A 57,671-nucleotide genomic window follows, 5' to 3' on the forward strand; every position below is an offset into this window, starting at 1 on the left:
CCCGGCTCTGCATGCGGCCCATCCGGAAATCGCCTGGACCAGCTTCGCCGACTGGACACGAAGCGCATTCAGCGCCGCGGACTGAGCACGGGGAAGTCGGCGACACTCTTCGACTTCGATCAGCGCGCTCGGCCCGGCCCGGACGGGGCCGGCGCCCGCTCCGTTCAGCCGGTTGTGTCGTTCCTGACGGCGCAACCGGCGTTCGTCGTGCCCTAGTGGGCGTCCGCACGGGCCCGCGCGCCCCTCGACGAAACGGTCGGGTTCATCAAGGGGTTGGCCAGAACCGCTCGGCGGAGCTGCCTGCCTCCACGCGGTGGCAGGGCCGCCCCAGACGACCCCAACCAGAAGAACGGAGACCGCAAGTCATGCATTCTGAGCCGCCTCCCACGGCAAACACCCCTGCAGAGGCTGTTTCTGTCTTTATGCAGCACGTGCCGCGTCTCTTCGGAATCGCCTACCGCGTGCTCGGCAGTGCGGGCGATACTGAAGACGTCCTCCAGGCAGTATGGCTGCGATGGCAGAAGACCGACCGCTCCGCGGTGGTGAGCCCGGTGGCCTTTCTGTCGAGTACGACGACTCGACTGGCCGTCGAGGTGGCGCAATCTCCACGCGCGCATCGGGAAACATACATGGGACCGTGGTTGCCCGAGCCCATCGACACGAGCGCGGAACCGGCGGTAGGTGGGCACCACGCAAAGGCCCTGGACCTGGCCGAGCTCCTGTTCCTGCAGGAGCTGTGCCCCATTAAGCGCGCCGCGTACGTCCTGAGAGAGGCGTTCGATTGCGACTACTCCGAGATCGCTGAGATCCTTCAGCTCGGTGTCGTCGACGCGCGGAAGATCGTGAGCCGTACTCGTAAGCGCTTGGCCGAGCAGCGAGAAATGAGTTGGCACGGCGAGACACCGACGCCTCGCGGACGGCGTCGTCGTAGCGGCTCGAACGGGGGTTCTGGCCTCACGGTAAGCCTTGCTGACCCCAGACGCCCTCAGTCCGTCCTGCAACAACCGCATGACGGGCGCTGCTCGACCACCTGTCCCGGGCCGTGCGCACGTAAACAATCTGGCGACCGTGATCCGCGGTGATGGCAGCCCCTGGTTGGTCGAGGCCAACGGCAGTACTGATCTTGATAATCCACGGCATGGGCGAGCCGCCAGATGTCCCGTTTGGCCGCCACCCAGAGCAGATTCCACGGCGTCACGTGTCCCCACTCAGTCGGCGCACGGCACGCCGGGACGACTCCAGGCCGGCCCGCTCGGGCTCTCCCTTGGCGGTGGCTAGCCTGTGGCTAGCCTGTGGCTAGCCTCGCCGTTTCGTTTGGGTGTGGTGTGTGTCGAGGCGGAAACGCGAAAGTGCCTTCCTGACCTGGGACGATGAACCTTGCTGAGGGGTTCTGTCGGGCCAGGCGGAGGGCACTTTCTACGTGCAGGGTATCGGGTTGCGTCCCAAGGTCCATGTCACCGCTGACGGGTCGGGGGTGGTCGGTCATGCCGGAGCGCGGCTGCTGGCGGATCTTGCCGATGCCACGGGGCTGACCGCCGCGTACTCCACCGCACTCAGCCCGCTGCGGCCTCGCGGAACCGGACATGATCCGGGACGGACCGCCACCGACCTGGCGGTGATGCTCGCCGACGGCGGCGAGGCCATCACGGACCTGGCCGTGCTACGGGACCAGGCCGAAGTTTTCGGCTCGGTCGCCTCGACACCAACGGCCTGGCGGCTCCTCGCCGACGTTGACGAGAAGGCACTGGCTTCTCTGCGCTCGGCCCGCGCCCAAGCCCGGGAAGTCGCCTGGCTGCAGGCCGCCAAGACCGGTGAGGGCATACCCGCAGTCCGTGCCGCGGGACGCACGCTGCCCGGCCTCGTCCTGGACCTCGACGCCACGCTGATCACCTGCCACTCCGAGAAAGAGCAGGCGGCACCCACCTACAAGGGCGGCTTCGGGTTCCACCCGCTGCTGTGCTTCCTGGCCAACACCGGCGAGGCGCTGTCCGGCCGGTTGCGGCCTGGCAACGCCGGAGCCAACACCGCCGCCGATCACATCGCGGTGCTCGACCAGGCACTCGCGCAGATTCCCGACGCCCACCGGCAAGGCACCACGACCCTCGTCCGTGCCGACAGCGCCGGAGGCGCGAAAGCCTTCCTGGCCCACATCCAGACCCTGCGTGAGGACGGTCTGGACCTGCGCTTCTCGGTCGGATACGCCATCACCGAGCCGGTCCGCCGCGCGATCCGGTCCCTCCCCGACCGACTCTGGCATCCCGCCCTGGACCAGGACGGGACCCTGCGGGAGGGCGCCGAGGTCGCCGAGCTGACCGGCGCGGTCGACCTTGCCGGCTACCCGGCCGGCACTCGCATCATCGTGCGGCGCGAACGACCGCACCCCGGTGCCCAGCTGTCCCTGTTCGACCAGGACGAGGGCCTGCGGCACCAGGTGTTCCTCACCGACACTCCCCACGCGGGTGGCGGCTCCGCCCAGTTCCTGGAGGTTCGTCACCGCGGGCATGCCACGTCGAGGACCACATCCGGTGCGGCAAGACCACCGGCTTCGGCCGCTTCCCCTCCCGCCACTTCGCCATCAACTCGACCTGGCTCGAACTCTGCCTCGCGGCCATCGACCTGCTGGCCTGGATGCGCCTCCTGCTACTGGACGGGGAGCTGGCGACCGCCGAGCCGAAGAAGCTCCGCTACCGACTGCTGCACGTCGCCGCCCGCCTCACCCGCGGCAGCCGGCGTCTTCGCTTGCGAATCTCCGCAACCTGGCCCTGGAGACACGAACTGGCCACGACCTTCCACCGCCTTGCCGCACTGCCCCGCCCCGCCGGCTGACCAGCAAACCCCTGACCGCCCACGACCGAAAGACCTTGGAGACCCCGACCACCGCGCCGGGACGCCACCATGCCCAAGCAGCGAAATCATCCCGCCCGCGGCGGGTCTCGGCTCTGGTCACACTTTCGCGGGACGGGCCGGAAAGACCCGCCCCGTCTCGGGCACCACCTCACTGCACCCCCACACTGAAGCCGTAAACCCGCAGTAACGGAGAAGTCCGGCTGGAGTACCAGGCGGCTGTGCCATGTGGACGTGAGACGGTTTCCCCGGGACTGGCCCGGGAGGCCCTCGTCAGCGGCGCGCGGACCATGCCTCGCTGTTCAGGAAGTGGTTGTCGTAGAGGTCCTGGACCTCCAGGAGACTTTCCCGGCCGACCTCGCCCAGGCGGATGCGCTGGATGTGGCGGAAGTACTCAAAGCGCTCGACGCCCGGGGTGATCACGACGAGGATGTCGGCGCCGGCGCCGGGGGTGGCAGCGAAGGCGTGCGGCTTGCCCGGCGGGACGATGAGGAGATCGCTGCGTTCCGCGGTGACGATGTCGTCGCCGGAGAGGATCTCGGCGGCACCATCCAGTAGGAAGAACATCTCCGCAGAGTGCCGGTGCAGATGCGGTGGGGCGCCGTCGGTGCCCGCCGCCAGGGTGACCCGCACAGTGGACAGCGCCCCACCAGACGCGCTGCTGTCAGCCAGCAGCGTGAAAACACCGTTGGGATCATCATCGATCGTCTCGGCCTCCGCCCCACGGACGATCACGGACGAGTCGAACTTCGGCACGAACAGTGACATTTCCAAACCTTCTTGTGACCGTCACGAACAGGTTTGGGGGCGCGCTCCGTCAGTGCGTCACGTCAAGGCGGACGACCGCGCCGATCTCGACGAGCTGGTCGGGCAGCGCGAGGTCGGCCACGCCCATGACGGTGCTGGTGGGCCGGTGGTCGCCGCAGTACGCGGCGTGCAGCCTGGCGAGGGTGTCGAAGTTCTCCCGCAGGTCCATGGCCAGGACGGTGGTCTCGACGATCTGGTTGCGGGTGGCGCCGAAGTGCTCCAGCACCCGGTCGAGGTTTTCGAAAGTCGTCCTCACCTGGAGCTCGAAGTCTCCCACCCCGACGAAGGCCCCGGCGCTGTCATGCGACACCTGCCCGGAGACATAGAGCGTGTCGCCGACTTGAACGGCCTGGCTGTACCCGTAATGGGCTTCCCACGGCATACCGAAGCCGAGTTCCCTGGACCGAACAGTCACGATTCTCTCCCGAATAATCGACCGAACCAATTCCGGGCTCGTACAACTTGCTTCGCAGCGGAGACGGCGTTCGCCCGCATCAGTGACACGCCGTACGACGTGTTGCTCGTACAGATAGCGCCCCAGACCAGGGTGTCTCCTGCCGGCAACCTCCGCATCCGAGGCCGCGGCGGTCAGGACCAGGAAGGGCGTGCCGCACGGCATCAGCCTCACCGTGGAAGACCCGGAAAGCTGAGGAGGGGCAACGTTCAAAGGAGCCCGCCCCTGGTAATCGACGCCTTCACCGCCGCCGTCCCAGACCAGTCGACAGCCGGCCCGGGGCAGTCAAGACCTATGTCACCACAGCCTGTCCTGCTGCGGGTGCGGCCCAGGGTGCGCAAGAGCCCCTCGTTGGCGTCCGCGTCGATCGCTGCGGGGTCAGCGATGCCATCGGCCCGGGAAGGGCCTGGACCACCGCTGCCTAGGTAGGTCTCGCCCGTCTCAGTTTCCGTCTCGTTCACCGCCGTACGCGACCGTCCAGAGCCGTTCACCCCGCCCCTGGGGGCACAGCTTCCGTACGGATCTGAACGCCCGCGACCACGCCCGGATGACGCCCTGACCAGCGCGGACAAACCTGCAAAGCGGGTTACGCCGGTTCGAATCCGGTCACGGTCTCTGCTCACCAGGTCCGACCAGGACCTCGGCCCTGGTCGGACAGGCTCTCCCGCACCCTGCGCACGGGATGACGCAGGCGGGATCGAGGGACACCTCCGCGTCCTGCTGAGCCGTCGGCCGCGCTCAGCCCTGGGCCTCCGTCTCGGCGTCGGCGACGGCGATGGCGATGCCCAGTGCCTTGGCGATGTTGCCGGCTGCCGTCATCACACGGGCCGTGCCCACGATGGGGGCGATGGCGACCAGAACGTCCTGCAGCTGGTCGGAGGTCAGGCCGGCCTTGAGGGCGGGGTCGATGTGGGCGAGGTAGGAAATCGGCGGAGCGTCCGAGGCGGCGAGGGCCGCGATGCGGGTGAGCAGGAGCATGTCCGGGGCCAGCCCGCACCGCTCGACGGAGTCGACCGTCATCGCGGCGAGGGTGTCCAGGACAGGGGTTTCGGATGCTGTGGCCATGTCGGAAGTCTCCTCGTGGTGTTGCGATGCGGGTCGAAGGGCGCGCATGCAGGGCTCCGCATCGGTGCAGCGCCTACCGCTCGACCGTAAGTCCCTTCCGCGTGGATCGCCTGTCGAGAGGTTCCACCGAGGAGGGCGGGCAGCCGGGCAGCAACTGGACGGAGTCTGCGACCCCATGGGGCAGGTCGGCGCGCCGGTCGCGACGAGCAGCCTGCGGACCACTGACACACCGGCGCCCGGCCGCCGGGCGGACCGAACAGAACGGCCGGGCGGACCGGGCAGAACCGTCCGCGGACCGGGCAGAACCGCCGGCGGACCGGGCAGAACCGTCCGCGGACCGGGCAGAACCGCCGGCGGACCGGGCAGAGCCGCCCGCGGACCGGGCGGAGTCGAGGCCGCTGCCGCCGCCGCCACTCGCGGCTACCGCAGGCGCCGGTGGCCGGGCTGCCGGTGCTCGGCGGCCTCCGGCACGCCGATTGCCTCGCGCAGGTCCGGTGTGGCGGCAGTCGCGGCCTCGTACCATCCGCCGTAGCGGTTGGCGAGGACGGCGGCCGACATGCCATGCACCAGAATGCTGAGGCCGACGGTGACCGACATGACCGTGCCCAGCAGGTCGGTCCCGGGAACGGACGCCTCCACCGCGAGGAGTCCGAACGTGATGGAGGCCAGGCCACGGGGCCCGAACCAGCCGATGTAGGCCACCGTGGGCAGGCGGAATCCGCTCCCGGCCAGCGAGATGGCCACCGGCACCATCCTCACCACCGTCAGGCTGAGCACGGCGTACGTGACGATCTTCCAGTCGAGCTGCTCCAGCGCCGGACCGAGCATCACCGCGCCGAAGATGAGAAAGCTCAGCGTCGCCAGCAGCCCGCCCACGTAGTCGGCCAGATCGGCAGTCTGCCCGTCCGTCCGCTTCCTGCTCCCGGTGACCGGCTCCTGCCTCCGTAGCCCGACTCCGAAGGCGAACCCCGCCACCCACGCGGAGATGAACCCGCTTCCGTCCGTGGCGACCGCCAGGTTGTACGAGCCGAGGGCCACAGCGAGCACATAGACCTCGCGCCATTCGCGCGTCGCCCAGCCTCTGGCACGCGACCTGAGCAGCAGCCATGCGCCGAGCTGTCCGACCGCGAGGCCGAGCGCCGTGCTGAGCACCAGCGCCCGCCAGAAGACTCCGTCCACTCCTTCCTCCGCCGTCGCCGTGCCGGGAAGCGCCGCGAGGAAGAGGAGGAAGAACGGCAGCGCCAGACCGTCGTTCAGGCCACTTTCGACGTTGATTCCCCGGCGTACGAGAGCCGGGACGCGTGTGCTGGAGACGGCGGTCTTGCCGAGCGCCGCGTCGGTGGGAGCGAGGATCGCGCCGAGCAACGCGAACTCCCACATCGTCAGTCCCGGCAGCAAGGGCCAGGCCAGCAGCCAGCCCGCCCCGATGCTCAGCGGCAGGCCGACGGCCAGCAGACGCAGGGGCAGGAAGCCACCGGTGCGCAGGTCCCGGCGCCGCACCGTCATCGCATTGGTGAAGAGCACCAGGGCCAGAGCCGCCTCCACCAGCGTCAGCACCGGCCCGGCGTCGTGGCGCAGGTCGAGAACGTCCAGCCCCACCGGACCGATGAGCACCCCAAGGCCACTGAACACCATCGGCGCCGACACGGCCGTTGCGGCCAGTCGCCGCGAGAACAGCGCATAGCCCGCGGTAACGGCCGCAACCGCCACGCCGGTCCAGGCGCTGCCACCACTCATGGCGCTCCAGTCATGACGCTCCAGTCATCCGCCCGGTCTGGTCGGTCCCCATCGGCCCCCAGTGACCACGGGGCGAAAACGCTGCTTTGCAGGGCAATAAGGCCGGGAATCGGCTGTGCAGGCGCTCATTCTCGCCCTGCACCGGGACTCGGGAACGGCACCGACACGGCGCGCACCGCGACTCGGCCCGGTGCGCCGAGCGTGGTCGGCACTGCCGTCTCCCGTCCCTCCTCCCTCAAGGGCTCCAGCGCGGAGCCGCTCCGGCGGCATCAGTAGGCTGCTCTTCGCTCAATACGATCAAGGGGGATTCGCAGATGGAACGGCCGCGTCAGGACTCCGGTCGGCGCATCGGCCCGTACGCGCTGATCACCCGCCTCGACCCTCCCGGCTCACCCGTCCCCCACCGCCGATTCATCGCACACGGCACCGACGGCGACCGCACCGTGCACGAGGAGGCCTTCGGTCATCACGCCCTCGTGCACCACGGATACAACGACTACATGAGCGACCATGAGACCGAGGCTCTCAAGCCCGAACAAGTCGTTCGGCGTGCTCGGCCTCGTCTTCCCGAACAGCGCCGGCCGACGCACTGCGCAACTGCCAACGAGTCGTGACGTCGTCCGGTCCAACGAAGTCGGGCCGGGACAGAGCACCCTCGATCCGACGACGGACATCGGCCTCAGACGCGGGATCGGTGGCGAAGAGCACCCGTAGCCGCACCTCCCCGCCGGAACGTTCCGCGGCGGTGTGATGCGACGCCAGCGGGCATGGCGGCTCGTGTTCCCAGTGCCCGCACAGGGCGACCGTGATGGCTGCGCCCAGTGCTCGCACGTCGCCGTCCGCATCCATGACGACGACCGCTTCGTGGGCGAATGCTTGGCGCATGGGCTCAGTATTCACCGGGTCGGCCGCGCCTCTGGCTCTGCGGAGCTTGCAGAGGAACGCTTCACCAGTTCGGTGTCGTCTCTGGCGCGAGTTGGACGGCGAGCACGAGGCGACGGGGCCCGACGGCACCCTGCACCGGTTGCCCGCTCGCAGCGGTCACCGAACCGGCTCCGGCCAGGCCGTCATCCCGAGTGCCTCAACACCGGCTTCGCCTTGAGTCCCGCGTCCGCCTCGCAACCGAGCTCGCGGGCCACGGCGCGCGACGTGGAGTGCAACAACGTGGCGTTGGCGTCCCGTAGTTTGCCTTCGTCGCCCTTCGGGGCCCGCCGGTTCTCGACCTCGCCGAGAACGTACGCCGGGTCCTGGTCGGACCCCGGAAGCTCGGCGCTCTTGCACGAGAACCACACGTACGCCCGCTCGGTACCCATCGAGGCCCGGACTCCCATCTCGTACCGCTCCAGGGACTTGGCAATGTCGCCGTCGTCCTTTGCCTGCGCGGCATCCGAGAGCTGGAAGCGGATCCGGACATCGCCCGGGCCGTTCCCGTAGTTCTCCTCGGTCGAGATCGAGCAGAGGGGGTGAGCGTCCCGGGAGTGCGGAGGCGAACTCAACGGTGACCAGCCGGCGATCAGGGCATCGGCCGCCGTCCGCGCATTCTCGTCGTCGTCCGTCGGATGCAGTTCGGCCGTGCCGGTCAGCAGAGTCAGTGCCTGATGTGCCGCGTCGTCGACCGCGCCGCCGCAGAGCTTCTGCCCTTCGGCGGAACTCGTCGCGCGCGGCTCGGCGCTCTCTCCTGAGCCTCCGCCGCATGCTGCGGTGGCCCAGACCAGGCTGGTGACCATCGTGGCCACCACCGCATGATGACGCCTCTTCACTCGATCCACCCACTCAGCCGGTCTCGGGGTCCTGCCCCTGCTGGTCTTCCTTGGAATTTCCGTTGATGTAGCCGAGGTTGGCCGACTCCTTCAGATCCTGCCCGAATTCACTGTCGGGCTTGACCTGGTGGCGCTCCATGAAGTCGTCCATAGCAGCCTTGGAGTTGTCCTCACCAGCGGTGTAGATATTCGTCCGCTGTTCCCGGATCTGCTCTTCAGTGTTTTCCTTGTGCTCTTCCTGCTTGGCGTCCGACCAGTCGCCGATGAACTGCCCGGAGAGCTGCTCCAGCGCACCACTGCCCGTGTCCACGGCGAGTGGCACGAGGATGGCGGCCGCACCCGCGGCGGCAGCCGTAGCGGGCAGGAAGGCCACACCGGCGCCGATCGCGGCGGCCGCGCCGAACTCCATCCAGCCCGCTCGCTTCTCGAGGGCTTTGTTGTACTCCTCGTCCTTCTTGAGATTCTCCGCGGTGACCTGGTCAGCACGGGACTGGTCGAGGATGCCCTGCACCTCGGCACCCGTGTAGACGGCCGACCGGGCATGTCCGGTGTCGATCTTCCCGTTCGCGTCGACGGCATGGGCGTCGAGCATGCCATTGGTGTAGATGCGCTCGGCGGTCGCGATCGTCGCGTACGAATCCGGGTGCTGTCCCAGCGTGCTCAGGAAGTTCAGCGCGCCACTGCGCCCGAATTCGGCGTGGTTGTTCGGGTCGCGAGCGTGCGGGTATTTTTCGGAGTTCGCATTCTCCGGCGCGTACATGCTGTCGGTCTTGTTCTCATTGAGCGCCCAGTTGATGTCGTCGATGTAGCCGGCGCCCATGTTGCCGAGACTGTCGGCCATCGTCTCCTGCTTCTTGAGCAGGCCGGGGTCCTGGCCGTACTTCTCGACGACCTTCTCCATGATCTCCACCGTGGTCTCGTCCTTGACGAGTTTCGGACTCGGATCGTCCCAGGCGTGGCCGAGTGTCGCCGCTTCGAGCGCGTGGCCAAGGGCATCCGGCATGTAGGCCGTGGACTTCTTGGCGTCGTCCGGGTGGTGGCCGTCGATGTCGGGGAAGAACTCGTACTTCTCGTTGCCGAAGAAGTCGAGGTAGTTGCTGATCCCGTTGCCGTCCTTGTCCTTGCCAAGGTCCGGCGACCCGCCCTTGACCGTGCCGTCCTCGTTGTACGCGGTCGGCTCCGCGGAGAAGAACTGCTTGGCAGCCTCCGGGCTGTGGCCGAGCGCCTCCAGCATCGGCACCATCGGGTCGTAGCCGGCCCCGTTCACGCCGGAGGGGTTGAAGGGGTTCTTCTGCCACCCGCCGATCGCCTTGTTGTCGGCGAACATGTACGGATCCTTGGCGTGCAGCTGGGCGACATGCTCGGCGATCGGCGTGAGGAACTTCGGGTCGTAGTTGCCGTTCCGCATGATGCCGCCGAGCAACTGGTATCCGAACGGCCCGTTGTAGTCGTGCTTGGCCAGCGGGATGCGCTCGGTGCCGAGCTTGCGCATCTCCGTGGACCAGTTCTCGGTCCACTTGTCGCCGCCCTGCGTGGCCGAGGCGAGGTTGAGGCCGAGGTTCCTCTGCAGCTCCTTGACGTCCTTGAGGCGCTGCTCGTTCAGCTCGGAGTAGTCGTACGTGTCCGTGGACAACTGCCCGAAGAATTCCAGCGACCCCTTCGGTCCGAGACCGTCGTAGAAGGTCCGCGAGAACTCCTTCGATCTGCTGTTGTCCTTCAGCAGCTCGTTGAGCCGCACCAGCTCCTCGTGCGAGAGGTCGCGGCCCTTCTGGGCCAGGTCGATGGCGCGCTGGGCCTCCTCGGCGTCGAGGCTGCTGTACTTCGGCGCGCTGAAGTTGTGCTTGTCGCCGGTGATGTTGGCCTTGAGCGCGTTTGCACAGGCCACATCGGCGTCGTCACAGGTCTCGACGATGGCGTCGATCCTCTTCTGCATGGCCTCGACGTCGGCCCGCTGCTTGCGCAGCGCCTCCGGATAGTCCGGGTCGTGACGAGCCGCGTTGTCCTTCTCCAGCGGGTACGAGGCCTCGACCGTGCCGTGGGAGCCGACGACGAGGTGCGCGGCCGGCGCTTCGGTGTCGACCATCTTCTTGAGGTCGTCCTTGGCCTTCTTGAAGGCGTTGTATCCGTCCTCGAGGATCTTGCGGATACCTTCGGCGGCCTTTGCGGCGTCCTCGAACTCCTTCGCGGTCTTGTCCACGAACGGCTTCGTGACCTCGGCGTTCACACCTCGCCAGTAGTCGTCGTCGGCCTTCGCCGCCATGGTCGTACGGGCATCCTCGGCGAGCGTGTCGAGCAGGCCCTTCATCTTCGACCAGTCGTCCGCCGCGGCCTTCATCTTGTCCAGCGGGGCTTGGTACACGTTGTCAAAAGTCAGCACAGCTGCGTCACCCCGCCCTACTTGAAGTACTCGTTGATCTTCGACGCGGACAGCGCCGCCTTGATCTCTTCCTCTTCCCTGGCGTGCGAGGCAGCGCTGTAGTCCAGGTGGTTGGAGATGTTCGCGCAGGCGTCGAGAAGCGTGTTCAGCTGCGACTTCCAGGTCTCGTTGACGGTCGCCATCGCGGATCCGGTCCGGAACCCGTTCACCGTCATCATCGTCGCGGCGTCCGAGGTGCTGGCCTGGGCGTGATTCCCGTCCTTCGCCAGCCTGCCGTGGAGCGCGTAGGCGGCGTTGCCGATCGCACCGAGCTTGTCCTGGTTGACGCCGAGGTCGGCGGTGCTGCTGCCACCACCCGGTTCGGGTGCGACCTGATTGAGGCGCATGCCGACGCCCGCGGTGGCGCTGCTGCGGGCCGATGCCCACTCCTCGTCGAACGACATGCTTCCCCCTCGGTCGCAACCATGTGGAACCAACAGTTCCGGCCGCTCATACCTTATGCGCGCGTACTGCGGAGGCCTGCCTCGGTCTGGCTTGTGCACGGTATGCGCACAAAAGATCCGGCATTCAGCACCGGCCCTCGTCCACGGAGACGACGAGATCGTATTCGGGCAGAACCGTGGTCGAGCCATCGGCCCCGGGGACCGCGACCCCGCCCGACTCCGAAGAGGTCATGCTGAGGCAGAAGGGGTACTCGCCCCTGTCGGTGGTGATCTCGTAGCTGTCGCCATCCGTCGACTCCACGGCGAGGCGGTAGTAGGGGCCTTCGCCCTCGGCGGCCTGGCGCAGTGCGTCCTCGACCGTGGACGTGGACCCGCTCGTGGCATGCGACTCAGCTTCGAGCGACGCGGCCGCGGCCTCCACGACGTCCTGCAGCTCGCCGCGGCTCCATGAGGATTCGTCGGCGAAGTTCATGGCACCGCAGGCGGAGAAGAGCATCACGCCGGCCGCGATGAACGCGACGATCCGGCCTCGGTTGTACGCCGCGTCGGAGGGCTCGGTGGCCTCCGGGTTGCGGTAGCGCCAGGCGGTGAAGCGCCAGTAGAGGCGGCGCTGGTCGACGCACCCGAGGACGACGAAGAAGCCGGCGAGAGCGAAGAAGGTGATGATGACGCCGGTCATGGAACGCGCCTCAGCTTCGCCGGGAACGGGCCACAGGGACGGCTATTGCGGCGCCGAGCAGCACCGCGGCGCCGATACCCAGACCTATCAGGAGTCCCGTATTGCTGCCATCGGCCTGGGAAGCGGGCGCGGCGGCGGCCGGCTTCTCGGCGGAGTCCGAACCACCTGTCGACCTGGAGGCTTCCGTGGAGGGCGACTTGGCCTCGGCAGCCGCTAGGTCCGGGAGGGGGTACTCGTCCGCGGGTCCGGGGTCGACGGTCTGGGAGAGGGCGATGCGGGGGCGGACCGCGCCGTAACCGATGTAGTCGTTCCGCTTGGCGCCGCTGGTGGGGCCGCCGGCGGTGCTGAGCATGACGCGCAGGACCTGGTTGTTGGTCCAGGTCGGGTACTTGGACCAGATGAGGGCGGCGGAGGCGGAGGCCAGGGCTGTGGCGTCACTTGTGCCGTGGGTGGTGCAGAGGCCGGTCTTGCCAGTACAGGCAGTGACGATGTCCATGCCGGGCGCTGCAAGGTCTACGTGCTTGCCAGTCTGCGACTCCTTGGTCGCTTTGACGTTCCGGTCGACTGCGGCTACACCGACCACACCGGGCGTCGCGGCGGGATACTGGACCAGAGTGGCGTCATTTCCAGCGTTGCCTACGGCGGCAAAAAGGAGCTTGCCCTTGCCGAGTGCGTACGTGACCGCCTCGCGTGTCCGGGGCCCGTCGGTCGGCGATCCGAACGACATGCTGATGATCTTCGCCTCCGAATCAGCCGCGTAACGAATGGCGGTGCTGGTCTGGCGGTCTGCCTGCTTGCCGGCCAGCGTGTCCGTTCTGATGGGCAGGATCTTGGCCCCCGGGGCAAGACCGTACGAGCCGTCGCCGGAGGGATGCTTGCCAGTGGCAGCGATCACGGCCGCCATGCTTGTGCCATGCCCGTCGACGTCGTCATGTGCGTCGCCCGGCTTCACTGTGATGTTCTTGCCTTCGAGGACCTGGCCCGCGAGTTCAGGGATAACCTTCACGCCAGTGTCGATCACGGCGATCGTCACCCCCTTGCCGGTGCTGACCTCCCACATCTCGTCGGCCTTCATGGCATCGAGATGCCACTGCGTTGACCGAATCGACTCGGCATGGGCGGGCGTTGACGCTGTGCCCACCAACAGCATCCCGAGTAGGGCCGACGTGCCTACTGTCAGGTGGCGGGCTCGAATGCTGCTGGTGCGCATGTGCTTCCTCTGCGAATCCGTACGCGATCAGTCGATCACCGGCGGCACAACCCGACGGCTGTCCCGCTGCCAGGTCTCTTCGTCTTCCACCAGGTGGTCCGGCCGCTCCTCGCGACGCTCGTCCTGGTTACGGCCTGCTCCGTGGGTGGAGTGCGGCATCATGCCCGAGCGGCTGCCCTGTCCAGCACCCGCGCGGGTGCCACCTTCAGCACCATTACGGACCAGGCCCGTGCCACCAGGCGTGAACGGACGGCTGCCGGTCGCACCCGGCTGCTGGCCGGGACGACCACCGACGACCCCACCGGTCTCGTACGCCAGGCGTCGGCCTGCGGCAATACCGTTCTGACCGCCCGTGGGACCGTGAATGCTGCCAGCAGAGGTGCCCCCCGTTGGCGTACGACCGTGAATGCCCTCGTTCCCGACCACCATGCCGCGCGGGAGTCCGCCCGTGGGACGACCCGTGTTCTGCGGAACTGGACGGCCGCCTGTGATGCCACTTTCGCGAGGCACCCGGGCAGTACCAGGGCCGGTGCCGAGCGGGCCATGACTGGGTAGCGCGGGCGTACGCCCGGTGGCACCGGCAGGTCGTCCGCCCGAGACCGCTTGGTTACTGCCGGTCAAGGGCGGCATGACGATGGGCGGAGTGATCCCCCCATCAGGACGACCGGCCGACGGAAGGCTGCCCGGTGTGATCGAGGGAGACTGCTGCGTGGGCGGCGGAAGCGTGCCCACGCTGTCGATCCCCAGCCCGACAGGGCGGTCGGCGTGTGGGGGCACGGTGCCCGCAGACGTCTGAAGCACATGTCCGTTGCCCACCCCGTGACCGGACGGACCGCCGGGTGCCGAAGGAGAGTAATCGCTGCCGGACGAGCTGCCACCCTGGCTGTAGGTGCCGGGTCGAGCCCGGTCGTCCCCGTCAACGTAACTGCCCTGCGGGACGAAATCCGCCGGCGGCGCCGGAAACATCGGCGGTTCCGCCGCGTTGATGAACATCGCCGAGAACGTGTACGACTGCGCAAGCTTGTTCATCTGCTGAACGGCTTCCGCGTGGTCCCCGTCCAGCTTCGCCCGGGCATCCTGCGCCACGGTCCGTGCATCCGGGTCGTTGTGGTACTTCAAGGCCGCATCGAGGTTCTCCTTGGCGGACGCATCCACCTCCGGCAGGCTGGCCTTCACCTCGCGCAGCGTCTGAGCCGCGTTGCTCATCCATGAGCCACCGACCGCGCTGTACTCCCCGAGCTTGATGGTGGCAAGCGATGCCTGTTCACCCCAGGTCGCGAACGCCTCGGCGGCATCGCCCTTCCACACCACGGAGTTGACGTAGGCCTTGAGGTCCTCGCCGATCTCCGTGATCGTCTTGGCTGCGTCGGTCAGCTGATCGGCATGCTCCTTGATGGTCTCCGGGTTCGCCGAGGCCAGCATGGCCAGCATCTGCTCATGCGTGTGCGACTCGAAGTCCGTGGACACGAACAGCCGGCCGAAGAGCCCTCCGAACACGCCTCCGCCCGAATCCTGCTCAGCCATGACGGCGCCCCCTCATTCCCCGTGTATGCACAAGTACCGTCATCACAGACTCGTACCGCCCGACGCATCGGCCGGGTCGGCAGTCTTCGCGGGCTCGTCCTTGGACGGCTCCTGCTCCCTGCGCTTTTCCGCTTCGCGGCGTTCGATGTCCGCCTCGGCCTGCTGGGCGATGCGCTGCATACGCCGCTTGATGTCGTCGTCGATCTGCTCATAGCCCTTGCGGGAACCGTCGACTGCGATGCCCAGGGCCTCGATCTGACCCGCCAGGCCCTTGGAAAGGTTCTGCAGCTCTTCGTGGACCCGCTTGTACACGTTGTACAGCGTCTCAGCCTCGCCGAAGCCCTTGCCGAGGTCGCCGACCGGAACCGTGCCGTCCGCCATCCTCATCGGTGCCGCGGGGGATGCATCGAGTCGCGAGAGAAGCCCGTCCACCCGGTTCTTGAACTTGACCAGCTCACCGGCGTCGACGTCCAGGTCCATGGAACCGGAGCCCGAACGGCCTCCGGAGCTCACAGTGGAGACGCTCGGGTGAACCGGCCGCCCCGTCCCGTCGTCCCAAGCCATCGACGCCTCCCCGTTCAACACACAAAAGCTTCGGAGATCACTGTAGTCACCATCAGTGACACGGCGCACCTCGGCATTGCACGTGCAACGCGGATCACACGGTCATGAGTTGGGCACAGCGACCGCCGCCTGCGGCCTGATCGGGAGGCGGTTGACCGGGCGGCCCGTGGCCGCGCGGACTGCGGAGGCGACGGCGGCCGGGGAGGTGACGACCGGGACCGCGGAGGCGGCCTTTGCGCCGAAGGGGGCCACCACGTCGCGTTCCTCGATGAGTTTGACGATGCGGATGTCGGGGGCGTCGAGGGAGGTCGGAAGGGCGTAGCCCGTGAGGTCGGGGTGGCGGACGAGGCCGCGGGCGGTGCGGAGGTTCTCGGTGAGGGCCGTGCCGACGCCCTGGGTGATGCCGGCCTCGATGCGGGCGTTCAGCTGGGCGGGGTTGAGGATGCGGCCGACGTCCTGGGCGACGGCGACCTCGACGACGCGTACGGAGCCGAGTTCGATGTCGACGTCGACGACCGCGCGGATGGCGCAGAAGGCGAGGCCGACGAAGGCGTCGCCCTGGCCGTGGTCGTCGAGGGGTTCGGTGGGGTGGGGGCGGCACTGGGCGGTGGCCCAGAGTTCCTTGCCGTCCATGGCCTCGGTGACGGTCGTGGAGAGCACGCCGTCGTACGACGTGATCTTGCCGTCGGTGATCTGGAGCAGCTCGGTGGACATGCCGAACTTGTGGGCCAGGGGCTGCAACAGCTGTGTACGGACCATCTTCGCCGCGCGTTCGACGGCTCCGCCCGAGACCCAGGTGTGGCGGCCGTGCGTGGCCGCGCCCGCCGGGGGCTGGTCGGTGTCGACCGGGGCGACGCGGACCTCGTCGATGCCCAGGGTCTCCTGGACGATCTGGCGGGCCAGGGTGGAGAAGCCCTGGCCCGTCTCCACGGCCGCGCAGATGACGGTCGCGGCGCCGTCCTGGACCTTGACCGTCGCCGTCGAGACCTCGTCCGCGCCCTCGGCACCGAGCATGTGGACCATGCCGAGCGCGTAGCCGACGCCGCGGCGCACGGCGCCCGGTTCGCCCGCGCCCTCGGGGCCGCCGGGGAGGAGCCAGGCCTCTTCCGGGGTGTCCATGGGAAGCGCGGGCAGCGGGAAGTCGCGTACGGCCTGCAGCAGTTCGGCGACCGGGGCCGGGCAGGTGACCGTCTGGCCGGTGGGGAGGATGTCGCCGGTGGCGAGCACGTTGCGGAGGCGGACCTCGGTGGGGTCCAGGCCCAGTTTCGCGGCCAGCTTGTCCATCTGGGCCTCGTACGCGGCGCACACCTGCATCGCGCCCTCGCCGCGGACATGGCCGGAGGGCGGGTTGTTGGTGCGTACGGCCCAGCCCTCGATGAAGGCGTGCGGGACGACGTACGGGCCGCAGGCGAAGGCCACGGCGGCGGCCAGGGACTCCGACGAGGCGTCGGCGTAGGCGCCCGCGTCCAGCAGGATCTGGGCCTCGACCTTCACGAGCTTGCCCTCGGCGTCCGCGTGGTGGCGGTAGCGGAGCAGGGTCGGGTGGCGGTGGGCGTGGCCGAGGAAGGACTCCTCGCGGGTGGCCGTCAGCTTGACCGGGCAGCCGGTCTTCAGGGCCAGCAGGCCGAGCGGGATCTGGAAGCCCGGGTCCTCGCGGTCGCCCGTCGCGCCCGGTACGCCCGTGACGACGACCTTCACCTGCTCCGGCGACAGTCCGAAGCAGGCCGCCGCCAGATCACGGTCCGTGTGCGGGTCGGTGGACGCGGTGTAGAGCTCGACGCCGCCGTCGGGGCGCGGCACGGCGAGGCCGGCCTCGGCGCCGATGGGGGCGGGGTCCTGGCGGCCGATCCGGTACAGGCCCTCGACGATCGTCTCGCCGGTCGCCTCGGGGTCGCCGAAGTTGAGCGGGATGTGGCGGATCAGGTTGCCGTCGGGGTGCAGGGGCTCGGCGGCGAAGGCCTTCTCGGGGTCGGTGACCGGCTCGAGGATCTCGTACTCGACCGCGATCGCGGCCGCGGCGAGCCGGGCCGTGTCGGGGTGGTCGGCCGCGACGGCGGCGATCGCCTCTCCGTGGTGGCGGACGGTCTCGGACGCGAAGACGGGCCGGTCCGCGATCCGGCGGCCGTACGCCGCGTCGCCCGGGACGTCGGCGTGCGTGATGACCGCGTGCACGCCCGGCATGTCGGCGGCGGCGGCGGTGTCGATGGAGGTGATACGGGCATGAGGGTGCGGGGAGCGCAGGATCGCGGCCCACAGCAGGCCCTCGGCCCACAGGTCCGCGGCGTACGGGAACGTGCCCTCGGTCTTGGCGCGCGCGTCGGCCTGCGGGAGCGAGGCGCCGAGGCCGTGGGTGGGCACCTCTTCCTGGGCGTCGCCGCCCCCCTGGGGCATCGTCGTCACGGTGGTGGCCGCGTCGTTGCTCACGCCATGCCTCCGTCATGCGGGTGGGGCTGCACACTACCGGCCCCCGGGGGTGCCTGGTGCGGGATGCGAGCCTCCTCGTAGGGCTCCTCCGTGGCCGCCGCCGCGGCGGCGGCGCTCGCCTCGCGCTCCGCGACCACCTCGCGCACGGCGTCGACGACACCTCGGTAGCCCGAGCAGCGGCAGAGGTTGCCGCAGAGCGCCTGCCGGGTCTCGAGCTCCGTGGGGGCGTGGTTGCCCTCCAACAGGTCGTGGACGGTCATGGCCATGCCGGGAATGCAGAAGCCGCACTGGACGGCGCCGCACTTGGCGAGGGCGCGCTGGACGTCGGACGGTTCGCCGTCGACGGCGAGGCCCTCGACCGTACGGACCTCGGAGCCCGCCGCCGTGGCCGCGGGAACGAGGCAGGAGGCGACCAGCCGGCCGTCGACCTGGACGTTGCACGCTCCGCACTCGCCCTGCGAGCAGCCGTCCTTGGCACCGGCGAGGCCGAGGCGCTCGCGCAGCACGTAGAGGAGGGACTCGCCGACCCAGGCGTCCGTGACGGGGCGGTCGGCGCCGTTCACACGCAGGACGTACGAGGTGTGGGGGTGCTCGTCGTTGCCGAGGGTGCCGCCGGCTCGGTCCTGGGCCTTTGCCTGGGCCTCGGTCGGACCCTGGGCCTGGGCCTCTGCCGGTACGGACTCGGGCTCCGGCTGCTGCACAGGCTGCTGCTCGGGCTCCGGCGGCGTCTGCGACTGTGGCTGCGGTACGGGCGCGGGCTCCGGGGCCTCGGCCTGGGCGACCGCCTCGGCCGGCTCCTGCGGCGCCGTCCCCCAGGGCGCGGGCGCCCCGCCCGGCAGCGTCGCCGGGTACGGCACCGGAGCCGCGGGCTCCTCGGGCGCCGCCTCCGGAGTCGTCGCCCAGGGCGCGGCCGCACCTCCCGGCAGTGTCGCCGGAGGCGTACCCCCGCCCCACTGGGACGCCAGCACGGACGTCGTGAACTCGCCGGACTCGTCAGGAAGGTCCCCCTGCGCCACGGGGATCGTCCACTGACCGGTCAGCTCGGAAGGCCCGGCCGCGACGGGCTCGGCCTCCGGGAAGGTCCACTGGCCGGTCGCACGCGGGTCCTGCTGCGTCGCGACAGGCTCGGGCTGCGGCTGCGGCTGCGGCTGCGGCTGCGGCTGCACCATCCAACTGCCCGTCGCCGCGGGGTCCGTGCCGGGCGCCGGAGTCGGCGGCGTGATCTGGGGCGGCACATAGCCGTGCCCGGGCGCCGCGAGCGGTGCGTCCAGCAGGCCCTCGGGCGGCAGTTGGACGAAGGCCGTCGCGTCGGAGTCGTACTCGCCCTGCGGGGTGGGCTGCCAGCCCCCGCCCCCGCGCTGCTGCGACTGAGGCTGCCGCTGCTGGTGCTGCTGCCCCGAAGCGTTCTCTTCCGTGCTCACGACAGCGCCCTCCCCAGTGCTCGTCGGGCCAGCGCGGCGACCGTGCGCCGCAGGTGCAGGATCCCGGGCGGCATCTGCTCGTCGCCCTGCGGGTCCGGGATACAGGCCGCGGCCACGTACTCGCCGAAGGCCGCCAGCGCCTCGGGCGCCAGCCCGCGCGCGCCGTCCCAGTCGATCAGGGACGCGATCCAGCGCTCGGCCTCCAGCGGACGCAGCGGCATCGGTGCGATCGCGCCGACCGCACAGCGCACCCCGCGCCGCGCCGGGTCGAGCACGACGGCGACGGACGCCGACGCGCGGCCGGGGCCGGTGCGCCCTGTGGCCTTGAGGAACACCTGCGGGGCGTGCAGCAGCGGTACACGGACGAAGCCGATCAGCTCCGCCGGACCGAGCATCTCCCTGCCGGCCAGCAGATGGGAGACCGGGATCTCGCGGTGGTCGCCGCCCGGGCCCGCGATGACCAGGTCCGCCTCGAGCGCGGCGAGCACGGGCAGGGCGTCACCGGTCGGGGCCGCGGTGGCGATGTTGCCGCCGAGCGTGCCGGCGTTGCGGATCTGCGGCGGGCCCGCGGCGCGCGCGGACGCGGCGAGCGCGGGGATGAGCGCGGCGAAGTCGGGCCGGCCCATCCGGGCGTGGGTGAGGCCGGCGCCGAGCAGCGCGTGGCCGTCCTGGTACTGCCAGCCGCGGATCTCGTTGATGCGGCCGAGACCGACGAGACCGGCGGGCCGCAGCCGACCCTTGTTGACGGCCGCCATCAGGTCCGTGCCACCTGCGACCGGCACGGCGGCGGGCATGGCCGTGAGCGCCGCCACGGCCTCTTCGAGCGAGGCCGGCAGCGTCACGGACTGCGCCGCCTGCGGTGCGTGAGTGGTCAACCCAGCTGCCCCTTCCCGGTGTCCCGGCTGTCCGCCTGTGTTGCCGTACCGTACGTGCTCACAGCCCGGACGTGGCAACTCTGGCACATCTTCCGAGCGGTCCGACGCGAGGGTCCGCGAAGGGCACATCCGTCCAGAACATCCCGAAGACTGGCGTTCGTCCGGTTTGGTACGGCATTGCCGTCACAAGCGGATTACCGCTCTTCGGCGCTCCTTGTACGACTTTTCCGTGCGGCCCCCACGGTCCCAGGGACCGCCGCCAGGAACACCATCTTGTGGCGCGGCTCACACGATTGGGGGCGCCCCCTCGATCGGACGTCCGAGCACACCTGGGCGCTTCTGCCACGGCAACGGGCCACCGGGCGGCCGGTAGTCGACGCCGAGCGCGTCAAGACGCCTGTAGTGGACCGTCATTCGCCGCTCGAAGTCCGCGAAGTCACGGTCGGCGGAGCCGGGGAGTGCGGACCACGCGACCTCGGCGAAGGCCGCGAGCCGCGGAAAGACCTGGTAGTCGACACGGGAGCGGTCCTGCATGACCTCCGTCCAGACGTTGGCCTGGGTGCCGAGGACGTGCGCCGCCTCGGGGGTGCCGGTGAGCTCCGGCGGGACGGGCTCGAAGCGGTACACGTCCTCCAGGGTGCGTACGTAGCCGATGGGCATCGGCTCGTCGGCGCCGGCGGCCTGCCGGTGGTCGAGATAGACCTGCTGCTCGGGGCACATGACGACGTCGTGGCCCGCGCGCGCGGCGGCGATCCCGCCGGCGTAGCCGCGCCACGACGAAACGGCGGCTCCGGGAGCCAGACCGCCCTCCAGGATCTCGTCCCACCCGATGAGGCGGCGGCCGCGGGCGGCCAGCCAGGTGTCGAAGTGCCGGATGATCCAGGACTGCAGCTCGTCCTCGTCGGCGAGGCCGAGCTCCTTGATGCGGTCCTGGGCGGCGGGGGACGCCTTCCACTGGTCCTTGGGGCACTCGTCGCCGCCGATGTGGATGAACGGGGAGTTGGCGGCCGGGAAGAGGTCGAGGACTTCCTCCAGCACCTCTTCGTAGAAGCGGAGGGTGGTGCCGGAGGGGGCGAGTACGTTCGGATTGACGCCCCAGGTGTCCCACACGGAGAGGGCGGTGTCCGCCTCGGTCGACGCCGTGATGACGTCGGTGTTGCCCAGTTCCGGGTACGCGGCGATGGCGGCCTGCGAGTGGCCCGGGATGTCGATTTCCGGAACGACGCTGATGTGCCGTTCGGAGGCGTATGCGACGATTTCTCGGATGTCGTCCTGCGTGTAGTAACCGCCGTGCGGCTTCTCGTCCCAGAGGTCGGACGCCCGATGCCCCCATTTCGTACGGGACCGCCACGCGCCGACCTCGGTGAGGCGCCGGTGGCGCTTGATCTCGATGCGCCAGCCCTGGTCGTCGGTGAGATGGAAGTGGAAGACGTTGAGCTTGTGGGCGGCGAGGAGATCGAGATAGCGGAGGACGTCGTCCTTGGGGAGGAAGTGGCGGGCGACGTCGAGCATGAGGCCGCGCCAGCGGAAGCGCGGGGCGTCCTCGATGATCTGGTCCGGGATGCCCACGGCCACCTCGCGCCGCACGGGGGCCCGGCGGAACGCGTCGGGCCCGAGCAGTTGACGCAGCGTCTGGGCGCCCCAGAAGACGCCGGCCGCGTCACCGCCGGCAATCTCCACTCCCACGGTGGACACCACCGAGAGGCGGTACGCCTCGGGCGCCATGCCGTCGTCGATGCGCAGGGTGAGGGTGTTTCCTTGTGTGCCGTCGGCCGAGGACGGGAACGGCAGGCCCATGGCAGAGCCCACGGTGGAGCGCAGCCAGCGCTCCGTGGTCGCGGTACCCGGACCGGCGCTGATCGATGTGCGCGCGTCCGGGACGAATCCGCAGCGTTTCGGGCCGTCGATGCTCCGTGGAGCGGGAATCAGGTTCATTGCCTCAGTCCTTCACCGCGCCGCCCAGTCCGGATACCAGACGTCGCTGTACGAGTACGAAGAAGACCAGCACCGGAATCGTCATCACCGTCGAGGCCGCCATGATCCCGCCCCAGTCGTTCTCGTCCGGCTTGAAGAAGACCAGCAGCGCCATAGGAAGGGTCGACTGCGAGGTGTCGCTGATGATGAACGACTTCGCGAAGAGGAAGTCGTTCCACGTCGAGATGAAGGAGAAGACGCTCGTCGCGACGAGCCCGGGGAACACCAGCGGGAACAGAATCTGCCAGAGGAAGCGCGCGCGGCTCGCGCCGTCGATGTACGCGGCCTCCTCCAGCGCCTCCGGAACCGCCTTGACGAAGCCGCGGAGCATCCAGATCGCGAACGGCAGCGAAAAGGCGATGTGCGGCAGGATCAGCGCGCCGAGGGTGTTGAGCTGCCCGAAGTCCCGCATCAGGAAGAACAGCGGGATGGTCAGCGCCTCGATCGGCACCATCTGCGCGACCAGGAACATGATCAGCAGTGTGGTGCGGAAGCGGAAACGGAAACGGGTCACGGCAGTTGCCGCGAGAAAGGCGATGAGCGCGGAGGCGATGACGACGACTCCGGCCACGAAGAGGCTGTTGAGGAAGTAACGGCCGAATTCCTGCTGTTCGAAGACGCGGCGGAACGAGTCGAGGGACGGGGAGAGCGTCCACGGCCGGGCTTCGGTGGACTGGATCTCCCCTGCGGGCTTGAACGCGGAGAGCACCATCCAGTAGAGCGGAAAGGCGACGACGGCCGCGATGAGCAGGGCGGCCGCCTCGGCGGCGAGGCGCCACGGCCTGCGGATGCGGATGTGGACTCGGAGACGGGCGGAGAGCGTGTTCACAGTTCCTCCCCCTGGCGGCGCAGCAGCCGCAGATGGACCAGCGTGACGGCGAGCAGGATGAGCAGCATCACGACACCGATCGCCGAGCCCAGGCTGTACTGCGAGGACGCGAAGGCCTTTTGGTAGGCGTACACGTTGAGGACGAGATTCTGGCCGGCGATTCCGCCGCCGTTCGTCATCACGTAGATCTGCGTGAAGACCTTGAAGTCCCAGATGATCGACTGGATCGTCACCACGACCAGGATGGGCCGCAGCATGGGAGCCGTGACCGAACGCCAGGTCCGCCACTGCGAGGCGCCGTCCAGCGCGGCGGCTTCGAGCACCTCGCCCGGGACGGCCTTGATACCGGCGTACACCGTCACCATCACGAACGGGAACGAGCACCACACGACCTCGAAGAGCACGAGCGCGAAGGCGCTGTAGCGGCCGTACGTCCACGAGAGGTCGCCGAGCCCGAACACCTTGTTGACCGGGCCGAAGTCCGGGTCGAAGAGGAAGACCCAGACGGTCGACCCGGTGATCGCGGGCGTCGCCCACGCCCCGAGCGCGGCGAGCATGAGCGCGAGGCGGGGCACGGCGCGGATCCGGGTGAGCAGTACGGCGAGGGCGCACCCGACGGCGAGCGTGGCGACGACGCAGGCGGCGGCGAAGACGACGGTGGCGAGGAGGACCTGCCAGAACTGGCTGTCGCCGAACAGGGCGGTGTAGTTGCCGAAGCCCCGGAAGGACGTCGGCTCGCCACCGCTGACCTGGGCCTGGGTGTACTCGAGGAAGGAGATGAGCCCGAGCTGGTAGATGGGGTAGACGAGCAGCCCGCCCAGGACCACGAGCGCCGGCGCGAGGTACATCCACGGGGTCCAGCCCCCGCGGCGTCCCCGTGACGGCCGCGGCCGGCCGTCGGCGCCCGACGAAGCGCCGAGGGCCGCCGACGACGCCCCTCGGACCCGCGACCGCCCACCGGGCGCGCCCGCAGGCACCGGCGCCCGACGGGAGCCCGGGACCGCGGCGGACGTGTCGGCGCTTGCCAGGGCAGAGCCCGGCGCCGGCCCGTCGTCGGCCGGAGTCGTGGCCTCGTCGCCCGTCGGAGCCGAAGGCCGGGACATGCGACCGGCACCGGGACCGCGCCCCGGGTGTCCGTCCTCACGCTCTCCCTGAGCCTCGCCCGGGAAGTTCCCCGAACGGGCCGGAACCGCCCCCGGCACCGGCTCTGCAGCCCGTGTCTCCGGCTCCGAGGGGCCCGGCGCCGCGGACGGAGGCGTGGCGTCAGCGGCCGACGCGGCCGACGGAACCGACGGCCCCGAGGCGCCCGACGCCGCGGACACCGGGCCGGCCTGCGAAGGCGCGGTCCCGCCCGGCCCGCCGCCCGGCGCAGCGGCGGTCGGCGGCGGGAGGGCGGGCTCGGGGGCGTCGGACCCCGGCGTGCGGGGCGTCATCGCACTCAGCCCGCGGACGCGAACGCCGCGTCCATCTTCTGCGCCGCGTCGTCCGACGCCGTCGCCACGTTCTTCTTGCCGCTGACGATCTCCTGGAACATCGTCGGCAGGACGAGCGACGCGTCGATCTGGCCCCAGCCCGGCGACGCGGGGACGAACTTGGTGTCGGCGGCGAGGGTGTCGATGAAGGGCTTCACGAAGGGCTCCTTCGTGGCCGCCTCGGCCCGGACGTCCGTGTAGGTCGGCAGGAAGCCCATCGCGTCGAAGAGCTTGCTCTGCGTGTCCTTGCCCGCCAGCGACTTCATCAGTTCCACCGCCAGCGTCCGGTGCGAACTGCTCTTCAGGACGCCGATGTTGTTGCCACCCGCGAAGGCGGGGGCGATCGAGCCGGGTTCGACGCCCGGCAGCGGGACGACCGCGTACTTGCCCTTCACCGCACCCGCCTCGACCGCCGCGTGGCTGAAGTCGCCGCCGATCGCCATCGCCGCCTTCCCGGAGGCGAACGCCGTCACCGTCGCGTTGCCGCCCATCGACGCACACTTCGCGGCCGGGCAGTTGTCGTCCTTGAAGAGCGAGGTGTAGGCCTCGATGCCCTTGCGTGCGGCCGGGCTGTTGATCGCGGACTTGTACGACGTGCCCTGCTTCTCGGCGAGTTCGCCGCCGTTCGCCCAGATGAACGGCATCGCACCGTATGTGTAGGCGCCGCCGACGGCGATCCCGTACAGGTCCGGCTTCGCCCGGTGGATCTTCTTGGCGGTGGAGACGAGCTCCGCCTGGGTCCTGGGGGGCTGGACGCCGAGCTCCTCGAAGACGTCGGTCCGGTAGTACAGCGCGCGTACGCCGACGAAAAACGGCGCCCCGTACACCTTGCCGTCCACCGTCACGGACTGCTTCGCGGTCGGGTCGGCGTCCTTCACCTCGTCCCAGGCGTCGAACTCCTCGCTGACGTCCGCGAGTCCGCCGTCCTTGACGTACCCGGCGGTGTCGGTGTTGCCGTACTCGATCAGGTCGGGCGCGCTCTTGGGGTCGTTGAAGGCCGCCTTGATGCGCTGGGCACGGGTGTCGACGGGGATGTACTCGACCTCGACCTTCGCGTCCTTGTGCTGGGCACGGAAGGAGGCGATCGCCGCGTCGACGACCTGCTCCTTGGGCTTGTTGCTGACCTCCTGGAAGAGCCAGACGCGAAGCGTGCCGCTCTTCTCGTCGGTCTTCGCGCTGTTGTCGGACGTCTGCGGGGCGCACGCGGTGGCGGTGAGACCGGCCAGGGCAAGTGCGGTGACCGGGGCGGCTATTCGGGCAGAGAGCTTCACTGAGGGTCCTCCCCCATTCGTGTTGCAACATACGCAACGCTCGTTTCGCACTGCACAACACGCAGGAGGTTAGGGCGGCCCCAACACGCCGACAAGAGGTCTCAACCACTCTGTGACCGGCAGGTGCATCCCGTGCAACGGCAAACGGCCCCCGGAGCGCGCCTCAGCGCGCTCCGGGGGCCGTCCGAACGGGAAGAACCGGACCCGTGACCGGTCGATCGACCGGTCACCTGTCCTCTTACTTGTCCTTGCCGCCCTTGTCCTTGTCGCCGCCAGGGCCCATGGACTCGTAGATCTCCTTGCACATGGGACAGACCGGGTACTTCTTGGGGTCGCGCCCCGGCACCCAGACCTTTCCGCACAGTGCCACCACGGGAGTGCCGTCGAGGGCGCTCGCCATGATCTTGTCCTTCTGGACGTAATGGGCGAAGCGCTCGTGGTCGCCGTCGCCGTGCGACACCTGCGGTGCCGGCTCTACGAGGGTGCCCGTACCTGCCCCGCGCTCGGGCTCGAGAGTGCTCATAAGTGCCAAGGGTACTGAACGGCGGCGGATTCAGTTGAGCGAAGGGTCGTCCGGGTACGTGGCGACCATCGCGAGCTCGTTCCGCTGACGGCGCAGGACCGCGCGCCACAGGTTCTCGGGGCTGGGCGACGACACGTCGCCGGGCTCCGACTCGACGACGTACCAGGCCCCCTCGGTGAGCTCCTCCTCCAGCTGGCCGGGGCCCCAGCCCGCGTATCCGGCGAAGATCCGCAGCGAGCCGAGGGCGGAGGCGAGCAGTTCCGGTGGGGTCTCCAGGTCGACGAGCCCGATCGCGCCGTACACGCGCCGCCAGCCGAGCGGGCCCTCGTCGCCCGGGATGACGGCGAGGCCGAGCGCGGAGTCGAGGGAGACGGGGCCGCCCTGGAAGACCACGCCGGGCTCGCCGGTCAGGTCCGCCCAGGACTCGAGGATGTCGCCGACGCCGACCGGAGTGGGCCGGTTGAGGACCACGCCGAGCGACCCCTCCTCGTCGTGGTCGAGCAGGAGTACGACCGCGCGGTCGAAGTTCGGATCCGCGAGGGCCGGAGTGGCGACGAGCAGCCGCCCTGTGAGGGAGGACACCTCGGTCATGCGACACATGATCCCGCATCTTCGCCCTCCGCGGGGTGCGAGCGGCGGAGTGTGAACCGACGCAGCTCAGGGCGCACCGGGGCGGCGGGAGCGCACGGCGGCCGCCGCAAGCGGATGGTAACCGTCCGCACGCGCGCCCGAGCAGAGCGTATTGTGCCGAATTCATTACGCGAAGGGTGCGCCCTTGGCCTTACGTAGCAGGGGTAGGAGGGCCGTAACCTTTTCCCTGGCCCTGCCCGACCTCCCTCCGGCTCCACTGGGGGGACCCCCTCCGGAACGCGAGATTCATGACCGGCACAGACGATGTACTGCTTGTCCACGGTGGAACCCCGCTGGAGGGCGAGATCCGCGTCCGCGGCGCCAAGAACCTGGTGCCGAAGGCTATGGTCGCCGCGCTGCTCGGCAGCGAGCCGAGCCGGCTGCGCAACGTGCCCGACATCCGCGACGTGCGGGTGGTGCGAGGGCTGCTGCAGCTGCACGGTGTGACGGTGCGACCCGGCGACGAGCCCGGCGAGCTGATGCTCGACCCGACGCATGTCGAAAGCGCGAACGTCGCCGACATCGACGCCCACGCGGGGTCCTCGCGCATCCCGATCCTCTTCTGCGGCCCGCTGCTGCACCGGCTCGGCCACGCCTTCATCCCGGGTCTGGGCGGCTGCGACATCGGCGGCCGGCCGATCGACTTCCACTTCGACGTGCTGCGGCAGTTCGGCGCGAAGATCGAGAAGCGGGCGGACGGGCAGTATCTCGAGGCTCCCCAGAGGCTTCGCGGGTGCAAGATCCGGCTGCCGTACCCGTCGGTCGGCTCGACCGAGCAGGTGCTGCTCACGGCGGTGCTCGCGGAGGGCGTCACCGAGCTGTCGAACGCGGCGGTGGAGCCCGAGATCGAGGACCTCATCTGCGTCCTGCAGAAGATGGGCGCGATCATTTCCATGGACACCGACCGGACGATCCGGATCACCGGTGTCGACCGCCTCGGCGGCTACACCCACCGGGCGCTCCCGGACCGTCTGGAGGCGGCGTCCTGGGCGTCGGCGGCGCTCGCGACCGAGGGCAACATCTACGTGCGCGGCGCACAGCAGCGCTCGATGATGACCTTCCTGAACACGTACCGGAAGGTCGGCGGCGCCTTCGAGATCGACGACGAGGGCATCCGCTTCTGGCACCCGGGCGGCTCGCTGAACGCGATCGCCCTGGAGACGGACGTGCACCCCGGCTTCCAGACCGACTGGCAGCAGCCGCTGGTGGTGGCACTGACGCAGGCGGCGGGCCTGTCGATCGTCCACGAGACGGTGTACGAGTCGCGGCTGGGCTTCACGTCGGCGCTGAACCAGATGGGCGCGCACATCCAGCTGTACCGGGAGTGCCTGGGAGGCTCGGACTGCCGCTTCGGGCAGCGGAACTTCCTGCACTCGGCGGTCGTGTCCGGCCCGACGAAGCTGCAGGGCGCGGATCTGGTGATCCCGGACCTTCGGGGTGGGTTCTCGTACCTGATTGCGGCCCTGGCGGCGCAGGGGACCTCGCGGGTGCACGGGATCGACCTGATCAACCGGGGCTACGAGAACTTCATGGAGAAGCTGGTGGAGCTCGGCGCGAAGGTCGAGCTCCCGCGTCCCGCGGCCGTCTGACCGTCCCCGGTCACCCTTCACCGGCAAGCGCCGGCCGGGCTGGTTTCCCCAGCCCGGCCGGCGCTCGTCGTTCGTCCGGCGGCGCTCGTCGTTCGTCCGGCGGCCGGGTTCCGGGCCGGGCCTGGCCCGGCCGGTGCGCGGGGCCCACGCGGCGGAGCCTGCCCTCTCCCGAAGTGGGGCGAGCCTCGGACCCGTACGTCACCGGTACCGTCCGGTCGGACCGCGTGTCCGTCCTCGAACGACGGACGGGCCCCACAGGAGCCTCGGCGGCGTTTCGAGGCGCGGGGTCGGCCCGCCGCAGGCGCCCAGGGCCGCCCGCACCCGGAACAGCAGCGGGCGAGGGGCGCAGAGGCCCCCGGAAACGGCGAGGGCGGCCACCCCCGGTCCGGGGCGGCCGCCCATGCGCGTCGGGGCTTACTTGCCCTTGGCGGCTTCCTTGAGCTTCGAGCCCGCGGAGACCTTCACGCTGTAGCCGGCCGGGATCTGGATCGGGTCGCCGGTCTGCGGGTTACGAGCGGTGCGAGCGGCACGGTGGGTGCGCTCGAAGGTCAGGAAGCCGGGGATGGTGACCTTCTCGTCGCCCTTGGCGACGACCTCGCCGATGGTCTCGGCGAGAGCGGCCAGCACGGCGTCGGCGTCCTTGCGGGTCACCTCGGCGCGGTCGGCCAGCGCGGCCACCAGCTCACTGCGGTTCATGTTGTTACTCCCGTGTTCTTCTTGCCTGTGAGGCGTGAGATCGAAGCCGATGCTGCCAGGGCCCTCGGACAGTCCCCGGACCCGGGTCTGCCGTCAGACCCTCGCGCCCAATGAGGCATCCTGCCCCCACCAGCGGCGGGAAAGCCAATCCGGCACCCACCGGAGTCACACGAAAAGCGCCACAGGCCTGTTCTGGTGACGTTCCGTCGACTCGATGGAGACTCCACGGAGCCATCGGGCCGGTCGCGGGCTCATATGACCGCCACCCTAGAGGGGCTTTCGTGAGCCCGCGACCCGCGACGCGCCGAGGTCAGACCGACGTGTTCGCCGTCACGCCCGCGCCTGCCGCCTTGGCGGCGTCGCGCACGGCGCCCGCGACGGCACCCGCGACCTTCTCGTTGAAGACCGACGGAACGATGTAGTTCGGGTTCAGTTCGTCCTCGGTGACGACGTCCGCGAGGGCCGTGGCCGCCGCGAGCATCATCTCCGTGTTCACCGTACGGGACTGGGCGTCCAGGAGCCCGCGGAAGACGCCCGGGAACACCAGCACGTTGTTGATCTGGTTGGGGAAGTCGGAACGGCCGGTGGCCACAACTGCCGCCGTCTGGCGGGCGATTGCGGGGTCGACCTCGGGATCCGGGTTCGCAAGCGCGAACACGATGGCGTTGTCGGCCATGGCCGCGACGTCATCCGCGCCCAGCACGTTCGGCGCCGAGACGCCGATGAAGACGTCGGCGCCCGCGACGGCCTGCTTCAGAGTGCCGGTGACGCCCTCGGGGTTGGTGTTGTCGGCGATCCAGCGCAGCGGGGACTCGGGCGCGGCGTCCACGAGGTCCTCGCGGCCGGCGTGCACGACGCCGTGGATGTCGGCGACGACGGCGTGCTTGACGCCCGCCGCGATGAGCAGCTTCAGGATGGCCGTACCGGCCGCTCCGGCACCGGACATGACGACCCGCACATCCTCAACTGCCTTGCCCACCACACGAAGTGCGTTGGTCAGGGCGGCGAGCACGACGATCGCGGTGCCGTGCTGGTCGTCGTGGAAGACGGGGATGTCGAGGGCCTCACGGAGCCGCGCCTCGATCTCGAAGCAGCGGGGCGCGGAGATGTCCTCGAGGTTGATGCCGGCGAAGCCGGGGGCGATCGCCTTGACGATCTCGACGATCGCGTCGGTGTCCTGGGTGTCCAGGCAGAGCGGCCAGGCGTCGATGCCGGCGAAGCGCTTGAAGAGGGCCGCCTTGCCCTCCATGACGGGCAGTGCGGCCATCGGTCCGATGTTGCCGAGTCCGAGCACCGCGGAGCCGTCCGTCACGACTGCGACGGAGTTGCGCTTGATGGTGAGGCGGCGGGCGTCCTCGGGGTTCTGGGCGATCGCCATGCAGACCCGGGCCACACCGGGCGTGTAGATCATGGAGAGATCGTCGCGGTTGCGGATGGGGTGCTTGGACGCCATCTCGATCTTGCCGCCGAGGTGCATCAGGAACGTACGGTCGGAGACCTTGCCGAGGACGACGCCCTCGATCGAGGCGAGCTTCTCGACGACCTCTTCCGCGTGCGTCGCGGACGTGGCCGCGATCGTGACGTCGATGCGCAGCTTCTCGTGACCGGACGCGGTGACGTCGAGGCCGGAAACCGATCCGCCGGAGGACTCGACAGCCGTGGTGAGCTGGGACACCGCGGTTCCGCTCGCGGGCACCTCCAGCCGGACCGTCATCGAGTACGAGACGCTGGGCGCCGTTGCCATGGCCGAGTTCCTCTGCTTTCCCTAGCTTCGCTGCTGCGTCGTCCGGCTGTGGCGGACGGCGCCATCCGATGGTCGCACCTACCGGCGAGTAGCAGGTAATAGTGGTCGTTTAGTTTTCGGAAAATCTTTTCCACCATGCGAGAAGTGATCGCCAAACAGAAGAGGTCCGTGCCACCCAGGGGGTGGCACGGACCTCTCCTTGCACGTTCTGAGTGACACCGACCCGCCATGCTCGCCTCGCGGCAAGTGGTCCCTCTGAGGGACGAAGGTTGGGCCCGGGGGCTTGGATCGAGCCGGTGTCACAGCCAAGGCTAACAAAGAGTCCCGGAAGGTGATTCCCCGCGCGGCGAGTTGACCCCGAACGGCCGCCGCGCCCGGGTCCGTCCGTGGCCCTCCCCGGGCCCCGCCCCGCCTTCCGCTAGTCCCTCAGCAGATCCGGGACCCCGTCCGCGTCCGGCTCGTCCGCCTTGGCCGACACCACCGTGAGCTGCTGCGTCGCCCTGGTCAGCGCCACGTACAGCACCCGGAGCCCGGCCGAGCTCTCGTCCGCGATCTCCGCCGGCGACACGACGACGGTCGCGTCGTACTCCAGGCCCTTCGCTTCCAGCGAACCCAGCGCCACCACCCGGTCACCGAGGTCCGCGAGCCAGCGCGCCGCCTCGGCCCGCCGGTTCATCGCCACCACGACGCCGACCGTGCCGTCGACCTGGTCCAGCAGCCGCCGCGCCTCCTCGCGCACCGTCCGCGCCAGGTCGCCCCGTACGGCGGTGAAGCGCGGCCTGACGCCGGTGGAGCGCACCGCGCGCGGGGACACCATCCCGGGCATCGCCAGGGCCAGCACCCGGGAGGCCAGCTCGGCGATCTCGGAGGGGTTGCGGTAGTTCACGGTCAGCTCGAAGCGGCGGCGCGGGCGGGTGCCCAGGGCCTCGTCGCGGGCCTCGGCCGCCTCGTCCGGGTCCGGCCAGGAGGACTGGGCGGGGTCGCCCACGACCGTCCAGGTCGCGTGGCGGCCGCGGCGGCCGACCATGCGCCACTGCATGGGCGTGAGGTCCTGGGCCTCGTCGACGATGACATGGGCGTACTCGACGCGCTCCGCCGCCAGCCGCTCGGCCCGCTCGCGCTGGGTCTCCTCGCGCTGCGGCATCAGCTCCTCGAGCCCGGTGAGGTGGTCGAGCGGGTCGAGTTCACGCTTCCTCTTCGGGCGGGCCGGGGTGCCGAGCAGCGTCTGCAGCTCGTCGAGCATCGCCACGTCGTGCACGGAGAGGCCGTCGCGCCTCAGGCTGCGCGCGAGCCGGCGCACCTCTCCGGGGTTGAGGATCCTCCGCGCCCACCGGCCGAGCCGGCGCTCGTCGGCCATCGCGTCGAGGACGCCCCGCGGGGTGAGCTCGGGCCACCAGGCGTCCAGGAACGTGAGGAACGCGTCCTCGGAGGCGACGTCCTCGTCGAAGGACGACCGCAGCTCGGCCGCGAGCTCGGGATCCGCGTGCCGGGTGGCGGCGCCGGACTTCGCGTACAGCGCGTCCAGCAGCAGCCGGCGGGCCCGCGGCCGCAGCAGGTTGACGGGCGTGGTGCCGCCCAGCACGTTGTGGCGGATCCGCTGGAGCTCCTCGCTCTCCAGCTCCAGGCGCCGCCCGAAGGCCACGACCCGAAGCCGGTCGGGCGCCCCGCCCCCCGCGGCGTTGGCCGTCGATGTCACGTCCAGCGCACCGCGCGCTGCCGTGCGCAGCACCTTCAGCATCCGCGAGGAGCCCTTGATCCGGGCGACCGCCGGATCGTCGTACGTCGTCGCCTCGGCGCCGTCCACCAGGGAGCCGACCGCGCGGATGGCGACCTGGCCCTCCTCGCCCAGCGAGGGCAGCACGCCCTCGGTGTACGCGACGAGGAGCGGGGTCGGCGAGACGACGAGGATGCCGCCCGCGTACCGCCGCCGGTCCTGGTAGAGCAGATATGCGGCGCGGTGCAGCGCCACCGCGGTCTTCCCGGTACCCGGGCCGCCCTCGACATAGGTCACCGAGGCGGCGGGGGCGCGGATCACCAGGTCCTGCTCGGCCTGGATGGAGGCGACGATGTCCCGCATGGTGTGGGTGCGGGCCTGGCCGAGCGCCGCCATCAGGGCACCGTCGCCGATGACGGGCAGCTCGGCGCCGCCCAGCCGCGCGGTCAGCTCGGGGCGCATCAGGTCGTCCTCGACTCCGAGGACCTTGCGGCCCTTGGAGCGGATGACCCGGCGCCGCACCACCCGGCCGGGCTCGACCGGGGTGGAGCGGTAGAAGGGTGCGGCGGCCGGGGCGCGCCAGTCGATGACCAGCGGCGCGTAGTCGGAGTCGAGGACGCCGATGCGGCCGATGTGGAGGGTCTCCGCGATCTCGGCCGTGTTGTCGTCGCGCACGGCGTCGTCGGCCGGCTCGACCGAGGTGTACGCGCCGTCCGGACCCTTCTTGCCGTCCTTGCCGCGCAGCAGGTCGATCCGGCCGAAGAGGAAGTCCTCGTACTCGTTGTTGAGCCGGTTGAGGTGGATCCCCGCCCGGAACACCTGGGCGTCGCGCTCGGCGAGCGCGCCGGGCGTGCCGACCTGGCCGCGCTTGGCGGCGTCGTGCATCAGGAACTCCGCCTCGTGGATCTTCTCCTCGAGACGGCGGTACACCTGGTCCAGATGTTCCTGTTCGACCCCGATCTCACGGTCACGGACCGTGTCGACCGTGGTACCAGCGGCTTCCTGCGCGGCCACCGAGGCCCCCTTCTGACGTGCACTGGGCAGCCGTCAACCGTACGCGAAGGGGGCCCGCTCTGTCAGGCGGCGGTGACCGTGGCTCTGCTCAGGCGTCGACCTCCACCAGGCGTTCTCCGTCGAATGTGCGGACCTCGAAGTGATCGATGTCGTTGCGCTCCATGGCCGCGCCGCCGTGCACGTACAGCGGGTTCTTCGCCGACTCGTTCGTGCTGTCCGGGATGCCGTAGCCCCACTTCGGGACGGACCAGGAGGTCACGACCTCCTCCTCGCCGGTCTTGGAGACGGCGACGAGATTGCACTTGAGCGGGCCCTTGACGTTCTTGAGCTCCAGGACCGTGTGCGTGCCCCAGCCCTTCTTCTCCATGCCGACGGTGGCGCTGACCTTGGTGATCGCGTCCGTGGCCTGGACCTTCTCCTCCATGTCGTTGAAGAAGGCGTCCTCGGCGGGGCTGGTCGGGTGCGGCCCGGCGACATTGCCTGCCTCGGCGCCGTCGTCGGTGGCGACCACGGCGACCGTCGGGCCGCCGATGATCAGGATCACGGAGGCGGCGATCATGTACATGCTGCGCTTCCGCCTCCGATCGCGCTTGACCGCGACCTCGCCGACCAGCCGGTCCAGCATCTGAGGGCCGGCCGCGGTCGGAATCACCGGCGCCGTCGGCGAGGGCCGGCGTGAAGGCGGCTCCATGATCCTGCTGTCGAACGGCAGCACATCCGCCTCACGCGGCGGGGACTGCTGTCCGGGGGATTCCGCGAGCATGGCCAGCATCGGCTCCATTCCCGCGAACTCCTCGAGGTGGGCGGCGCAGATGTCACAGCCCGCCAGATGTGCCTCGAATGCGGTTGCTTCCCCATCGTCCAGGATGCCGAGGACATATGCCCCGACGGTCTCATGGATCGAACCCTGCTCATCCTGCTGCCTGTTCATGCCGTGACCCCCCTCTCCTCCAGAGCGAGCTTCATGGAACGCAATGCGTAGAACACGCGGGACCGCACGGTCCCGCTGGGTATGCCGAGCTTCTCGGCCGCCTCGTTGACCGTACGCCCCTTGAAGTACGTCTCGACGAGTACTTCCCTGTGCGCCGGGGTCAAATCGTCAAGCGCATCCGAGAGCGTCATCAACCACAACGCCTTGTCGATCTCGTCCTCCGCGGGCATGACCTCCAGCGGCGACGGATCGACCTCCTGCGGCCGGGCCTGCCGGCTGCGGTGACCGTCGATGACGATGCGGCGTGCGACCGTCACCAGCCAGGGTCGGACAGAGCCGGTCGCCCGGTTGAGCTGACCAGCATTCTTCCAGGCACGGATGAGCGTCTCCTGCACCACGTCCTCGGCCCGCTGGCGGTCACCGGCGACGAGACGCAGTACATAGGCGAGGAGCGGTCCCGCATGCTCGTGGTACAGAGCCCGCATCAGCTCCTCGTCGGGGACGGAGGTGCTGGTGCGGGTTGCCTCACTGCGGTGCCTGGCCCGTCCTCGACGGTCATCGGCCACGGCGGCATCCTTGCGCACCTGGAACCTCCTGGTCGAGCCCTAGTCCGACTGCTTGTCCTCCTTCACTACGCAGGCGGGCGGGATTCTTCTCAACGGAGGCCGGAAATTTTTCGCAGGCGGGTGCCGGTGGCCGTCAGGACCGGTCAGGCGCCTGCCACGGAGGTCGATCTGCGGCGGTGGCGGGCCACCCGCTCCCGGTTTCCGCACACCTCGCTGGAGCACCAGCGGCGGCGGCCTCCACGGGACGTGTCGACGTACACGCGGCGGCAGTTGTCGCCCTCGCAGCGGCGCAGCCGGGCGCGGGCGACGGGGTCGGTGAGCAGCTCCAGGGCGTCGCGCGCGACGGCGGCGAGCAGCGCGGCGCACTCGGGGCGCGCGAGCGGGGCGCGGACGAGCGCGCCGTCGTCGCCGCGTACGGCTCTGACGGCGGGCGGTGCCGCGTCGGCGGCGAACGCGTTGAGGCGGGCGAGCGTCGCGTCGTCGGACCCGCCGTCGATCTGAGCGTGGACCAGACGCGCCACGCAGTCCCGGAGTTCGGTGAACGGCGGGATCCAGTGCGCGGTCACGGCCTCCAGCGGTGTCCCCGGAGGCAGCAGCCCGTCGGTCAGCAAGCGGCGCGCGAGCCGCTCGGGACCGTCCGGCCCCGCCGCCACGAGATCCATCGCCACGAGATCCAGGCAGACGCGCCCGGAATCGAACCGCCACTCGTACGAGACGATGCCCATGGTTCCAGGGTGCCCGCGGAGGCGCACGGCCGGAACCCCTTGTACCGGAGGCGGCTCGTCGTTCAGGATGCGCTGGAAGAGCCGGTGGTCGCGCCACTCCCCGTCGATGTGCAGAGAGCGGGTGCGATCCCGATCACCGCGAAACCGGCCTTCGCGAGTACGCGTGGGGAAGCGGCATTGCCGAGGACGGTTCCGGCCTCGATGCGATGCAGCCCGAGCTCGTCGCGCGCGGCGCGGCACACCTCCTCGACGAGCCGTGTCGCCGGTCCCCTCCCCGCGTACTCGGCGTCCACCCAGTACCCGAGCGACGCGCTCCGGAACGGCCCGAGCGCGATCCCGGACAGCGTCGCCTGCCCGACGACCCGCTCGCCGTCGACGAGCTGCCACCGGCACGAGTCGGGCTCGGCGAGCCGGGCGGCCTGGACCTCGGCCGTGTCGTACGACTCCGGGCGGCGCGGCTCCCAGGGGCTCATGTGCTCCCGGTTGCGCCGGAGGGCCTGCGCGAGGGCCCCGGCGTGGGCGGGGTATGCGGGACGTATCCGTATGCCGTCGCTCATGCTCGTACGGCACGACGCGGTCGGCGGACGGGCCGTGGGGGCTGCACCACGCGGCGGACCTGCACAATGCAGGCATGGCGACTCTGGAGATCCGTGATGTATCGGACGAGGTCCGCGACGTACTGGCTGATCGTGCCCGGGTGCTGGGGCAGTCCCTCCAGGCGTATCTTCTGGCCCTTGTCACCGACGAGGCCTCCCGGGCGAACAACATCGCCCTGCTTCGCACCTTCGAGAACCGCGCCGACGGCACACGCAGCACTCCAGCAGAACCGGGGACGCCCGGCTGAGCCGCTGCAACGCTGCTCGATGCGCCATCGCGGTCGTCGCCCGACCCTGACGCAAGGGCACCCGGAACCGCGTCACGCGTCCGCGTACTTCTCGTCCGCCGCCGGGTCCAGCGCCAGCCGGTAGCCGCGCTTCACCACCGTCTGGATGAGGTTCGGCGCGCCGAGTGCCGTACGGAGCCTGGCCATCGCCGTCTCCACGGCGTGTTCGTCGCGGCCCGCGCCCGGGAGTGCGCGGAGCAGGTCGGCGCGGGAGACGACCCAGCCGGGGCGGCGGGCCAGGGTGGTCAGGAGCGACATCCCGGCGGGCGGGACCGGGCGGAGCTCGTCGTCGACCAGCACCGCATGACCGCGGATCTCTACGCGGCGGCCGGCGAGCGGCAGGGTCCGGGCGCGCGACGGGAGTTCGACGCAGAGGAGCTGGACGAGCGGGCCCAGCCGGAAGCGCTCCGGCTGGACCGTGTCCAGGCCGCGCGCCTGGAGCGGCAGCGCGGTGACGGGCCCGACGCACGCCGGGAGGACATCGTGCGCGAGGGCGTCCAGCAGCTGCGGGAGCAGCCCGCGCTCCTCGGCGCGGGAGAACAGCGACGCCGCCGCCGGCGCGCTGGTGAAGGTCAGCGCGTCCAGCGACCGCGCCATGGCGGCGTCGAGGAGACGGTCCAGCGGAGCCACGTCCTCCGGCGGCATCCACCGGTACACCGGGACGACGACGACATCCGCGCCCCCGGCCCGCAGCGCCTCCACGAAGCCCGGCAGCGGCTCCCCGTGCAGCTGCAGGGCGACCCGTCGCCCGTCGACTCCCTCCTCGAGCAGCCGGTCGAGCACCTCGGCCATCGACTCGGACGTCGGCGACCACTCCTCGGTCAGCCCGGCCGCCCGGATCGCGCCCTTCACCTTCGGTCCGCGCGCGAGGAGTTCGACGCCGCGCAGACAGGCGAGGAGCTCCTCGCCGCAGCCCCAGCCGTCCGCCGCCTCCACCCAGCCGCGGAAGCCGATCGCGGTGGTGGCGACCACGACGTCCGGGGCGTGGGCGATGAGTTCCTTGGTCGCGCCGAGGAGTTCCCCGTCGTCCGCGACCGGCACGATCCGCAGCGCGGGGGCGTGCTGTACGGCGGCGCCGCGGCGCTGCAGCAGCGCGCCCAGCTCGTCGGCGCGGCGGGCCGCGGTGACCCCGACGGTGAAGCCTGCGAGGGGCCCCACGGCGGGAGTGGCGTCGCGCTGTTCGTGGTACATGCCGACCGAGCCTGGCAAGGCTGCGTGACAGGCCCGGTTCGGCTGCGTTTCCCCGTCGTTACGAGGCACTCGTTCTCACACCTCGGCGTAGCTGAGCTGCGGCTTCGCCTCGGCGGTCGCCGCCGGCGCGGGCGCGGACGCCGGCCGGCGAAGGTATACCGCCCAGGTGACCAGGAAGCACACCCCGTAGCAGGCGAGGAAGGCGACGAACGCGCCCGTCCCCGTACCAGCCGTCTGGAACGACTGCCGGAAGGCGAGGTTGATGCCGAGCCCGCCCAGCGCGCCGACCGCTCCGATCAGCCCCATCGACGCACCGGACAGCCTGCGCCCGTACGCCTCCGCCGCCTCGCCGGTCATGCCCTTGGCCAGCGCCTTGGTCCGGAAGATGCCGGGGATCATCTTGTACGTGGAGCCGTTGCCCAGCCCGCTGAGGATGAACAGGGAGATGAAGCCCACGAGGAACACCGGCAGCGACTCGGCCACGGACGCGTAGACCACGACACCGGTCGCCGCGGCCATCCCCGCGAACGTCCACAGCGTGATCCTGGCCCCGCCGAAGCGGTCCGCGAGCGATCCGCCGACCGGCCTGATGAGCGAGCCGAGCAGCGGGCCGATGAAGGTGAGCGACGCCGCCTGCAGCGGAGTGCGCCCGAACTGGGTCTGCAGCACGAGACCGAAGGCGAAGCTGTAGCCGATGAAGGACCCGAACGTCCCGATGTAGAGGAACGACATGATCCAGGTGTGCGGGTCGCGCACGGCCTCCTTGGCCGCGCCGGTGTCGTTCTTCACGGGCGCGAGGTTGTCCATGAAGAGTGCGGCGCACAGCGCGGCGATCGCGATCAGCGGGATGTAGACCCCGAGCACGATCCTCGGGTGCGCGGCGCCCGCCGTACCGATGACCAGCAGCCCGACGAGCTGCACCACCGGCACACCGATGTTGCCGCCGCCCGCGTTGAGCCCGAGCGCCCAGCCCTTCTTCCGCAGTGGGTAGAAGGAGTTGATGTTGGTCATGGAGGAGGCGAAGTTGCCGCCGCCGACGCCGGTGAGCGCCGCGACGGCCAGGAACGTCCCGTACGACGTCCCGGGCTCCATCACCAGATACGCCGCGCCGGCCGGCAGCAGCAGCATCAGCGCGCTGAAGACGGTCCAGTTCCGCCCGCCGAAGCGCGCCACCGCGAAGGTGTAGGGCACCCGGACGACGGCCCCGACCAGGGTCGCGGTCGCGATGAGGAAGAACTTGCCGGCCGGGTCGACCCCGTACTCCGGTCCCATGAACAGGACCATCACCGACCACAGGGTCCAGATCGAGAACCCGATGTGCTCGGAGAGCACGGAGAAGACCAGATTCCGCCTGGCGATCCGCTCGCCCTTCTCCTTCCAGAAGACCTCGTCCTCCGGGTCCCACTGCTCGATCCACCTGCCGCTGCTGCCGGCCATGGCGCGCCTCCACACATCCGTGTCGGGTAGTGGAGCCGACGTTAGGGACGACGGGTTTCAGCCCCGTGCCGTGAGGTGACCGATGTGGAACCTTGCTCTCACCCGGGGCTCAGGCCTGATGTGAGCGCCTCTTCGTGCGGGGTGCGCCGTTCGGCCAGAGGCGGGGCCGGCGCTTGGCGGCGACGTCCTCCAGCCAGCCCACAGAAATGATCGCCAGCCCGATCAGCGGCCAGACGACGATCAGCATCAGGACGGTGTACGTGCTCTCGAGATAGCCCGAGTACGTCGGCCAGACGCCCGGGATCTTCCACACGAGGTCGATGATCGGGATCGTCGCCATGATCAGCAGGTTGTGCCAGAGGTAGATCGTCACGGCGCGGTTGTTGGACAGGGTGACCAGGCTGTCTAGATGGGCGAGCTTCCCCGGGAGCTGTTGCCAGGACGGGGAGTACGTCAGCAGGATCACGCAGAAGCCGAACGACCAGGTGGCCTGGGCGAGCGGAATGTCGTTGAGGTCCCAGCCGTCGGCGCCCAGATGCCCCGATGCCCACCACAGACCGAAGGCCATGATCAGCGCGGACACGGACACGGCCATGTAGCGCGGAACCTTCTCGAACAACCCCTCCTGGTGGGCGAAGCCGAGTACCCAGCAGGAGCCGTAGGTGGCGAAGTCGGTGATCGCAAGGCCCGTCTCGCCGGGAATCCTGACCAGTCCGGAGCCGACGACCGCAGTGAGCGCGAGCGGTGCGAGCAGCGTCGCCCACGGCACCCTGCGGAACGCCCACAGCAGCAGCGGCGAGGCGATCACGAACCACAGATACGCGCGGATGTACCAGAGCGGGCCCGCGGCCTGGACCGCCCAGGTGTCCTCGAGCAGCCCTGCCTTGTCACCGCTGTGCCAGGGGTACGGCGGCGCGCCGACCGGGACGATGTACCAGGCCAGCTTGACGAACCACCAGATCCCCTCCTCCTTCACCGGCTTCCAGCCGAAGTAGAAGATCACGGGCACGACGAACGCCGAGAACGCCCACATCGGCGGCAGCAGCCGCCGGACACGGCCCCGGATGACGCCCCACGCGGGCCGTGCCAGCGAGCGTGCCATCAGCGAACCGGCGAGCGCGAACATCACGCCCATGGAGGGGAACAGCACCGTCAGCCAGGCCCAGCCGAAGATGTGGTAGACGACCACACGAACCAGGGCGATGGAGCGCAGCAGGTCGAGATAGCGGTCCCGGCCCGGCCGCTTCGGAGCGGCGGCCCCCGGGGCCGACGGTGCCGCAGGCGGGGTCGCGTCGGCCCTGTGCCGGGCCCTGGCCTGAGGCACGCCGCCCATGTCGAGCGAACGGGTGGTCATGCGACGGGCCTCCGGTCCTCACTGCGCTGCCGCTGGCTCGGAATCGAGCCCGGCGCCTCCACCACTCCCGTGCGGCGGAGCTTCTGCCAGCGAAGCCGGCCGCCGGTGAGTGCGGTGATCCAGGACTGCAGCAGCACCACGTACATGAGCTGCCGGTAGAGGATCTGCTGGAGGGGCAGCGAGATCAGATGCACCATGCGTTCCTTGTCCAGCCGGAACGCGTACGCGGCGCAGACGGCCTGCACGGCGAGGACGCCGAGCCAGGCAGCGACGGTCTTCTGCGTGGGGCCGAAGACCAGTCCGTACAGCAGGAAGACGTCGATGAGCGGGGCGAGGAGCGGGAAGAGCACCATGAAGAGCGAGACCAGCGGCAGTCCGACCCGGCCGAAGCGGCCGGACGGGCCGCGCTCGACGAGGGCGCGGCGGTGCTTCCAGATCGCCTGCATCGTGCCGTACGACCAGCGGTAGCGCTGGGACCACAGCTGCTGGACGGACTCCGGGGCCTCGGTCCAGGCGCGCGCCCGCTCGGCGTAGACAACGCGCCAGCCGTCGCGGTGCATCGCCATGGTGATGTCGGTGTCCTCGGCGAGGGTGTCCTCGCTCATGCCGCCGACCCGGTCCAGGGCGTCGCGGCGGAATGCGCCGACCGCGCCCGGGATGGTGGGCATGCAGCGGAGCATGTCGTACATCCGGCGGTCCAGGTTGAAGCCCATCACGTACTCGATGTGCTGCCAGGCGCCGATGAGGGAGTCGCGGTTGCCGACCTTGGCGTTGCCCGCGACCGCGCCGACGCGTGGGTCGCCGAAGGGCTGCACCAGCTCACGGACGGTGGACGGCTCGAAGACCGTGTCGCCGTCCATCATCACGATGATGTCGTGGCGGGCGTTGCGGATGCCGTTGTTGAGGGCCTCGGGCTTTCCGGAGTTGACCTGGCGGATCACCCGGACGTTGGGCAGCCACATGTCGTCGACGATGTCCGCGGTGCCGTCCGAGGAGCCGTCGTCGATGACGATGACCTCGATCGGATGGTCGCTGGCCATCAGCGAGCGCACCGTGTTCTCGATGCACTCCTTCTCGTTGTACGCGGGCACGAGCACCGTCACCGGTTCGGTGACCTCCGGACCCCAGCGGAAGCCGCGGCTGCGCACCTTGCGGGCGTGTCCGAAGGAGAGCAGCAGCATCAGCCCGAAGCGGGCGATGACGAGCACACCGATGGCGGCGAGGCCGACGGTCAGCGCGGAGGTCGTCTTCTCCGAGACGGCGACGGCGCCCACCCACGCCTTGCCCTTCCACAACTCCGGTCCGGTGACCTTCGTGTGGGCGCTGGGGGCGCCGAGGGCCTCGGTGAGATTGGCGAATGCGTAGCCCCGCTTCTGCATGGCGGGCAGGAAGCGGTCCAGTGCGGCCACGGTCTGCGAGCGGTCACCGCCGGAGTCGTGCATCAGCACGATGGAGCCCTTGGTGCCCTTCGGGGTGGCGCGCTCGATGATCGCGTCGACGCCGGGGCGCTTCCAGTCCTCGCTGTCCGTGTCGTTGAACGCGGTGATGTAGCCGCGGCTGCCGATGTACTGGGTGACCGGCCAGGACTTGTTGTCCAGGGCGTCCGAGAACGACGAGTACGGCGGCCGGAACAGGGACGTCCTGATGCCGGCGGCGCCGGCGATCGCCAGCTGGTTCTGCGAGAGCTCCCAGTCGATACGGCCCTGCGTCTGGTAGGCCAGGTCGGGGTGGTTGAAGGTGTGCAGCCCGATCTCGTGGCCCTCCGCGACCATCCGCTCCACCAGATCGGGGTGGCGGGAGGCCATGGTGCCGGTCACGAAGAAGACGGCGTGCGCGTCGAACTCCTTCAGCTTGTCGAGGACCTTCGGCGTCCACACCGGGTCGGGGCCGTCGTCGAAGGTCAGCACCAGCGTCCTGTCGGGGACGCTGAGCGCCTTCGGCTCGCCCGGGGTGCGGGCGTCGATGACCGGGCCGCCCTTGAGGATGTTCTCGGGGACCATGTCGGTCGCGGCCGGGGGCCGCACGCGGTGGTCGGCGAGGATCTCGCTGTGCACGTACCCGCGCAGCATCAGCATCGCGAGCAGTGCGACGAGGAAGAGCGAGGGCAGCAGATAGCGCATGGGCAGCCTGCGGCGTACGGCCTGTCTGCCGCGCCGCCGAGGGGCTTGCCCACTGGGGGTCGTCATTTACCGTGCGCCTTCCACGGCCTGCTGGCCGCCTTCGCCCACCGGCGGTTCGGTGGGTTCTTCCGTCGGTGCTGTCTCGGTGTCCGTGGGAGTGGGCGTCGGCGGCGGGGGCTCCTGCCCTCCGGTGCCGCCGGCCGGCGGCGTGGACACCGTGGGACCCGGGTCCGGCAGGCCGCCACCGGTGGTGCCACCGCCGGTGACGTCGCCGCCGGGGGCGCCGTCGGTGGGCTCGGTGGTGGTGCCCGGGTCGGCCGAGGCGCTCGGATCCCCGCTGGTGCGCGGGCTGCCGGTGGTGCCGGGCTGCTGCGGGACCGTGGAGCCGGTGGACGCGGGGGCGCCGGGCGTGCCTCCGGGCACTGCCGGATCGACGGCCGGGTCCGTGGGGCCGGGCTGCTCCTCGACCTCGCTGGTCGCCTTCTCCTTCGCGGGGCCGGGTATCAGCAGCCAGGGCGCCTTCGAGTTGCCGCCCATGAGGGCGACGACGAGGGTGATGGCGTAGCAGGCGCAGGCAATGGCCAGAACCCATCCGAGACGCCGGAACTTCTTGCTGCGCCGACCGCTCTCGTCGACGAACACCGGAGCGTCTGAACCCTCCTCCGGATTCGGCCCGCCCGGCAGCTCGGAGAGCTGACGTCCCAGCCCGTCGAGCTGCACGGTGACGTCGTTGGGCTCATGGGTATGCCCGGAACGGGCATCTTCTCGCCAATTTTCCACTGCTGTACGCACATCCCCCACTGAACGGAGAGCGGGTGCGCACGCGACGAGACCGGATACCTGTCGTTGGACACGGGCCCCCACCCTGTCCAAGCGCCCCCTACCACATTGCACCCGGAGGATGAATGTAGCGCACGCCGGTGACGGTTGGGGCGCTGTGTCAGCTGTTGTCCGGCATGAGAGACCGGTCGGCCTCCGGAAGCCAGGAGCCGGGAGGCACTTCCAGCCATCCCTCCTCCGCGGCGAGCGCCGCCGCGGCCGCCCGGAGGGCGTCGAGACCGGGATGCTTCAGTCCGCGCCGCCACACCAGTGACACGGGCGACAGCGGTACGGGGTCGGCCAGAGGGCGTACGACCATGCCCGGTATCTCGAGGAACTCCGTGCTCGCCAGGACCGACCAGCGCCGTTTGCGCACCACCCGGACGAACTCCTCCTGGCCGTTGATCTCCGGGAAGGGGGCGGCCATGGCGATGCCGCGGCCCGCGAAGAGCCGGGCGGCCAGGTCGGTCCACTCCGCGGTGGCCGTGTTGCCGGCGCCTGCGTAGAGGGTCTCGCCCGCCAGGGCGTCCAGCGGCACTTCCGTCAGCGGTGCGAGCGGATGGTCGTCCCGCAGCAGCACGGCCATCCGCTCGTACCGCACGGGCTGGTGCGCCAGATCTGCGCGCAGCGCCGGGTCGAGCCCGGCGATCCTGCCGAAGGAGACGTCGAGCCGCCCGGCGAGGAGCTCGGCGGCCGCGCCGGTGAGGCCGCTGAGGTAGCGGGCGACGAACTCCGGCTCGGGGGCGGCTCGTCGGGTCTCCGTGAGGACCCGGTAGCCGGTGCCCACCGGGGCGGAGATGTCGACCAGCAGCGGCCGGTCCGGGTCCGCGAAGGCGGCGGTCAGCTCGTCGTGTGCGTCCAGGATCCGGCGGGCGTACGGGAGAAGCCGCTCGCCGTCCGTGGTGAGCGTCACATGCCGGGTGGTCCGAACGAAGAGCTCGGCGCCCAACTCCCGCTCCAGTCGCCGGATGTCCCGGCTGAGCGCCTGCTGGGCGACGAACAACCGGGCGGCGGCCCGGGTGAAGTGCAGCTCGGCGGAGACGGCGACGAAGGCACGCAGCAGCCGGGGCTCGATGTCCTGGGCCTGGGGCATGCCGGCGAATTTACAACAGGGGTGGGTCAATAGGCTCTGAACAGGTGTTGGACCGCTGACGGCTCCAGCGGCGAGCCTTGATCCATGCCGCAGACGACGACACCCCGGACGGCCACCACCGGCGGACCGCTGGTTCTGGCGCCCGGCTGCCAGGAGCCCGGCCCCTCGCGCCCGCAGGGCCCGTACGCCCGCCTCTTCCGCACTCCCGGAGCCCGCGCCTTCACGGCCGGCAATCTCATCGCCCGGCTCCCCATGGGGATGTTCAGCGTGAGCGCCGTGTTCATGATCGCGGGGGCGCGCGGCTCGTACGCGCTCGCCGGGGCGGTGACGGCGACGGGTCTTGCCGCCACCGCCGTCGTCGCCCCGTGGACGGCCCGGCTCGTGGACCGGTACGGCCAGGCCCGTGTGGCCGTCCCCGCCACCGTGCTCGCCGTGCTCGGCTCGCTCGCGCTGCTGCTGTGTGTGCGGTACGACGCACCCGCCTGGACGCTGTTCGCCGCGTACGCCGCGACCGCGACCACGCCCAACACGGGCGGGATGTCCCGGGCCCGCTGGTCGTATCTCCTCAAGGGGGACCCCGGTGCCCTGCACACGGCGAACTCCTTCGAGCAGGCCGCCGACGAGCTGTGCTTCATGCTCGGCCCGGTGCTCGCGGCCCTGCTCTGCTCGGCACTGTTCCCCGAGGCCGGCACGCTGGTCGGGGCGGTTCTGCTGCTCACGGGCGTGCTGGTGTTCGCGGCCCAGCGCGCCACCGAGCCGCCGGTCGCCCCTCGGGTCCCGGCGGGCTCACCCCTCCGTACGCCCGGTATGGCCCCGATGCTCGCGGTCTTCCTCGCGACCGGTGCGGTCTTCGGCTCGATGGAGGTCGTCACGATCGCGTTCGCGGACGGCCCGGCGGCGGGCCCGGTGCTGGCCCTGCAGGCCGCAGGCTCGTGCGTGGCGGGGCTGGCCTACGGCAGGGCGCGCCGCGGGGCCGGGCTGCGGTCGTGTCTCGCCGCGATGACGGCGCTGATGACCCTGCCGCTGCTGGCGGCGGCCGCGACCGGATCGTTGCTCGCTGTGGCGGGTGCGCTGCTGGTCGCGGGCATGGCGACGGCGCCGACGATGGTCACCGGGATGGGTCTGATCCAGCGGCTCACTCCCGAGGGTCGGTTGAACGAGGGCATGACCCTGGCCGTCACCGCGCTGCTCGGCGGCATCGCGGCCGGCTCGGCGACGGGCGGCTGGGTGGTGGAGCACGCGGGCGCGGTGTGGGGCTACGGGATCCCGGCCTCGGCGGCCGCGGTGGCCCTGCTCACGGCGGTCGCGACGGACCGCCGGCTCAGCCCTGCCTGAGCGGCGGCATCGGCAGCGGGACGGAGTAGGCGGCCGTCGCACCTGCGCCGGCCCGCCCTCACAGGTGTTCGGCGGCTGGGTGCCCGGCCGCGGTCGGACGGCCTCTCGGCGCCCGGCGGGAAAACCCGGGCAGCGTGGCCGGTCCATGCCGAGCCGGCCATGCGTTACGGGCGGTGTACGTGTACGTGTACGGCATGACAAAGGCCCGGCTGCCGTAGCGGCCGGGCCTTGCCCACATGGGATGACGGGGTCGGTGGGGGGCATGCCCCCCACCCGTCCAGTGGAGATGGCGGGAATCGAACCCGCGTCCAACGGTGCAGAATCAGGGCTTCTCCGTGTGCAGTCCGCTGCGCTTTTCTCAGCCCCGGAGATCACGCGGACAAGTCTCCGACGGGCTCAGTCACTGTTTGATTTCCCTCCAGGCCCCGTGACCGGGTCCAGAGGTTTAGTTCCCTAGCTGATGCCAGGATCCGGGTCGGGAACAGCCCCGGGCTGACACTTCGCAAGTCGCTACTTAGGCAGCGAGGGCGAAGGAATCGCGCTTGGTGTTGGCGATTATTGGTTGCGACATATGGTTTACGAGATCATTGCCGCTTCCTCGACACGCTTCCCCTGCTTCGACATCCGCTGTCGAAACCGATCATCCCCATGTTCTTTTTTCAAAGGTGCCCCCTCTGGGAGGGCAGGTGCCATCGTACGTGACCAACGTACGCGCGTGCCAGCCTATTCCCCCGGGAGCGGTGCCGGCTCAGGCCCGCTGACGCCGCCGCGCCGCGGACATCGCCCGGTCCGCCTCGCGCCGGTCCTGCTTCTCGCGCAGGGTCTGCCGCTTGTCGTACTCCTTCTTGCCCTTGGCGAGCGCGATCTCGACCTTGGCCCGGCCGTCCTTGAAGTACAGGGCGAGGGGCACGATCGTGTGGCCCGTCTCCTGGGACTTGGACTCCAGCTTGTCGATCTCCTCCCGGTGCATGAGGAGCTTCCGCTTGCGCCGGGCGCTGTGGTTGGTCCACGTGCCCTGGCTGTACTCCGGCACGTGCACGTTGTGCAGCCACGCCTCGTGGTCGTCGATCTGGACGAACCCGTCCACCAGCGAGGCCCGCCCCTGACGCAGCGACTTGACCTCGGTACCCATCAGCACGAGACCGCACTCGTAGGTGTCGAGGATGTGGTAGTCGTGCCGCGCCTTCTTGTTCTGCGCGATCAGCTTGCGCCCTTTTTCCTTTGCCATAGTGCGTTCATTTTCGCACTACGAGCGGGTGCCGAGGCCACTCAATACTGTCTGGGCCCGCTCCTCGGCCCGCTCACTGACCACGAGGTCCGGGGTGATGCCCTTGCCTTCGAGGTCACGGCCCGCAGGCGTGCGGTAGTGACCGACGGTGAGCTCGGCGACGGACCCGTCGGGCAGCCGCTCCGGCATCTGCACGGACCCCTTGCCGAAGGTGCGCGCACCCACGGTGATCGCGCGGCCACGGTCCTGGAGCGCTCCCGCGACCAGCTCGGCCGCGCTCATCGTGCCGCCGTCGACGAGGGCGACGACGGGCCTGTCCGTGTCCCCGCCGGGGCCCGCGTCGAGGACCTTCTGCTCGCCGTGCACGTCGTACGTCGCGACGAGGCCGCCGTCCAGGAAGGCGGAGGCGGCGGTGACGGCCTCGGAGACCAGGCCGCCGCTGTTGCCCCGCAGGTCGAGCAGGACGCCGGCGCCCGCGGGGGCGTCCCGGACGGCTTCCCGTACGCGCTTGCCGGTGCCCTTGGTGAAGGCCGCCACCTTGATCATCACGGCGCCGCCTTCGAGCTGCTGGACGGTGACGGCCTCGGTGTCGAGCCGCGCCCTGCGGAGCGTCTCCGTCCAGGTGTGGTCGCCGCGCTGGAGACCGAGGACGACGGACGAGCCGACCGCTCCGCCCACGGCGTCCCCGCGCAGGAGGGCGACGACCTCGCTGACGGGGCGGCCGTCTATCGGCTGCCCGTCGATCGTGCGGAGCTGGTCGCCGGTCCGGATCCCGGCCCGCTCGGCGGGGCCGCCCCGCTGCACCCGTGCGACCTCGACCCGGCCGTCGGCGCCGCGCCTGGCCCACAGTCCGACTCCGGTGTACGCACCGTCGAGCGCCCGCTCGAACTCCTCGTACTCCCCCTTGTCGTACACCGCGCCCCAGCGGTCGCCGCTGCGGCTGACGACCTCCTCGGCCGCGTCCGCCCCGGACTTGCCGTCCGCCATGGCATCGGCGGCGGCGCGGGCGACCTCGTCGGGATCGACGGTCGCCGCGGCGGCGTGAGCGGCGGGCAGCGACGGCGGTTTCGCATCGCCGCGGGGCAGCAGATCGGTGGCGGACGCGGTGGCGAGGACGCTCGCGAAAAGCAATGTCAGGGCCGCCCCGCGGCGGTATCCACGGGGCATCCAGGGTGATTCGGGGCCCAACATGGCGCCCACTCTAGGACAAGCGAAGGGCGCCGTACGGCGGTTGGCCGCACGGCGCCCAGGGGCGCTTGTCACACCTTGAGGTACTTGCGCAGCGCGATGAAAGCGGCCACGGCGGGCATCAGCAGCCCGATCGCGAGCACCAGAGGAAGCTTGGTGATCACGGCGTCCCAGCCGATGAAGTTGACCAACTGCATCTTCTCGGACAGCGCAAGGCCGTTGTCGATCAGGAAGTACCGCCCGACGAGCAGCAGAACGCAGGCGACCGCGCCGCCGAGCAGCCCCGCGAAGGCGGCCTCCATGATGAACGGCATCTGGATGTAGAAGCTGGACGCGCCGACGAGCCGCATGATCCCGGTCTCACGCCTGCGGCTGAACGCCGACACACGCACGGTGTTGACGATCAGCATCAATGCGATGACCAGCATCAGACCCATGACGAACAGCGCGGCCACGTTCATGCCGTTCATCAGGTCGAAGAGGTTCTGCAGGATGTTGCGCTGGTCCTGGACGGACTGCACGCCGTCCCGGCCGGCGAAGGCGGTCGCCACCACCTGGTACTTCTCCGGGTCCTTGAGCTTGACCCGGAACGACTCCTGCATCTGGTCCGGGGTGATGGTCGCGGCGATCGGGGTGTCGCCGTACTGGTCCCGGTAGTGCTTGTAGGCCTGGTCGGCCGACTCGTGGTGGACCTGTTCCACGACGTTCATCTCGTCGAGATCGGCCTTGATCTCTTCCTTCTGCTGGGCGGTGACCGCGCCCTTGGAGCACTTCTCGTCGGACTCCGCGTCGTTCTTGTTGCAGAGGAAGATGGAGACGTTGACCTTGTCGTACCAGAAGTCCTTCATCGTGCTGACCTGCTCACGCATGAGCAGCGCACCGCCGAAGAGGGCGAGCGACAGGGCCACGGAGACGATGACCGCGAAGGTCATCGTGAGATTGCGACGGAGACCGACGCCGATCTCCGAAAGTACGAACTGGGCGCGCATGGCGAGTCTTTCAGCCTTTCCGTCTTGTCGCTCTACGTGCTCAGTGCTGGTAGCCGTAGACGCCGCGCGCCTGGTCTCGTACGAGACGGCCCTGCTCGAGCTCGATGACGCGCTTGCGCATCTGGTCGACGATGTTCTGGTCGTGGGTCGCCATCACCACTGTGGTGCCGGTCCTGTTGATCCGGTCCAGCAGCTTCATGATGCCGACGGAGGTCTGGGGGTCGAGGTTGCCGGTCGGCTCGTCGGCGATCAGCAGCATCGGGCGGTTGACGAACGCACGGGCGATCGCGACGCGCTGCTGCTCACCACCGGAGAGCTCACCGGGCATCCGGTCCTCCTTGCCGCCGAGCCCGACGAGGTCGAGGACCTGGGGCACGGCCTTGCGGATCTCGCCGCGCGGCTTGCCGATGACCTCCTGGGCGAAGGCCACGTTCTCCGCCACGGTCTTGTTCGGCAGCAGGCGGAAGTCCTGGAAGACGGTGCCGAGCTGCCGGCGCATGTGCGGCACCTTCCAGTTCGACAGGCGCGCGAGGTCCTTGCCCAGGACGTGCACCATGCCGTGGCTGGCGCGCTCCTCGCGCAGGATCAGCCGCAGGAAGGTCGACTTGCCGGAACCGGACGAGCCCACGAGGAAGACGAACTCCCCCTTCTCGATGTCCAGGGAGACGTCGCGCAGGGCGGGGCGGTTCTGCTTGGGATAGCTCTTGGAGACGTTGTCGAATCGGATCACGGGTGCACCACGGTCGGCCGGGAGTAGGTGTGCGTGACCTTACGCGAAGGGAGAACGCCCGCGCAGTCGCCGCCCGGAGTTGCGGCATTTGTCCGACCAGGGAAACCCAAGAGGACGCTCAGAAAGCCTACCTATCGGGAGTAATCCGACGGGGCGCGCCGAAACGCGCGCGAGCTGGCACAGTGGTAGGGGGAACGGATGCGTTTCCCTGAGCGTTGAGCGGAGAAGACACGCTGAGGAACGCTGCGAGAACACGTCTCGGGTCGGCGACTCCGCCGCGCGGGAGGAGGAGAGCGCATGACCTACGACCGACTGGTGTGCGCCAACTGCGCGGCGCCCGTCACCGAGGGCCGCTGCCCCGTCTGCCGCGCCAATCGTGAGCGCCTGCAGCAGGAGGGCCCCCTGGCGGGCCTGAGCCCCGCCGCACTTCTGACGCTGCTCGTGGTCCTGGTGGCCGCGGTGGCGTTGCTGGCCCACCAGACCGTGTAGGTCTGTGCAGGTCCCTGCGACCTTCGCGAGGACGCCGCACAAGGACGCACGAAGGCCCGGAGCGCCGACAGGCGCCCCGGGCCCTTTTTACGTGATGTGAGATCCGCGTCACACAGCGGCGCGGCCGCCGCCGACGAGGCGGGGCAGCATCCGGAAGCCGATGCCACCGGCGATCATCGTCGCGGCACCGACCAGCAGGAACGTGGTCTCGGCGGCGCCGGTCTCCGCCAGCTCCTCCTTGGCCTCACCCTGCTCGACCGGCTGGGAGCCGGCGTTGTCGGTGTCGGTGTTGTCGGCGCACTCGGCACCGTCCAGGTCCACGGTGCAGGTCCCGGCGCCACCGTCGGTGCCGGTGGAACCGCCGGTGGCGGTGGAGCCACCGTTGCCGCCGCCGCCGTTGCCGTTACCGCCGGAGTTGCCGTTACCACCCGAGTTGCCGTTACCGCCGGAGTTGCCGTTACCACCCGAGTTGCCGTTACCGCCGGAGTTGCCGTTACCACCCGAGTTGCCGTTACCGCCGTTCGTCGGGTCACCGGCCGCCGCACCACCGTTCGTCGGGTCACCGGCCGCCGCACCACCATTGGTCGGGTCACCGGCCGCCGCACCACCGTTCGTCGGGTCACCGGCCGCCGCACCACCATTGGTCGGGTCACCGGCCGCCGCACCACCGTTCGTCGGGTCACCGGCCGCCGCACCACCATTGGTCGGGTCACCGGCCGCCGCACCACCATTGGTCGGGTCACCGGCCGCCGCACCACCGTTCGTCGGGTCACCCGCCGCTGCACCACCATTGGTCGGGTCACCCGCCGCCGCACCACCCGAGATCTGGCCGAGGGTGTCGCCGCCGCTGTTGTCACCGCCCTCGACTGCGTTGATGCCGACGTCCAGCCCACTCTGGTCGGCCTCGACCTCGGCGCTGAGGCCGCCAACGTTCACGCCGATGCCGACGGCCTGAGCGGCGCCCGCGGCGGTCAGGGACGCGCCGGCGGCGATCACCGCACCGGCGGCTATCCGTGCCACACGAACCCGCGTCTTCTTGGTCATCTGCTGCTACCCCCAGTAGCTAAATCGTCAGTGTGCAGCGTCTTGGGGCAGCATCCGCTGAGGGTCGTTCTTCCGTTTCCCCCGCCCACACGCGCCCCATAAATACGTATGCCGCGCGTCAGCCTTCCCACTTTTCGCGGACGCGTCAAGTTTCGTTGCGCCTGCGATGCCCGAAATAAGGGCAGTTGACCGAGGCGCGGCACACAACTGTGACGCAAAAGCCGAACTGCCGCCCGTAGGGCGGCAGTTCGCATGTCGACAAAGCGAGGTGCTACTTCTCCTGCTGCTTGCGCCAGCGAATTCCGGCCTCCAGGAAGCCGTCGATCTCACCGTCCAGCACCGCCTGCGGGTTGCCGACCTCGAACTCCGTACGCAGGTCCTTGACCATCTGGTACGGGTGGAGGACGTACGAACGCATCTGGTTGCCCCAGGAGCTGCCGCCGTCGCCCTTGAGGGCGTCCATCTTGGCCCGCTCCTCCTGGCGCTGACGCTCCAGGAGCTTCGCCTGGAGGACGTTCATCGCGCTCGCCTTGTTCTGGATCTGGGAGCGCTCGTTCTGGCAGGAGACGACGATGCCGGTCGGGATGTGGGTGATACGGACCGCGGAGTCGGTCGTGTTGACACCCTGGCCGCCCGGGCCGGAGGCGCGGTAGACGTCCACGCGCAGTTCGGACTCGTCGATCTCGACGTGGTCGGACTGCTCGACGACCGGGAGGATCTCGACGCCCGCGAAGGACGTCTGGCGGCGGCCCTGGTTGTCGAAGGGGGAGATGCGGACCAGGCGGTGCGTGCCCTGCTCGACGGAGAGCGTGCCGTAGGCGTACGGCGTCTTGACGACGAAGGTGGTCGACTTGATGCCGGCCTCTTCCGCGTACGACGTCTCGTAGACCTCGGTGCCGTAGCCGTGGCGCTCGGCCCAGCGGAGGTACATGCGCTGCAGCTGCTCGGCGAAGTCGGCGGCGTCGACGCCACCGGCCTCCGCGCGGATGTTGACCAGTGCCTCGCGCTCGTCGTACTCGCCGGAGAGGAGCGTGCGGACCTCCATCTCGTCCAGCGCCTTGCGGACCGACTCCAGCTCGGCCTCGGCCTCGGCGCGGGTGTCCGGGTCGTCCTCGTCCTCGGCGAGCTCGAAGAGCACCTCGAGGTCGTCGATACGCCCACGCAGCGCCTCCGCCTTGCGGACCTCGGCCTGCAGGTGCGAGAGCTTGCTGGTGATCTTCTGTGCCGCCTCGGGGTCGTCCCACAGCGACGGTGCCGCCGCCTGCTCCTCGAGCACGGCGATGTCTGCCCTCAGCTTGTCGAGGTCCAGGACGGCCTCGATCGACCCCATGGTCGAGGAGAGGGACTTCAGCTCTTCGGATACATCGACGACTGCCACGCGTCCAGCGTAACGGCTGGCCGGGGTGTTCCGGCCCGCCGGACAAGACCTAGGGCTGTGAGGGTGCCGACTGCTCGGAGTCCTGGGGCGGTACGCCGTCGTCGTCGCCGCTCGTCGCCAGCCAGCCGCCGACACCGACCGCGGCCACCAGCACCAGGCCCGCGACACCGAGCGTGATGCGGCGCCTGCGGACCGCCTCCGCCTTGTGGCGGGCCGAGCCGGGGCGGCGCTGGCCGGGGGTGCGGGGGGCGCGGGCGGTGCCGCGGGCGCCGCCCGCGAGCTCGTCGGGGCCGGGAACGCGCATGGAGGTGTGGGTGTCCCGGTTGGAGTCGGTGGCCGATCCGGGGACGAGGGGGACGGCTGCCCTGCGGGGCGCGGTGGGGAGGGTGGCGTGGTCCGGCTCCTCGTAGACCTCCGACGGCGGCTCCGAGTCGGGCTCGTCCACGTCCAGCGGAGGCATGCCCGCCAGCAGCGGCAGCAGGTCGTGCAGGCGCGCGGCGAGCTCGGAGGCGCGCAGGCGGGACGCGGGCGCCTTGGCCAGACACTGGACGACGAGCTGCCACAGCTCGTCCGGAATGCCGGGCAGCGGGACCACGGTCTCGGTGACATGGCGGCGCAGAACGGCGCCCGGATGGCCGCCGCCGAAGGGGGTGAAGCCCGCGAGCAGCTCGTACAGGACCGTCGCGAGGGCGTAGATGTCGACGGCCGCGCGCGGCGGGAGGCCCTCGACGATCTCCGGGGCGAGATAGTCCGGCGTACCGATGATCTTGGTGGCCCGGGTGCGGCGCGGGGTGTCGATGAGCTTGGCGACGCCGAAGTCGGTCAGCAGGGCGGGGTGGGCTCCGCCGGGGCCGAGCGGGCCCTGCATGTCGAGCAGGATGTTCTCCGGCTTGACGTCGCGGTGGACGACTCCTGCGGCGTGCGCCGCGGCGAGGCCCTCGGCGACGTCGGCGATGATCGCGACGGCGGCCTCGGGGGCGAGCCGGCGCTCGCGGTCGAGGCGGGTGCGCAGATCGGTGCCGCGGACGAGATCCATCACCAGGGCGAGGTCGGTGCCGTCCACGACCAGGTCACGGACGCCGACGACATGGGGGTGGTCGAGCCCGAGAAGCGCCGTGCGCTCCTGGACGAAGCGTCCGACCAGCTCCTGGTCCGACGCGAGGTCCTCGCGCAACAGCTTGATGGCGACGGGGCCCTCCGGGCCCTCGCCTAGCCACACCGTGCCCGCGCTGCCCCTCCCGAGGATCTGGTGGGCGGTGTACCGGCTGCCGATGTTCCGTGCCAAGACTGCTCCCTCAGCGGCTGGCGTTGCCCATCAAACTACGCGGCTGTCGGGGTACCTCGTGCCCCGGATGGCGCCAACCGTCACTTCTGCGGGGCTTTTTCCCCCGCAGAAGTCGACATAACGACAGAGTGATCGCCCGCTGCCGACCGGTGCTACTGACCGGCGCCCGTGCCCGAGCCGCCGGTGAGCTCCTCGATGAAGTCGCTCACGCCCGACGCGGCGTCACCGATGGCCTCCCAGTAGCTCTTGCCCTCGGCGATCCAGCTCTGGAGCGGGGTGAGCTCCCAGATCAGCCAGCCCGCGACGAAGAACAGGATCAGCGTGAACAGGCAGCCCTTGAGGCAGCCGAGGCCCGGGATCCGCATCGGGTTCGCGCTGCGCTGCCGCGGCTCGCGCGGCGGACGCGGAGCGGGCTGCTGGGGCGGCGGCTGCGGGGGCGCGTACTGCTGCCTCTGAGGCTGCGGGGCGTACTGCTGCTGCGGGGGCGGCGGGGCCCACTGCTGCTGAGGCTGCCGTCGCGGCTGGGGCTGCGGCTGCGGACGCTGCTGCCGCTGGGGCGGCTGCTGCGGCCTGGGGGCCGGCTGGCGCTGCGGCCGACGGCGCAGCGGGTCCTGGCTCGGGTCCAGGTACTGGACCTGGGTCTGCTCGTTGCGGTCCCGGGCCGCCTGCAGCTGGGACTGCCACGGGTGCGGCTCCTCGGGCCCGGGCTGCGGCGGACCGTCGGGGCGCGGCGGCAGGGGCTGCATGACCGCGGTCGGGTCGGCGGCGCCGGTCTGCTGCATCACGCTGGTCGCGGCGTTCGGGTCGTACGAGGACGCGTTGCCCGGCAGCACCTGGGTGGGATCGGCCGCTCCGGGCATGCCCGGAACAGTCGCGGGCGACGGGTCGGGCGCGAGCAGCGCGCCGACGCCCTCCGCGGCCTCGATCCGGGCGGGCGTGGAGTGGACGCCGATTCCGGCGGCGACGGTACGCAGGCCTCGGGCGAGGTTCTCGGCGCTCGGCCGCTCGCCCGGCTCCTTGCGCAGACAGCGCTCTATGACCGTCCACAGCGGGGCGGGAACGGTGGTCGGGCGGCGGGGCTCCTCGCTGAGGTGGCGTTGGAGCACTTCCAGGGCCGTGCCGCCGGCGAACGGGGGACGGCCGGTGACCAGCTCGTACAACAGGATCCCGGCGCCGTAGATGTCGACGGCGGAGGTCTGCGGGCGGCCTTCGGCGGACTCCGGCGCGACGTAGGCGGGCGTGCCGACGAACTCGTGCGTACGGGTCAGGCCCGGGGAGTCGGCGAGGCGTGCGATGCCGAAGTCGGTGAGCATCGGGTGCATCTCGCCGCCGCGCTCGGCGAGCAGGACGTTGGCGGGCTTGAGGTCGCGGTGGACGACGCCGTCGGCGTGGCTGGCGGCCAGCGCGTCCGCGATCTGGGCCGTGAGCAGGGCGGCCGCCACGGGGGTGAACGGGCCGCTGTCCCGGAGGTAGCGGTGCAGGTCCGGGCCGTCGACCAGGTCCATCACCAGGGCGAGGAGGTCGCCCTCGACGACCAGGTCGCGGGTGCGGACGATGTTCGGGTGCGTGAGACGGAGCAGGACGGAGCGCTCGCGCAGGAACCGCATCACGACGTCCGCGTCGTTCGCGAGCTCCTCCTTGAGGACCTTGATCGCGACGGTCTCACCCGGCTGGCCGGGGACCGCTGCCTCGGCTCCGGCGGTCTCCCGCTGGCGGGCTCGCCAGACGGTGCCCGTGGCACCGCGGCCGAGCGGTTCCTCGAGCAGGTACTTGCTGCCTACCGGCCGCACGTCATGCGCTCCCTGCTGATCGTGGTTCTGGTGGTCCTGGGCGGCCCCAGGGTGGTCCTGGAGACCGGACCCGGGTGGTCCCTGAAGTGATCCCCGGTCCATATATGGCCCCGACCGGGTGTCCGGCCCACTGTAGTGCCGCCGATCGGGTCACCGGTGTGCTCACCGGATTGGCCGGTAAGACGTCATCGGTGGCCGGATGGTTGCCGAACGGCCGTGCGGAGGACGGCAGAGGCGATCCCAACCAGGCACTTTTGCGGCCAGAGCCGACCAATCAAGATCACTTGAGGGTGGGGGGCGGGCGCGCTGTCGGTGGCAGGTGCGAGGATGCCTCCAGCACGGAGTTGTGGGGTCGGGGGGCCTGCTGCCGTGCCGACCTGCCGGGTGGGGGGAATCACAGGGCGGCTCCCCTGCCGGGCACCCCGCGCAGAAGGGACCGCTGACGGCGATGCAGATCCGGCTGACCGTCCTCGCGCCGCGCAGCGGCCAGTCCACGCAGGGCGCTGCGCGTGTGTGCGACGTCCTCGTCACGGCCCCTGCCGGTACGGCACTGGCGGCCGTCGCCTCCGGGCTGGCCGCGGCCGTGTCCGGGCCGGACGCGCCCGGACCCGTCGTGCTGTACGCCGGCCAGGAGCGGCTCGACGCCCAGCGGTGCGCGCTGGGCGAGCCTCCGCTGGTGGACGGCGCGGTGCTGTCGCTCCAGGCCCCCGCGGACGGCGACGGGGAGGGAGAGGCTGGAGCCCAGGCCCAGGCCCAGCTCCATGTGGTCGCCGGGCCGGACGCGGGCGGAGTGCATCTGCTCCACGGCGGCCAGATCCGCGTCGGACGCTCCGCCGAGGCGGACGTCCCCCTCGACGACCCGGACGTCTCGCGGCTCCACTGCGCCGTGACCGTCGCTGACGACGGCGGCGTCACGGTCGCGGACCTCGGCTCCACGAACGGCACCACGCTGGACGGCACCCCCGTCGGCACCCGCCCTCTCCGGCTGCTCCCGGGCGCCCTCCTCCGCATCGGCGAGTCCACCCTGTGCCTGGCCCCGCCGACGGGTCCTGCCCGGCTGACGACGACGCCGGACGGCGAGGGGCACCTGCGGGTCGGCCGGCCGCATGCCTCCGCGGCGGGTGCGGCGGGATCGGTGGACCACGCCCGCAGCGATGTGCCGGAAGGGCAGGAAGGGCCGGAGGCCGCTCCCTACGGCCACGAGCACGGCCGTACGGCCCGGGACGGGCGGCAGGCGCCGTCATGGGCCCGTGCGGACGGGGCGACGGCTCGCGGGCAGGCACCCGGTGGCACGGTGCCCGCACAGCGGGGCAGTGCGGGCACGGGCGACGCGCGCGGCGCGGCGTACGGCACCCAGGCGCGGGGCGGGAGTGCGGGCCGGGCGCCCGGTGGCCTTGCCGCCCCCGCAGCCTCCGGCGAGGCGGCCGCGGGGTGGAACGACCCCGGCGCCGCCGAC

The 57,671-nt window shown here is 70.4% G+C and carries 47 protein-coding genes, 1 other RNA gene and 2 pseudogenes (1 of these 50 running past the window's edge); 8 read left to right on the forward strand and 42 right to left on the reverse strand.

Annotation, left to right across the window (positions count from 1 at the left end; genetic code table 11):
- The first annotated feature begins 365 nt into the window (after positions 1–365).
- Together ACWCP0_RS31400 and ACWCP0_RS31405 are read left to right on the forward strand one after the other, a co-directional pair.
- Positions 366–1,082 carry a sigma factor gene (locus tag ACWCP0_RS31400; RefSeq protein WP_451082149.1) on the forward strand — a complete coding sequence of 239 codons (717 nt, stop codon included), beginning with the start codon at positions 366–368 and terminating at the stop codon, positions 1,080–1,082.
- Between the two features lie 308 nt (positions 1,083–1,390).
- Positions 1,391–2,826, forward strand: a pseudogene (locus ACWCP0_RS31405) (IS1380 family transposase).
- Between the two features lie 291 nt (positions 2,827–3,117).
- Here the strand turns inward: ACWCP0_RS31405 and ACWCP0_RS31410 are convergent.
- The 4 genes from ACWCP0_RS31410 to ACWCP0_RS31425 all read right to left on the reverse strand — a co-directional run bounded on the left by ACWCP0_RS31410 (position 3,118) and on the right by ACWCP0_RS31425 (position 6,907).
- Entirely contained in the window at positions 3,118–3,612 is a 495-nt protein-coding gene (locus ACWCP0_RS31410) for a cupin domain-containing protein (protein WP_451082150.1), read from the reverse strand.
- A gap of 49 nt (positions 3,613–3,661) precedes the next feature.
- Positions 3,662–4,066 carry a RidA family protein gene (locus ACWCP0_RS31415; RefSeq protein ID WP_451082151.1) on the reverse strand — a complete coding sequence of 135 codons (405 nt, stop codon included), beginning with the start codon at positions 4,064–4,066 and terminating at the stop codon, positions 3,662–3,664.
- Between the two features lie 777 nt (positions 4,067–4,843).
- Positions 4,844–5,170 carry a carboxymuconolactone decarboxylase family protein gene (locus ACWCP0_RS31420; protein WP_351236681.1) on the reverse strand — a complete coding sequence of 109 codons (327 nt, stop codon included), beginning with the start codon at positions 5,168–5,170 and terminating at the stop codon, positions 4,844–4,846.
- 420 nt (positions 5,171–5,590) lie between these two features.
- Positions 5,591–6,907: a cation:proton antiporter gene (locus ACWCP0_RS31425; RefSeq protein WP_451082152.1), complete on the reverse strand. Its 1,317-nt coding sequence runs from the start codon at positions 6,905–6,907 to the stop codon at positions 5,591–5,593.
- A 314-nt stretch (positions 6,908–7,221) separates the two neighbouring features.
- Here ACWCP0_RS31425 and ACWCP0_RS31430 point away from each other — a divergent pair, with 314 nt between their 5' ends.
- Positions 7,222–7,521 carry a hypothetical protein gene (locus ACWCP0_RS31430; RefSeq protein ID WP_451082153.1) on the forward strand — a complete coding sequence of 100 codons (300 nt, stop codon included), beginning with the start codon at positions 7,222–7,224 and terminating at the stop codon, positions 7,519–7,521.
- A gap of 453 nt (positions 7,522–7,974) precedes the next feature.
- Here ACWCP0_RS31430 and ACWCP0_RS31435 read toward each other — a convergent pair whose 3' ends face one another.
- The 16 genes from ACWCP0_RS31435 to ACWCP0_RS31510 form a co-directional block, all read right to left on the reverse strand.
- Positions 7,975–8,643 (reverse strand): hypothetical protein, encoded by a 669-nt coding sequence (locus ACWCP0_RS31435; RefSeq protein WP_451082154.1) that lies wholly within the window; start codon positions 8,641–8,643, stop codon positions 7,975–7,977.
- 37 nt (positions 8,644–8,680) lie between these two features.
- Positions 8,681–11,044, reverse strand: a complete 2,364-nt coding sequence (locus tag ACWCP0_RS31440; RefSeq protein WP_451082155.1) for a hypothetical protein — start codon at positions 11,042–11,044, stop codon at positions 8,681–8,683.
- A gap of 17 nt (positions 11,045–11,061) precedes the next feature.
- Positions 11,062–11,487: a hypothetical protein gene (locus tag ACWCP0_RS31445; protein ID WP_451082156.1), complete on the reverse strand. Its 426-nt coding sequence runs from the start codon at positions 11,485–11,487 to the stop codon at positions 11,062–11,064.
- Positions 11,488–11,611: 124 nt separating this feature from the next.
- On the reverse strand, positions 11,612–12,166 hold the full coding sequence (locus ACWCP0_RS31450) for a hypothetical protein (protein ID WP_451082157.1): 555 nt from the start codon (positions 12,164–12,166) through the stop codon (positions 11,612–11,614).
- A 10-nt stretch (positions 12,167–12,176) separates the two neighbouring features.
- Positions 12,177–13,376, reverse strand: a complete 1,200-nt coding sequence (gene mycP / locus ACWCP0_RS31455) for a type VII secretion-associated serine protease mycosin (RefSeq protein ID WP_451082158.1) — start codon at positions 13,374–13,376, stop codon at positions 12,177–12,179.
- 27 nt (positions 13,377–13,403) lie between these two features.
- Positions 13,404–14,807 carry a WXG100 family type VII secretion target gene (locus ACWCP0_RS31460; RefSeq protein ID WP_451082159.1) on the reverse strand — a complete coding sequence of 468 codons (1,404 nt, stop codon included), beginning with the start codon at positions 14,805–14,807 and terminating at the stop codon, positions 13,404–13,406.
- Positions 14,808–14,942: 135 nt separating this feature from the next.
- Positions 14,943–15,413 (reverse strand): hypothetical protein, encoded by a 471-nt coding sequence (locus tag ACWCP0_RS31465; protein ID WP_451082160.1) that lies wholly within the window; start codon positions 15,411–15,413, stop codon positions 14,943–14,945.
- A 153-nt stretch (positions 15,414–15,566) separates the two neighbouring features.
- Complete coding sequence (locus ACWCP0_RS31470) at positions 15,567–17,888, reverse strand: xanthine dehydrogenase family protein molybdopterin-binding subunit (RefSeq protein ID WP_451082161.1); 2,322 nt, start codon at positions 17,886–17,888, stop codon at positions 15,567–15,569.
- On the reverse strand, positions 17,885–19,309 hold the full coding sequence (locus ACWCP0_RS31475; protein WP_451082162.1) for a 2Fe-2S iron-sulfur cluster-binding protein: 1,425 nt from the start codon (positions 19,307–19,309) through the stop codon (positions 17,885–17,887). Before ACWCP0_RS31475 ends, ACWCP0_RS31470 begins: the two co-directional genes overlap by 4 nt.
- Complete coding sequence (locus tag ACWCP0_RS31480) at positions 19,306–20,184, reverse strand: FAD binding domain-containing protein (protein ID WP_451082163.1); 879 nt, start codon at positions 20,182–20,184, stop codon at positions 19,306–19,308. Before ACWCP0_RS31480 ends, ACWCP0_RS31475 begins: the two co-directional genes overlap by 4 nt.
- Before the next feature lie 285 nt (positions 20,185–20,469).
- A complete protein-coding gene (locus tag ACWCP0_RS31485) occupies positions 20,470–22,119 on the reverse strand; it encodes a beta-N-acetylhexosaminidase (RefSeq protein WP_451082164.1) in 1,650 nt (549 codons plus the stop codon).
- Positions 22,120–22,123: 4 nt separating this feature from the next.
- Positions 22,124–22,987: a carbohydrate ABC transporter permease gene (locus ACWCP0_RS31490; RefSeq protein WP_451082165.1), complete on the reverse strand. Its 864-nt coding sequence runs from the start codon at positions 22,985–22,987 to the stop codon at positions 22,124–22,126.
- On the reverse strand, positions 22,984–23,964 hold the full coding sequence (locus tag ACWCP0_RS31495) for a carbohydrate ABC transporter permease (RefSeq protein ID WP_451082215.1): 981 nt from the start codon (positions 23,962–23,964) through the stop codon (positions 22,984–22,986). The genes ACWCP0_RS31490 and ACWCP0_RS31495 overlap by 4 nt, the downstream gene beginning before the upstream one ends.
- Positions 23,965–24,425: 461 nt before the next feature.
- Positions 24,426–25,730 carry an extracellular solute-binding protein gene (locus tag ACWCP0_RS31500; protein ID WP_451082166.1) on the reverse strand — a complete coding sequence of 435 codons (1,305 nt, stop codon included), beginning with the start codon at positions 25,728–25,730 and terminating at the stop codon, positions 24,426–24,428.
- A 238-nt stretch (positions 25,731–25,968) separates the two neighbouring features.
- Positions 25,969–26,253 carry a DUF3039 domain-containing protein gene (locus ACWCP0_RS31505; protein ID WP_451082167.1) on the reverse strand — a complete coding sequence of 95 codons (285 nt, stop codon included), beginning with the start codon at positions 26,251–26,253 and terminating at the stop codon, positions 25,969–25,971.
- A gap of 30 nt (positions 26,254–26,283) precedes the next feature.
- Complete coding sequence (locus ACWCP0_RS31510; RefSeq protein WP_451082168.1) at positions 26,284–26,844, reverse strand: YqgE/AlgH family protein; 561 nt, start codon at positions 26,842–26,844, stop codon at positions 26,284–26,286.
- A gap of 287 nt (positions 26,845–27,131) precedes the next feature.
- Here ACWCP0_RS31510 and murA point away from each other — a divergent pair, with 287 nt between their 5' ends.
- Positions 27,132–28,472, forward strand: coding sequence for a UDP-N-acetylglucosamine 1-carboxyvinyltransferase (murA, locus tag ACWCP0_RS31515; RefSeq protein WP_451082169.1), 1,341 nt, complete (start codon positions 27,132–27,134; stop codon positions 28,470–28,472).
- Between the two features lie 414 nt (positions 28,473–28,886).
- Here the strand turns inward: murA and ACWCP0_RS31520 are convergent, their stop codons facing one another.
- The 7 genes and pseudogenes from ACWCP0_RS31520 to ACWCP0_RS31550 form a co-directional block, all read right to left on the reverse strand.
- Positions 28,887–29,168, reverse strand: coding sequence for an HU family DNA-binding protein (locus tag ACWCP0_RS31520; protein ID WP_103834809.1), 282 nt, complete (start codon positions 29,166–29,168; stop codon positions 28,887–28,889).
- 310 nt (positions 29,169–29,478) lie between these two features.
- Positions 29,479–30,912, reverse strand: coding sequence for a malic enzyme-like NAD(P)-binding protein (locus ACWCP0_RS31525; RefSeq protein WP_451082170.1), 1,434 nt, complete (start codon positions 30,910–30,912; stop codon positions 29,479–29,481).
- Between the two features lie 418 nt (positions 30,913–31,330).
- Positions 31,331–33,640, reverse strand: a complete 2,310-nt coding sequence (locus ACWCP0_RS31530) for a HelD family protein (protein WP_451082171.1) — start codon at positions 33,638–33,640, stop codon at positions 31,331–31,333.
- Positions 33,641–33,728: 88 nt separating this feature from the next.
- Positions 33,729–34,571 carry an anti-sigma factor family protein gene (locus ACWCP0_RS31535; RefSeq protein ID WP_451082172.1) on the reverse strand — a complete coding sequence of 281 codons (843 nt, stop codon included), beginning with the start codon at positions 34,569–34,571 and terminating at the stop codon, positions 33,729–33,731.
- Complete coding sequence (locus tag ACWCP0_RS31540) at positions 34,568–35,155, reverse strand: sigma-70 family RNA polymerase sigma factor (protein ID WP_351232681.1); 588 nt, start codon at positions 35,153–35,155, stop codon at positions 34,568–34,570. Before ACWCP0_RS31540 ends, ACWCP0_RS31535 begins: the two co-directional genes overlap by 4 nt.
- Before the next feature lie 125 nt (positions 35,156–35,280).
- The gene (locus ACWCP0_RS31545; RefSeq protein ID WP_451082216.1) at positions 35,281–35,862 is read right to left on the reverse strand and encodes a CGNR zinc finger domain-containing protein; all 582 of its coding nucleotides are present in this window, start codon (positions 35,860–35,862) and stop codon (positions 35,281–35,283) included.
- A 48-nt stretch (positions 35,863–35,910) separates the two neighbouring features.
- A pseudogene (locus ACWCP0_RS31550) lies at positions 35,911–36,419 on the reverse strand (GNAT family N-acetyltransferase); the annotation flags it as partial.
- A gap of 74 nt (positions 36,420–36,493) precedes the next feature.
- Between ACWCP0_RS31550 and ACWCP0_RS31555 the strand changes: the two are divergent.
- Entirely contained in the window at positions 36,494–36,706 is a 213-nt protein-coding gene (locus ACWCP0_RS31555; protein WP_451082173.1) for a hypothetical protein, read from the forward strand.
- 72 nt (positions 36,707–36,778) lie between these two features.
- Here ACWCP0_RS31555 and ACWCP0_RS31560 read toward each other — a convergent pair whose 3' ends face one another.
- From ACWCP0_RS31560 to ACWCP0_RS31585, 6 genes are all read right to left on the reverse strand, one after another.
- Positions 36,779–37,936, reverse strand: a complete 1,158-nt coding sequence (locus ACWCP0_RS31560; RefSeq protein WP_451082174.1) for a uroporphyrinogen-III synthase — start codon at positions 37,934–37,936, stop codon at positions 36,779–36,781.
- A gap of 75 nt (positions 37,937–38,011) precedes the next feature.
- Positions 38,012–39,373 carry a nitrate/nitrite transporter gene (locus ACWCP0_RS31565; RefSeq protein WP_451082175.1) on the reverse strand — a complete coding sequence of 454 codons (1,362 nt, stop codon included), beginning with the start codon at positions 39,371–39,373 and terminating at the stop codon, positions 38,012–38,014.
- Positions 39,374–39,482: 109 nt separating this feature from the next.
- Positions 39,483–40,706 (reverse strand): acyltransferase family protein, encoded by a 1,224-nt coding sequence (locus ACWCP0_RS31570; protein WP_451082217.1) that lies wholly within the window; start codon positions 40,704–40,706, stop codon positions 39,483–39,485.
- Positions 40,707–40,723: 17 nt separating this feature from the next.
- A complete protein-coding gene (locus tag ACWCP0_RS31575; RefSeq protein WP_451082218.1) occupies positions 40,724–42,847 on the reverse strand; it encodes a bifunctional polysaccharide deacetylase/glycosyltransferase family 2 protein in 2,124 nt (707 codons plus the stop codon).
- A gap of 66 nt (positions 42,848–42,913) precedes the next feature.
- Positions 42,914–43,639: a hypothetical protein gene (locus ACWCP0_RS31580; protein ID WP_451082176.1), complete on the reverse strand. Its 726-nt coding sequence runs from the start codon at positions 43,637–43,639 to the stop codon at positions 42,914–42,916.
- A 148-nt stretch (positions 43,640–43,787) separates the two neighbouring features.
- Positions 43,788–44,759 (reverse strand): LysR family transcriptional regulator, encoded by a 972-nt coding sequence (locus tag ACWCP0_RS31585; protein WP_451082177.1) that lies wholly within the window; start codon positions 44,757–44,759, stop codon positions 43,788–43,790.
- 84 nt (positions 44,760–44,843) lie between these two features.
- On the opposite strand from ACWCP0_RS31585, the gene ACWCP0_RS31590 reads away from it, so the two are divergent.
- A complete protein-coding gene (locus tag ACWCP0_RS31590) occupies positions 44,844–46,094 on the forward strand; it encodes an MFS transporter (protein ID WP_451082178.1) in 1,251 nt (416 codons plus the stop codon).
- 278 nt (positions 46,095–46,372) lie between these two features.
- On the opposite strand, the gene ssrA is transcribed toward ACWCP0_RS31590, so the two are convergent.
- From ssrA to ftsE, 5 genes are all read right to left on the reverse strand, one after another.
- Positions 46,373–46,742, reverse strand: a transfer-messenger RNA (tmRNA) gene (gene ssrA, locus ACWCP0_RS31595).
- 100 nt (positions 46,743–46,842) lie between these two features.
- Positions 46,843–47,322 (reverse strand): SsrA-binding protein SmpB, encoded by a 480-nt coding sequence (smpB, locus tag ACWCP0_RS31600; RefSeq protein WP_351232659.1) that lies wholly within the window; start codon positions 47,320–47,322, stop codon positions 46,843–46,845.
- 18 nt (positions 47,323–47,340) lie between these two features.
- Positions 47,341–48,513: a S41 family peptidase gene (locus ACWCP0_RS31605; RefSeq protein ID WP_451082179.1), complete on the reverse strand. Its 1,173-nt coding sequence runs from the start codon at positions 48,511–48,513 to the stop codon at positions 47,341–47,343.
- 68 nt (positions 48,514–48,581) lie between these two features.
- Positions 48,582–49,499, reverse strand: coding sequence for a permease-like cell division protein FtsX (gene ftsX / locus ACWCP0_RS31610; RefSeq protein ID WP_451082180.1), 918 nt, complete (start codon positions 49,497–49,499; stop codon positions 48,582–48,584).
- Positions 49,500–49,539: 40 nt separating this feature from the next.
- Positions 49,540–50,229: a cell division ATP-binding protein FtsE gene (gene ftsE / locus ACWCP0_RS31615; RefSeq protein WP_451082181.1), complete on the reverse strand. Its 690-nt coding sequence runs from the start codon at positions 50,227–50,229 to the stop codon at positions 49,540–49,542.
- A 297-nt stretch (positions 50,230–50,526) separates the two neighbouring features.
- On the opposite strand from ftsE, the gene ACWCP0_RS31620 reads away from it, so the two are divergent.
- The gene (locus tag ACWCP0_RS31620; protein ID WP_351232653.1) at positions 50,527–50,718 is read left to right on the forward strand and encodes a hypothetical protein; all 192 of its coding nucleotides are present in this window, start codon (positions 50,527–50,529) and stop codon (positions 50,716–50,718) included.
- Between the two features lie 108 nt (positions 50,719–50,826).
- Here the strand turns inward: ACWCP0_RS31620 and ACWCP0_RS31625 are convergent, their stop codons facing one another.
- The 4 genes from ACWCP0_RS31625 to ACWCP0_RS31640 form a co-directional block, all read right to left on the reverse strand.
- Positions 50,827–51,762 (reverse strand): hypothetical protein, encoded by a 936-nt coding sequence (locus ACWCP0_RS31625; RefSeq protein ID WP_451082182.1) that lies wholly within the window; start codon positions 51,760–51,762, stop codon positions 50,827–50,829.
- Positions 51,763–52,033: 271 nt separating this feature from the next.
- Positions 52,034–53,140: a peptide chain release factor 2 gene (gene prfB, locus ACWCP0_RS31630; RefSeq protein ID WP_451082183.1), complete on the reverse strand. Its 1,107-nt coding sequence runs from the start codon at positions 53,138–53,140 to the stop codon at positions 52,034–52,036.
- A 49-nt stretch (positions 53,141–53,189) separates the two neighbouring features.
- On the reverse strand, positions 53,190–54,425 hold the full coding sequence (locus ACWCP0_RS31635; RefSeq protein ID WP_451082184.1) for a serine/threonine-protein kinase: 1,236 nt from the start codon (positions 54,423–54,425) through the stop codon (positions 53,190–53,192).
- Positions 54,426–54,577: 152 nt separating this feature from the next.
- Positions 54,578–56,215: a serine/threonine-protein kinase gene (locus tag ACWCP0_RS31640; protein WP_451082185.1), complete on the reverse strand. Its 1,638-nt coding sequence runs from the start codon at positions 56,213–56,215 to the stop codon at positions 54,578–54,580.
- Positions 56,216–56,663: 448 nt separating this feature from the next.
- Between ACWCP0_RS31640 and ACWCP0_RS31645 the strand changes: the two genes are divergently transcribed.
- On the forward strand, positions 56,664–57,671 hold the 5' portion of the coding sequence (locus tag ACWCP0_RS31645; RefSeq protein ID WP_451082186.1) for an FHA domain-containing protein. 2,616 nt of this gene lie beyond the right edge of the window; the window shows 1,008 of its 3,624 coding nt (coding positions 1–1,008); the start codon lies at positions 56,664–56,666; its stop codon lies beyond the right edge, outside the window.

This window comes from Streptomyces sp. NPDC001970, assembly GCF_053594115.1.

What these genes read in the sequence shown, in the direction of transcription:
- ACWCP0_RS31400 (WP_451082149.1), top strand. Translation starts at nt 366, where the DNA reads ATGCATTCTGAGCCGCCTCCCACGGCAAACACCCCTGCAGAGGCTGTT.
- ACWCP0_RS31410 (WP_451082150.1), bottom strand. Translation starts at nt 3,612, where the DNA reads ATGTCACTGTTCGTGCCGAAGTTCGACTCGTCCGTGATCGTCCGTGGG.
- ACWCP0_RS31420 (WP_351236681.1), bottom strand. Translation starts at nt 5,170, where the DNA reads ATGGCCACAGCATCCGAAACCCCTGTCCTGGACACCCTCGCCGCGATG.
- ACWCP0_RS31425 (WP_451082152.1), bottom strand. Translation starts at nt 6,907, where the DNA reads ATGAGTGGTGGCAGCGCCTGGACCGGCGTGGCGGTTGCGGCCGTTACC.
- ACWCP0_RS31430 (WP_451082153.1), top strand. Translation starts at nt 7,222, where the DNA reads ATGGAACGGCCGCGTCAGGACTCCGGTCGGCGCATCGGCCCGTACGCG.
- ACWCP0_RS31445 (WP_451082156.1), bottom strand. Translation starts at nt 11,487, where the DNA reads ATGTCGTTCGACGAGGAGTGGGCATCGGCCCGCAGCAGCGCCACCGCG.
- ACWCP0_RS31450 (WP_451082157.1), bottom strand. Translation starts at nt 12,166, where the DNA reads ATGACCGGCGTCATCATCACCTTCTTCGCTCTCGCCGGCTTCTTCGTC.
- mycP (WP_451082158.1), bottom strand. Translation starts at nt 13,376, where the DNA reads ATGCGCACCAGCAGCATTCGAGCCCGCCACCTGACAGTAGGCACGTCG.
- ACWCP0_RS31460 (WP_451082159.1), bottom strand. Translation starts at nt 14,807, where the DNA reads ATGCTGGCCATGCTGGCCTCGGCGAACCCGGAGACCATCAAGGAGCAT.
- ACWCP0_RS31485 (WP_451082164.1), bottom strand. Translation starts at nt 22,119, where the DNA reads ATGAACCTGATTCCCGCTCCACGGAGCATCGACGGCCCGAAACGCTGC.
- ACWCP0_RS31505 (WP_451082167.1), bottom strand. Translation starts at nt 26,253, where the DNA reads ATGAGCACTCTCGAGCCCGAGCGCGGGGCAGGTACGGGCACCCTCGTA.
- ACWCP0_RS31510 (WP_451082168.1), bottom strand. Translation starts at nt 26,844, where the DNA reads ATGACCGAGGTGTCCTCCCTCACAGGGCGGCTGCTCGTCGCCACTCCG.
- murA (WP_451082169.1), top strand. Translation starts at nt 27,132, where the DNA reads ATGACCGGCACAGACGATGTACTGCTTGTCCACGGTGGAACCCCGCTG.
- ACWCP0_RS31520 (WP_103834809.1), bottom strand. Translation starts at nt 29,168, where the DNA reads ATGAACCGCAGTGAGCTGGTGGCCGCGCTGGCCGACCGCGCCGAGGTG.
- ACWCP0_RS31525 (WP_451082170.1), bottom strand. Translation starts at nt 30,912, where the DNA reads ATGGCAACGGCGCCCAGCGTCTCGTACTCGATGACGGTCCGGCTGGAG.
- ACWCP0_RS31535 (WP_451082172.1), bottom strand. Translation starts at nt 34,571, where the DNA reads ATGAACAGGCAGCAGGATGAGCAGGGTTCGATCCATGAGACCGTCGGG.
- ACWCP0_RS31545 (WP_451082216.1), bottom strand. Translation starts at nt 35,862, where the DNA reads ATGGGCATCGTCTCGTACGAGTGGCGGTTCGATTCCGGGCGCGTCTGC.
- ACWCP0_RS31555 (WP_451082173.1), top strand. Translation starts at nt 36,494, where the DNA reads ATGGCGACTCTGGAGATCCGTGATGTATCGGACGAGGTCCGCGACGTA.
- ACWCP0_RS31560 (WP_451082174.1), bottom strand. Translation starts at nt 37,936, where the DNA reads ATGTACCACGAACAGCGCGACGCCACTCCCGCCGTGGGGCCCCTCGCA.
- ACWCP0_RS31565 (WP_451082175.1), bottom strand. Translation starts at nt 39,373, where the DNA reads ATGGCCGGCAGCAGCGGCAGGTGGATCGAGCAGTGGGACCCGGAGGAC.
- ACWCP0_RS31570 (WP_451082217.1), bottom strand. Translation starts at nt 40,706, where the DNA reads ATGGGCGGCGTGCCTCAGGCCAGGGCCCGGCACAGGGCCGACGCGACC.
- ACWCP0_RS31575 (WP_451082218.1), bottom strand. Translation starts at nt 42,847, where the DNA reads ATGCGCTATCTGCTGCCCTCGCTCTTCCTCGTCGCACTGCTCGCGATG.
- ACWCP0_RS31585 (WP_451082177.1), bottom strand. Translation starts at nt 44,759, where the DNA reads ATGCCCCAGGCCCAGGACATCGAGCCCCGGCTGCTGCGTGCCTTCGTC.
- ACWCP0_RS31590 (WP_451082178.1), top strand. Translation starts at nt 44,844, where the DNA reads ATGCCGCAGACGACGACACCCCGGACGGCCACCACCGGCGGACCGCTG.
- smpB (WP_351232659.1), bottom strand. Translation starts at nt 47,322, where the DNA reads ATGGCAAAGGAAAAAGGGCGCAAGCTGATCGCGCAGAACAAGAAGGCG.
- ACWCP0_RS31605 (WP_451082179.1), bottom strand. Translation starts at nt 48,513, where the DNA reads ATGTTGGGCCCCGAATCACCCTGGATGCCCCGTGGATACCGCCGCGGG.
- ftsX (WP_451082180.1), bottom strand. Translation starts at nt 49,499, where the DNA reads ATGCGCGCCCAGTTCGTACTTTCGGAGATCGGCGTCGGTCTCCGTCGC.
- ACWCP0_RS31620 (WP_351232653.1), top strand. Translation starts at nt 50,527, where the DNA reads ATGACCTACGACCGACTGGTGTGCGCCAACTGCGCGGCGCCCGTCACC.
- ACWCP0_RS31625 (WP_451082182.1), bottom strand. Translation starts at nt 51,762, where the DNA reads ATGACCAAGAAGACGCGGGTTCGTGTGGCACGGATAGCCGCCGGTGCG.